The 57671-nt window shown below is 57.8% G+C and carries 54 protein-coding genes, 1 tRNA gene and 2 pseudogenes (1 of these 57 running past the window's edge); 15 read left to right on the plus strand and 42 right to left on the minus strand.

The genetic code is table 11. From position 1 onward, the window contains the following. Positions 1-52 precede the first annotated feature (52 nt). A complete protein-coding gene (gene treP, locus K7431_RS23355) occupies positions 53-1495 on the minus strand; it encodes a PTS system trehalose-specific EIIBC component (protein WP_015885722.1) in 1443 nt (480 codons plus the stop codon). Between the two features lie 239 nt (positions 1496-1734). Here treP and treR point away from each other — a divergent pair, with 239 nt between their 5' ends. Next, entirely contained in the window at positions 1735-2439 is a 705-nt protein-coding gene (gene treR, locus K7431_RS23360) for a trehalose operon repressor (RefSeq protein WP_015885723.1), read from the plus strand. Between the two features lie 130 nt (positions 2440-2569). On the opposite strand, the gene K7431_RS23365 is transcribed toward treR, so the two are convergent. From K7431_RS23365 to K7431_RS23385, 5 genes are all read right to left on the minus strand, one after another. Then, positions 2570-2815: a helix-turn-helix domain-containing protein gene (locus K7431_RS23365; protein ID WP_015885724.1), complete on the minus strand. Its 246-nt coding sequence runs from the start codon at positions 2813-2815 to the stop codon at positions 2570-2572. A 185-nt stretch (positions 2816-3000) separates the two neighbouring features. Further along, the gene (gene guaA, locus K7431_RS23370) at positions 3001-4578 is read right to left on the minus strand and encodes a glutamine-hydrolyzing GMP synthase (protein ID WP_015885725.1); all 1578 of its coding nucleotides are present in this window, start codon (positions 4576-4578) and stop codon (positions 3001-3003) included. 80 nt (positions 4579-4658) lie between these two features. After that, positions 4659-6128 carry an IMP dehydrogenase gene (guaB, locus tag K7431_RS23375; protein WP_015885726.1) on the minus strand — a complete coding sequence of 490 codons (1470 nt, stop codon included), beginning with the start codon at positions 6126-6128 and terminating at the stop codon, positions 4659-4661. A gap of 104 nt (positions 6129-6232) precedes the next feature. Continuing rightward, positions 6233-6781 carry a hypothetical protein gene (locus K7431_RS23380; RefSeq protein WP_015885727.1) on the minus strand — a complete coding sequence of 183 codons (549 nt, stop codon included), beginning with the start codon at positions 6779-6781 and terminating at the stop codon, positions 6233-6235. A gap of 143 nt (positions 6782-6924) precedes the next feature. Next, on the minus strand, positions 6925-7692 hold the full coding sequence (locus K7431_RS23385) for a sulfite exporter TauE/SafE family protein (protein ID WP_043205848.1): 768 nt from the start codon (positions 7690-7692) through the stop codon (positions 6925-6927). Between the two features lie 99 nt (positions 7693-7791). Here K7431_RS23385 and K7431_RS23390 point away from each other — a divergent pair, with 99 nt between their 5' ends. From K7431_RS23390 to leuA, 4 genes are all read left to right on the plus strand, one after another. Next, positions 7792-8682: a LysR family transcriptional regulator gene (locus K7431_RS23390; protein ID WP_015885729.1), complete on the plus strand. Its 891-nt coding sequence runs from the start codon at positions 7792-7794 to the stop codon at positions 8680-8682. Between the two features lie 30 nt (positions 8683-8712). After that, a complete protein-coding gene (gene xseA, locus K7431_RS23395) occupies positions 8713-10092 on the plus strand; it encodes an exodeoxyribonuclease VII large subunit (RefSeq protein WP_015885730.1) in 1380 nt (459 codons plus the stop codon). Positions 10093-10095: 3 nt separating this feature from the next. Further along, positions 10096-10917 (plus strand): M23 family metallopeptidase, encoded by an 822-nt coding sequence (locus K7431_RS23400; RefSeq protein WP_015885731.1) that lies wholly within the window; start codon positions 10096-10098, stop codon positions 10915-10917. Positions 10918-11241: 324 nt separating this feature from the next. Then, positions 11242-12921 (plus strand): 2-isopropylmalate synthase, encoded by a 1680-nt coding sequence (gene leuA / locus K7431_RS23405; protein WP_015885732.1) that lies wholly within the window; start codon positions 11242-11244, stop codon positions 12919-12921. Between the two features lie 162 nt (positions 12922-13083). On the opposite strand, the gene K7431_RS23410 is transcribed toward leuA, so the two are convergent. The 21 genes from K7431_RS23410 to trmJ form a co-directional block, all read right to left on the minus strand. Then, positions 13084-13875, minus strand: a complete 792-nt coding sequence (locus K7431_RS23410; protein ID WP_043205849.1) for an amidohydrolase — start codon at positions 13873-13875, stop codon at positions 13084-13086. Beyond that, positions 13863-15011 (minus strand): pyridoxal phosphate-dependent aminotransferase, encoded by a 1149-nt coding sequence (locus tag K7431_RS23415; RefSeq protein WP_015885734.1) that lies wholly within the window; start codon positions 15009-15011, stop codon positions 13863-13865. The genes K7431_RS23410 and K7431_RS23415 overlap by 13 nt, the downstream gene beginning before the upstream one ends. A 114-nt stretch (positions 15012-15125) precedes the next feature. Continuing rightward, positions 15126-16595: a ribosome biogenesis GTPase Der gene (gene der / locus K7431_RS23420; RefSeq protein WP_043205850.1), complete on the minus strand. Its 1470-nt coding sequence runs from the start codon at positions 16593-16595 to the stop codon at positions 15126-15128. A 134-nt stretch (positions 16596-16729) separates the two neighbouring features. After that, a complete protein-coding gene (gene bamB / locus K7431_RS23425; protein ID WP_015885736.1) occupies positions 16730-17881 on the minus strand; it encodes an outer membrane protein assembly factor BamB in 1152 nt (383 codons plus the stop codon). After that, entirely contained in the window at positions 17874-18515 is a 642-nt protein-coding gene (locus tag K7431_RS23430) for a YfgM family protein (RefSeq protein WP_015885737.1), read from the minus strand. Before K7431_RS23430 ends, bamB begins: the two co-directional genes overlap by 8 nt. A gap of 41 nt (positions 18516-18556) precedes the next feature. Further along, entirely contained in the window at positions 18557-19846 is a 1290-nt protein-coding gene (gene hisS, locus K7431_RS23435) for a histidine--tRNA ligase (RefSeq protein WP_015885738.1), read from the minus strand. A gap of 21 nt (positions 19847-19867) precedes the next feature. After that, positions 19868-20977 (minus strand): flavodoxin-dependent (E)-4-hydroxy-3-methylbut-2-enyl-diphosphate synthase, encoded by a 1110-nt coding sequence (ispG, locus tag K7431_RS23440; protein WP_015885739.1) that lies wholly within the window; start codon positions 20975-20977, stop codon positions 19868-19870. A 2-nt stretch (positions 20978-20979) separates the two neighbouring features. Continuing rightward, positions 20980-21966 carry a RodZ domain-containing protein gene (locus K7431_RS23445; protein WP_015885740.1) on the minus strand — a complete coding sequence of 329 codons (987 nt, stop codon included), beginning with the start codon at positions 21964-21966 and terminating at the stop codon, positions 20980-20982. Further along, the gene (gene pilW, locus K7431_RS23450; protein ID WP_015885741.1) at positions 21966-22724 is read right to left on the minus strand and encodes a type IV pilus biogenesis/stability protein PilW; all 759 of its coding nucleotides are present in this window, start codon (positions 22722-22724) and stop codon (positions 21966-21968) included. Before pilW ends, K7431_RS23445 begins: the two co-directional genes overlap by 1 nt. Before the next feature lie 12 nt (positions 22725-22736). After that, positions 22737-23885, minus strand: coding sequence for a 23S rRNA (adenine(2503)-C(2))-methyltransferase RlmN (rlmN, locus tag K7431_RS23455; protein ID WP_003238464.1), 1149 nt, complete (start codon positions 23883-23885; stop codon positions 22737-22739). Between the two features lie 29 nt (positions 23886-23914). Then, on the minus strand, positions 23915-24340 hold the full coding sequence (ndk, locus tag K7431_RS23460; protein ID WP_003175956.1) for a nucleoside-diphosphate kinase: 426 nt from the start codon (positions 24338-24340) through the stop codon (positions 23915-23917). A gap of 91 nt (positions 24341-24431) precedes the next feature. Then, the gene (gene iscX / locus K7431_RS23465; RefSeq protein WP_043205852.1) at positions 24432-24632 is read right to left on the minus strand and encodes a Fe-S cluster assembly protein IscX; all 201 of its coding nucleotides are present in this window, start codon (positions 24630-24632) and stop codon (positions 24432-24434) included. A gap of 14 nt (positions 24633-24646) precedes the next feature. After that, on the minus strand, positions 24647-24988 hold the full coding sequence (gene fdx / locus K7431_RS23470; RefSeq protein WP_015885743.1) for an ISC system 2Fe-2S type ferredoxin: 342 nt from the start codon (positions 24986-24988) through the stop codon (positions 24647-24649). Between the two features lie 3 nt (positions 24989-24991). Continuing rightward, entirely contained in the window at positions 24992-26854 is a 1863-nt protein-coding gene (gene hscA / locus K7431_RS23475) for a Fe-S protein assembly chaperone HscA (RefSeq protein WP_015885744.1), read from the minus strand. 53 nt (positions 26855-26907) lie between these two features. Beyond that, the gene (hscB, locus tag K7431_RS23480) at positions 26908-27429 is read right to left on the minus strand and encodes a co-chaperone HscB (RefSeq protein WP_015885745.1); all 522 of its coding nucleotides are present in this window, start codon (positions 27427-27429) and stop codon (positions 26908-26910) included. 8 nt (positions 27430-27437) lie between these two features. After that, complete coding sequence (iscA, locus tag K7431_RS23485; RefSeq protein WP_003209680.1) at positions 27438-27761, minus strand: iron-sulfur cluster assembly protein IscA; 324 nt, start codon at positions 27759-27761, stop codon at positions 27438-27440. A gap of 28 nt (positions 27762-27789) precedes the next feature. Then, a complete protein-coding gene (gene iscU / locus K7431_RS23490) occupies positions 27790-28176 on the minus strand; it encodes a Fe-S cluster assembly scaffold IscU (RefSeq protein WP_003175965.1) in 387 nt (128 codons plus the stop codon). Between the two features lie 99 nt (positions 28177-28275). Continuing rightward, positions 28276-29490: an IscS subfamily cysteine desulfurase gene (locus tag K7431_RS23495; RefSeq protein WP_010207898.1), complete on the minus strand. Its 1215-nt coding sequence runs from the start codon at positions 29488-29490 to the stop codon at positions 28276-28278. A 50-nt stretch (positions 29491-29540) separates the two neighbouring features. Continuing rightward, complete coding sequence (gene iscR / locus K7431_RS23500; RefSeq protein ID WP_003194020.1) at positions 29541-30032, minus strand: Fe-S cluster assembly transcriptional regulator IscR; 492 nt, start codon at positions 30030-30032, stop codon at positions 29541-29543. Between the two features lie 300 nt (positions 30033-30332). Continuing rightward, a complete protein-coding gene (gene cysE, locus K7431_RS23505; RefSeq protein ID WP_015885747.1) occupies positions 30333-31118 on the minus strand; it encodes a serine O-acetyltransferase in 786 nt (261 codons plus the stop codon). Positions 31119-31120: 2 nt separating this feature from the next. Beyond that, on the minus strand, positions 31121-31891 hold the full coding sequence (gene trmJ / locus K7431_RS23510; protein ID WP_015885748.1) for a tRNA (cytosine(32)/uridine(32)-2'-O)-methyltransferase TrmJ: 771 nt from the start codon (positions 31889-31891) through the stop codon (positions 31121-31123). Positions 31892-32036: 145 nt separating this feature from the next. On the opposite strand from trmJ, the gene suhB reads away from it, so the two are divergent. Beyond that, positions 32037-32852 carry a type III secretion system regulator SuhB gene (gene suhB, locus K7431_RS23515; protein WP_015885749.1) on the plus strand — a complete coding sequence of 272 codons (816 nt, stop codon included), beginning with the start codon at positions 32037-32039 and terminating at the stop codon, positions 32850-32852. Positions 32853-33075: 223 nt separating this feature from the next. On the opposite strand, the gene K7431_RS23520 is transcribed toward suhB, so the two are convergent. The 6 genes from K7431_RS23520 to queA all read right to left on the minus strand — a co-directional run bounded on the left by K7431_RS23520 (position 33076) and on the right by queA (position 39150). Beyond that, positions 33076-33618: a glycine zipper 2TM domain-containing protein gene (locus tag K7431_RS23520; RefSeq protein WP_015885750.1), complete on the minus strand. Its 543-nt coding sequence runs from the start codon at positions 33616-33618 to the stop codon at positions 33076-33078. Positions 33619-33742: 124 nt separating this feature from the next. Beyond that, positions 33743-34657, minus strand: coding sequence for a protein translocase subunit SecF (secF, locus tag K7431_RS23525; protein ID WP_015885751.1), 915 nt, complete (start codon positions 34655-34657; stop codon positions 33743-33745). Positions 34658-34666: 9 nt separating this feature from the next. Then, the gene (gene secD, locus K7431_RS23530; RefSeq protein WP_043205853.1) at positions 34667-36535 is read right to left on the minus strand and encodes a protein translocase subunit SecD; all 1869 of its coding nucleotides are present in this window, start codon (positions 36533-36535) and stop codon (positions 34667-34669) included. Between the two features lie 62 nt (positions 36536-36597). After that, positions 36598-36936, minus strand: a complete 339-nt coding sequence (gene yajC, locus K7431_RS23535; protein WP_003175975.1) for a preprotein translocase subunit YajC — start codon at positions 36934-36936, stop codon at positions 36598-36600. Between the two features lie 43 nt (positions 36937-36979). Further along, positions 36980-38095 (minus strand): tRNA guanosine(34) transglycosylase Tgt, encoded by a 1116-nt coding sequence (gene tgt / locus K7431_RS23540; protein ID WP_003175976.1) that lies wholly within the window; start codon positions 38093-38095, stop codon positions 36980-36982. A gap of 5 nt (positions 38096-38100) precedes the next feature. Continuing rightward, positions 38101-39150 (minus strand): tRNA preQ1(34) S-adenosylmethionine ribosyltransferase-isomerase QueA, encoded by a 1050-nt coding sequence (queA, locus tag K7431_RS23545; protein ID WP_015885754.1) that lies wholly within the window; start codon positions 39148-39150, stop codon positions 38101-38103. Positions 39151-39258: 108 nt separating this feature from the next. On the opposite strand from queA, the gene K7431_RS23550 reads away from it, so the two are divergent. The 6 genes and pseudogenes from K7431_RS23550 (at position 39259) to K7431_RS23570 (ending at position 42972) form a co-directional block, all read left to right on the plus strand. Further along, positions 39259-39343: transfer RNA gene (locus K7431_RS23550), tRNA-Leu, on the plus strand. Positions 39344-39508: 165 nt separating this feature from the next. Then, the gene (locus K7431_RS23555; RefSeq protein WP_043205854.1) at positions 39509-40750 is read left to right on the plus strand and encodes a tyrosine-type recombinase/integrase; all 1242 of its coding nucleotides are present in this window, start codon (positions 39509-39511) and stop codon (positions 40748-40750) included. A 246-nt stretch (positions 40751-40996) separates the two neighbouring features. Next, the gene (locus tag K7431_RS23560) at positions 40997-41941 is read left to right on the plus strand and encodes a hypothetical protein (protein WP_015885756.1); all 945 of its coding nucleotides are present in this window, start codon (positions 40997-40999) and stop codon (positions 41939-41941) included. Between the two features lie 80 nt (positions 41942-42021). Then, positions 42022-42147 (plus strand): annotated as a pseudogene (locus K7431_RS31290) (AlpA family phage regulatory protein); the annotation flags it as partial. Next, positions 42139-42699: pseudogene (locus K7431_RS23565) on the plus strand (chromosome segregation protein SMC); the annotation flags it as partial. The pseudogenes K7431_RS31290 and K7431_RS23565, both read left to right, overlap by 9 nt. A gap of 63 nt (positions 42700-42762) precedes the next feature. Further along, complete coding sequence (locus K7431_RS23570; RefSeq protein WP_015885758.1) at positions 42763-42972, plus strand: hypothetical protein; 210 nt, start codon at positions 42763-42765, stop codon at positions 42970-42972. 244 nt (positions 42973-43216) lie between these two features. Here K7431_RS23570 and K7431_RS23575 read toward each other — a convergent pair whose 3' ends face one another. Next, entirely contained in the window at positions 43217-44008 is a 792-nt protein-coding gene (locus K7431_RS23575; RefSeq protein ID WP_043205856.1) for a potassium channel family protein, read from the minus strand. Between the two features lie 621 nt (positions 44009-44629). Between K7431_RS23575 and K7431_RS23580 the strand changes: the two genes are divergently transcribed. After that, complete coding sequence (locus tag K7431_RS23580; RefSeq protein ID WP_015885760.1) at positions 44630-46153, plus strand: AAA family ATPase; 1524 nt, start codon at positions 44630-44632, stop codon at positions 46151-46153. Continuing rightward, complete coding sequence (locus K7431_RS23585) at positions 46137-47120, plus strand: DUF4435 domain-containing protein (RefSeq protein ID WP_043205857.1); 984 nt, start codon at positions 46137-46139, stop codon at positions 47118-47120. Before K7431_RS23580 ends, K7431_RS23585 begins: the two co-directional genes overlap by 17 nt. Before the next feature lie 457 nt (positions 47121-47577). On the opposite strand, the gene K7431_RS23590 is transcribed toward K7431_RS23585, so the two are convergent. The 3 genes from K7431_RS23590 to K7431_RS30910 form a co-directional block, all read right to left on the minus strand. Next, complete coding sequence (locus K7431_RS23590; RefSeq protein ID WP_015885762.1) at positions 47578-49308, minus strand: hypothetical protein; 1731 nt, start codon at positions 49306-49308, stop codon at positions 47578-47580. Then, positions 49305-51158, minus strand: a complete 1854-nt coding sequence (locus tag K7431_RS23595) for a hypothetical protein (protein WP_043205858.1) — start codon at positions 51156-51158, stop codon at positions 49305-49307. The genes K7431_RS23590 and K7431_RS23595 overlap by 4 nt, the downstream gene beginning before the upstream one ends. A 162-nt stretch (positions 51159-51320) precedes the next feature. Then, entirely contained in the window at positions 51321-51452 is a 132-nt protein-coding gene (locus K7431_RS30910) for a hypothetical protein (protein ID WP_255611185.1), read from the minus strand. A gap of 643 nt (positions 51453-52095) precedes the next feature. Between K7431_RS30910 and K7431_RS23600 the strand changes: the two genes are divergently transcribed. Further along, positions 52096-52506 carry a response regulator gene (locus tag K7431_RS23600; protein ID WP_015885765.1) on the plus strand — a complete coding sequence of 137 codons (411 nt, stop codon included), beginning with the start codon at positions 52096-52098 and terminating at the stop codon, positions 52504-52506. Positions 52507-53065: 559 nt separating this feature from the next. On the opposite strand, the gene K7431_RS23605 is transcribed toward K7431_RS23600, so the two are convergent. The 5 genes in view from K7431_RS23605 to K7431_RS23625 are tightly spaced (at most 39 nt apart) and all read right to left on the minus strand, a layout consistent with a single transcriptional unit that may run on beyond the window. Further along, positions 53066-54142, minus strand: coding sequence for a protein-glutamate methylesterase/protein-glutamine glutaminase (locus K7431_RS23605; protein WP_015885766.1), 1077 nt, complete (start codon positions 54140-54142; stop codon positions 53066-53068). After that, a complete protein-coding gene (gene cheD, locus K7431_RS23610) occupies positions 54105-54638 on the minus strand; it encodes a chemoreceptor glutamine deamidase CheD (protein WP_015885767.1) in 534 nt (177 codons plus the stop codon). The genes K7431_RS23605 and cheD overlap by 38 nt, the downstream gene beginning before the upstream one ends. Continuing rightward, a complete protein-coding gene (locus K7431_RS23615; RefSeq protein ID WP_015885768.1) occupies positions 54635-55444 on the minus strand; it encodes a CheR family methyltransferase in 810 nt (269 codons plus the stop codon). The genes cheD and K7431_RS23615 overlap by 4 nt, the downstream gene beginning before the upstream one ends. Positions 55445-55453: 9 nt before the next feature. Continuing rightward, a complete protein-coding gene (locus K7431_RS23620; protein ID WP_015885769.1) occupies positions 55454-55993 on the minus strand; it encodes a chemotaxis protein CheW in 540 nt (179 codons plus the stop codon). Between the two features lie 39 nt (positions 55994-56032). Beyond that, on the minus strand, positions 56033-57671 hold the 3' portion of the coding sequence (locus K7431_RS23625) for a methyl-accepting chemotaxis protein (protein ID WP_015885770.1). It continues 20 nt past the right edge of the window; the window shows 1639 of its 1659 coding nt (coding positions 21-1659); the start codon falls outside the window, past its right edge — the gene reads right to left on this strand; it ends in the stop codon at positions 56033-56035.

Genomic DNA, 57671 nt, shown 5'->3' on the forward strand with positions numbered 1-57671 from the left:
CATTTGAAATGCGTTTCAATGTGGGAGGGGGCTTGCCCCCGATTGCGGTAGATCAAGCAACCCTGTACCCAGGCCGAACAATCTTCATGCTCAACGCACAGGTCAAAACAAACGGCACGACCATCGCGATGACCATGCCGATCACAAACACCGCGATGGATTGCGGCACGATCGAAATAAACCCAGGCAAGCCCCCCACGCCGATGGCCGACGCCTGCACCTTGTTCAGCGACAGGAAAATGCTGCCCAGCGCCGAGCCCACCAGGGCCGCATAAAACGGAAATTTGAAGCGCAGGTTCACCCCGAACATCGCCGGTTCAGTGATGCCGAAGTACGCGGAAATCGCCGAGGTCGACGCCATGCTTTTGTCCCGCGCATTGCGGGTGGTGTAGAACACCGCGAGCGCGGCGCTGCCTTGGGCCAGGTTGGACATGACGATCATCGGCCAGATAAAGGTGCCGCCCTGGGTGGAGATAAGCTGCAGGTCCACGGCGAGGAACATGTGGTGCATGCCGGTGATCACCAGCGGCGCATACAGCAGGCCGAAAATCGCCCCGCCGACCATCGGCGCCAGGTCAAACAGGGTGACCACGCCTTCGGTGATCAGGATGCCAAGGTGACGGGTCACCGGGCCGATGATGGCCAGGGCCAGCACACCGGTCACGACAATGGTGGTGATCGGCACGACGAGGAGTTGAATTGCATTGGGCACCCGCGCACGTAGCCATTTCTCGATCACACTCATCACATAAGCCGCCATCAGGATCGGCAGGATCTGCCCTTGGTAGCCCACCTTCTCGATCTGGAACCAACCGAAAATATCGAAGTACGGCAAGCTTTGACCGTCGAGCCCGGCCACTGCCTTGCCATAGTTCCAGGCGTTGAGCAGGTCCGGGTGCACCAGCATCAGGCCGAGCACGATGCCAAGGATTTCACTGCCGCCAAAGCGCTTGGCCGCCGACCAACCGACCAACGCCGGCAGGAACACGAACGAGGTGTTGGCCATCAGGTTGATCAGGCTCCACAGGCCATCCAGGTTCGGATACGCCTCCAGCAGCGTCTTGCCCTCGATGAACATGCCCTTGGCGCCCATCAGGTTATTCACGCCCATCAACAGGCCGGCGATGATCAGTGCGGGCAGGATCGGCATGAACACATCGGAGAACACCCTTACCAGGCGCTGCATGGCATTGGTCTTGTCGGCGCCCTTCTTCTTCACATCGGCGATGGTGGCGGCGGCGAGGCCGGTCTGTTCGCGCAGGGCGGCGTAGACCTTTTCCACTTCGCCGGGGCCGATCACCACTTGGAACAGGCCACCGGTAAAGAACGAACCCTTGACCAGATCGACCTGGTTCAGCGCGCTGCTGTTGACCAGGCTCGGGTCCTTGAGCGCCAGGCGCAGACGGGTCACACAGTGGGCAGCTTGCTCAAGGTTGTCGCTGCCCCCGAGGTTTTCGAGGATCTCGCGGGCAATGTTCGAATAGTCGTGGCTCATGCTTGTTTTCCACTTTGATTTTTTTATTTGAGGGGCAGTCATTGGCAGCACGCCGAGGGCAAAAGTACTCGTCTGTACGAGTTAAAGCAACAACTCGTCTGTACGAGTTTAATTTTGTTTATTTCCTGTAGGCCGCCGCATCGCTGCAAGCCGCATAAATCCAAGGGTCTAATGGACAAACCCCCTCTCTGCCACTAAGGTTCCTGCCTTGACCGCAACCCCGGCAAAGAGCCATCCCCATGAGCAAATACAACCAGATCTATACGGATCTGCTTGCCAGCATCACCACTGAACGCCTGCAGCGCGGCACGCGCCTTCCCTCCGAAACCGAATTGATGGACAGCTACCAGGCCAGCCGAGGCACCGTGCGTCGGGCCATCGAGCAGTTGCAGGAGCGTGGGTTTGCGCAAAAGATCCACGGCAAGGGCACCTTCGTGTTGTCGCCCAACCCGATCGAGTTCCAACTGGGCGGCATCGTCAGCTTCCACGAAACCCACGCCGACCTGGGCGATGACGTACGCACCGAAGTGGTCGAATTCACCCAGTTCCCACTGGAAGGTTCACTGCTGCAACACATCGAAGCCGAACCGGGCGCCCTGATCACCCGCATCAAACGGGTACGGCGCATCGGCGGCAAACGGGTGATCCTCGACATCAACCACTTCGTGGCCGACGTGATCCCCGGCCTGGACCGCGCGATTGCCGAGCAGTCGATCTACGCGTTTATCGAACAGACGCTGCAGCTGCAAATTGCCTATGCCCAACGCACCATCGAGGCCCTGCCGCGCGGCAAAGACGACCAGACGCACCTCGACCTCGAGGGCCAAAGCCACGTGATCGTGGTGAGCAACCAGACGTTTTTGCAGGACGGGCGGCAGTTCGAGTACACCGAGTCGCGGCATACGTTGGATAAGTTTTATTTTTCGGATATTGCGCGGCGTTGAGCATAAGTCGGGAAGATCATTGCCCTGTGATGCTCTTCGCCAGTCCTGCTGCCCAGGCAGCGGCCATCTTCTCTCCTACCGCCGCGAACTCTGGGTGAGTGCTTCGCCGATATACCACCGATCCCTTTGACTAATCATGGAAGCTCACTGATTTCAATTCATCGAGGGTTTTGCGCCGACGTTTTGGTATGGCGGTCAATTCGTACCCCAAGCCCTCGAGGATCGCTGCGACTTTGCGAGTTCCCACTTCGGAGATCGTGTTGTTCTCGATCCCCGAAATGGTGGAGCGGCTCATGCCATGACGGTGCGCAAGCTGACTTTGTGAAAGGCCAGCTGTTTTACGGAGGCTACGGATCAATTTGCCTAACTCTTCCATATCAAAATGCACCCCATACACTGCATGAATAGATAAATCTGAATTTATGCACCCTATACGATGCATTCCATTCTGAATATTGTTTATCTGATACAGTTTTTGACCAAAAGCTTACATGCCATAAACACAAAACCCCGGCACATGGCCGGGGTTTTGTTATTCAGCACTCACCTGCTACCGCAGGATCACTCCCACTCAATCGTCGCCGGCGGCTTGCTCGACACGTCATACGTCACGCGCGAAATACCTTCGATCTCGTTGATGATACGGCCGCTGACAGTCTCCAGCAGTTCGTACGGCAGGTGTGCCCAACGCGCGGTCATGAAGTCGATGGTTTCTACGGCACGCAGGGCCACAACCCATGCGTAACGACGGCCATCGCCTACTACGCCAACCGACTTAACTGGCTGGAAGACCACGAACGCCTGGCTGACTTTGTGGTACCAGTCGGCCTTGCGCAGTTCCTCGATGAAGATGTGGTCGGCGCGACGCAGCAGGTCGGCGTATTCCTTTTTCACTTCACCGAGGATGCGTACGCCCAGGCCTGGGCCTGGGAATGGGTGGCGGTAGACCATGTCGTACGGCAGGCCGAGTTCCAGGCCCAGACGGCGGACTTCGTCCTTGAACAGTTCGCGCAGCGGTTCTACCAGCTTGAGGTTCATTTCCTCAGGCAGGCCACCCACGTTGTGGTGGGACTTGATCACGTGGGCCTTGCCGCTCTTGGCGCCGGCCGACTCGATCACGTCGGGGTAGATGGTGCCCTGGGCGAGGTACTTGATGTTGTCCAGTTTGTTGGACTGGGCATCGAAGACGTCGATGAAGGTGCGGCCGATGATCTTGCGCTTCTTCTCCGGGTCGGACTCGCCGGCCAGGTTGTTGAGGAACTGGTCCTCGGCGTTGGCGCGGATCACTTTGACGCCCATGTTCTCGGCGAACATGGCCATCACTTGCTCGCCTTCGTGCAGGCGCAGCAGGCCGTTGTCGACGAAGACGCAGGTCAGTTGGTCGCCGATGGCTTTGTGCAGCAGCGCGGCGACCACGGAGGAGTCAACGCCGCCGGACAGGCCGAGCAATACGTTGTCGGTGCCGACCTGGGCACGAACCTGGGCGATGGCGTCTTCAGCGATTTTCGACGGGGTCCACAGGGCTTCACACTCGCAGATGTCGAGAATGAAGCGCGACAGGATGCGGCCGCCTTGTTTGGTGTGGGTCACTTCCGGGTGGAACTGCACGCCGTAGTAGCGACGCTCGTCGCTGAACATGCCGGCGATCGGGCAGCTCGGGGTGCTGGCCAGGATGTGGAAGTCTTCCGGCATCTTGGTGACTTTGTCACCGTGGCTCATCCACACGTCGAGGCCGAACAGGCCGTCGGCGTCGATGTGGTCTTCGATACCGTCCAGCAGGCGGCTCTTGCCGACCACGTCCACACGGGCATAACCGAATTCACGCAGCTCGGAACCTTCAACCTTGCCGCCCAGTTGCTCGGCCATGGTCTGCATGCCGTAGCAAATGCCGAAGACCGGTACGCCCAGGTCGAATACGGCTTGCGGGCAGCGCGGGCTGTTGGCTTCGTGCACGGACTCGGGGCCACCGGCGAGGATGACGCCTTTCGGTGCGAATTCGCGGATCGCTTCGTCATCCATGTCGAACGGGTGCAGTTCGCAGTACACGCCGATTTCACGCACGCGGCGGGCAATCAGCTGGGTGTACTGGGAACCGAAGTCGAGGATCAGGATGCGGTGGGCGTGAATGTCGAGGGCCATGAAGTCAGTCTCGTCTAATGAATCAGAAACAACTCGGGGCTGAAGAACAGCCCCGGTTACTTAACATTTTGCTGGAAGCCTCAACCTACGCGGTAGTTTGGCGCTTCCTTGGTGATCTGCACGTCGTGGACATGGGATTCAGCCATGCCGGCGCCGGTGATCCGTACGAACTCTGGCTTGGTGCGCATTTCTTCGATGTCGGCGCTGCCGGTGTAGCCCATCGAGGAACGCAGGCCGCCCATCAGTTGATGGATGATCGCGCTCAGGGTGCCTTTGTATGGCACACGGCCTTCGATGCCTTCCGGGACGAGCTTCTCGGCGCCTGCAGAGGAGTCTTGGAAGTAACGGTCGGAAGAGCCTTGCGCCTGGGACATGGCGCCCAGCGAACCCATGCCGCGGTAAGCCTTGTAGGAACGCCCCTGGAACAGTTCGATCTCGCCCGGTGCTTCTTCAGTACCGGCGAACATCGAGCCCATCATCACGCAGGAAGCACCGGCCACGATGGCCTTGGACAGGTCACCGGAGAAACGGATACCGCCGTCGGCGATCAACGGGACGCCAGTGCCTTCAAGGGCAGCGGCGACGTTGGCGATGGCGCTGATTTGCGGCACGCCGACACCGGCGACGATACGCGTGGTGCAGATCGAGCCAGGGCCGATACCGACCTTGACCGCATCAGCGCCGGCTTCGGCAAGCGCCTTGGCCGCTGCGCCGGTGGCGATGTTGCCGCCGATCACTTGTACATCAGGGAAATTCTGTTTGACCCAGCGCACGCGGTCGATCACGCCTTTGGAGTGACCGTGGGCAGTGTCGACCACCACCACGTCAACACCGGCAGCAACCAGCGCCGAAACGCGGTCGCCGGTGTCTTTACCGGTACCGACGGCGGCGCCAACGCGCAGACGACCTTGGTCATCCTTGCTGGCCAGCGGGTAAGCCTTGGCTTTTTCGATGTCGTTGACGGTCATCATGCCCTTGAGGGCGAATTTGTCGTCGACGATCAGCACGCGCTCGATGCGGTGCTTGTGCAGCAGTTCGCGCACATCGTTCTTGTCGGCGCCTTCCTTGACCGTGACCAGACGCTCTTTAGGCGTCATCACTTCGCGGACGGTGACTTCAAGACGGTTCTCAAAACGCACGTCACGGGAAGTGACGATGCCGACCAGGTCGCCATCGTGCAGCACCGGAACGCCGGAGATGTTGTGCAGGCGGGTCAGTTCGAACAGGTCACGCACGGTGGCGTCGGCTTCGATGGTGATTGGATCTTTCACCACACCGGCTTCGTAACGCTTGACCTTGCGCACTTCGGCAGCTTGCTGCTCGATGGTCATGTTCTTGTGGATGATGCCGATGCCGCCTTCCTGAGCCATGGCAATTGCCAAACGGGCTTCGGTGACGGTGTCCATGGCAGCGGAAACCAGGGGAATATTCAGCTCGATGCCACGGGTTAGGCGGGTCTTGAGACTGACTTCGTTAGGAAGCACCTCGGAATAACCGGGCACTAGGAGAATGTCGTCGAATGTCAGAGCTTCTTGGCTGATACGCAGCATCGCGGGGGCTCCCGAGCGGGAAAATGGAAGCGCGCCATTATATACATGCACCCTGCCGGGCTCAATGTAAAACTCTGACAAACTTGGTAATACTGATAGATGGGTTAAAGCTCGACTTTGACCCAACTCATCTTCTGATCCAGCCAATCGGCGAATTCGTCGATAAAGCTCTGCTTGAACCCCGCCTCCGCCCAGTTGTTGAAGATGAATCCCAGGTTGGAAAAACCGCATTCCTGCAGGAACAGGAACCCGTTGATGTCGTCTTCATGCCCACACAGCGGGCAGGTGAAGTTGTCGGTGTGGCCGGGCATCCAGTCTTCCAGGCTTTCGAACAGCGCTTCGCCGACTTCCTTGAGGCATTCCGGGCAACCGGCTTCCTCGAGAAAGCCTTTGGCCGGGGTGTAGATGCAGCGTTTGTAGATGATTTCCAGCCCGTTGATGGGCTCGTTGAACGGCAACGCCTCGGGGTGCAGCACCACGGCGCGGGCGCCATCGGCCAGGGCGTAGGCCATGCGGTTGCCGGTGCGACCGCAGGTGGTCAGCTCTTCCTTGATGATGTTCTTGCGCACCAGCCAACGCACGATCGCCCGGGCGCGGGGTTCGTGGACGGGCAAGGTGGAGATTTTCGGGACAAGGATGCTTTGGGAATTCATGGGAGTCCTGCGGTGTGGCGTCTGGCGTCATCGGGGGCAAGCCCCCTCCCACATTTTTGAAGGGTGAATACCTTCAAAGGTGGGAGGGGCTTGCCCGCGAAGAGGCCCTGAAGGCTGGCAGCTTAATCCCTGCCCCACACAGGTCAAGTACTCAAATACCGTCCAATCAACGCAATTCCACTGGCGAGCACCAACCATGTCACCAACCGCACAAATGCCTCACGCGACATACGCATGGTCAACCTGCGCCCACACCACAGCCCGAGCGCCATCGCGGGCAACAGGCACAGCGCCAACATCAGCAACGGCAGATCCGCATACACCCCGGCAATCAAAAACAGGCTCAAGCGCACCACCGTGCTGCAACTGATCAACGCACTCTGGGTGGCACGCGCCGCGTCCTTGGGCAGGCGGCTGTTCAAGTAGATCGCATATAAAAAGCCGCCACTGCCAAACAACGCGCCGAACAAGCCGCCCACCGTCCCCATCGGAATCGACCACCCCGCCGCCAGCTGCGCGGGCCGCGCCTTGACCATAAGGCTGTAGAGCGCATAGGCGCTGATAAACAGGCCCATCAACAGCAGCAACACGTCGGAATGCAGATTGAGCAAAAACACCACACCCAGCGTGCAACCGATGGCCATGCATGGCAGCAATCGCAGCAGCTCCGGCGTGTTCACGTCCCGCCGCGATTGCAGCAGGTTGCCAAACGCCGCGACAAAGTCCAACAGCACCAGCAACGGGATGATTTTCGACAGCGGCATAAATAGAATCAGGATCGGACCCGCGACCAGCGCAGTGCCGAAACCCGCAATGCCAAACACGATGTAGGCCACCACCACACCCACGCCGATCAGCAGCCAATCCGCACCACCAAACGACCACTGACTCATCAGCTCAACCGGGCTCATGGGGAATTCCTTGTTAGAGACAGTCATCACTTTAGCCATCGGCGAGCGATGCGACTAATATCTTCAAAGCCCTCCACTCATCTCGAAAAGGCATGACGTGTGATTTCCACCCGCCAACTGCGCTACTTCGTCGAAATCGCTGACAGCGGCAGTTTCAGTGCCGCCGCCGAGCGCCTGTTCGTGGCGCAATCGGCCCTGAGTCGACAGATCAAAGCGCTGGAAACCCAGCTGCACACCCCGCTGTTCGAACGCACCGCACGCCAACCGCGACTCACGGCTGCGGGTGAGGCCTTCTATCCGCGAGCACGCAACCTGCTGAGTGAATTACTCAAGGCCAGCGAGCTGGCAACCCAAGTGGGCAATGGCGAACTCGGCACGCTGCGCCTGAGCCATTCGAGCACCGTGCCGATCAGCGGCCCGCTGCTGCAAGGCATCAGCACCTGGCTGGACCGCTGCCCTGGGGTGTCGATGGATATCGTCAAACTGTCCTCCGAAGCGCAGTTGGAAGAAATCGCCGACGGTCGCCTGGAAGTCGGCGTGCTGCGCTTGCCCGTGCTGCGCCAGCGTGAGGGGGTGCGGGTGGTGCCTTTATACAGCGAACAACTGCTGCTGGCGGTGCCGCCCAATCATGCGCTGGCGCGCAGTCCTGCGCCCATCGAGCTGGAGCAATTGCGGGACGAAGCGTTTATCTCGATCCCCCACCCACAACGCGGCGGCCTGAGTTATCTGTCAGCCGAGTTATGCATGCGCGCGGGATTTTTCCCCAAGGCCGCGCGAGTGATGTCGCGCAAGACCACCCAGCTGCAGCTGATCCAGGCCGGCTTCGGCATTGCTTTGTTACCAAAATCCATGCAGGACATTGCCCCGGCCAACGTGCATTTTTTGCCCCTGGCCGACCCGGACTGCCTCAGCACCGTGGCCCTGGCCTGCGCGCAGACGCCGAGCGCGCTGGTGGAGCAATTCTGCCAAACCTTGCGCGAATGCCTATAAACTGCCGCCCATGATTAAAGATCGCTCCTCATGATTAAAGACCCGTTTGCCCGACTGGGCCTGGACCGCGAAATTCTGACTGTCAGCCAGCTCAACGGCCGCGCGCGGGTGTTGCTGGAAGACGTGTTCACCAATATCTGGGTAGAAGGCGAGATCTCCAACCTCGCCCGCCCGGCCTCCGGCCACGTGTATTTCACCCTTAAGGACAGTGGCGCCCAAGTGCGTTGCGCGCTGTTCCGCAATAACGCCGCACGGGTGCGCCAGGCATTGAAAGATGGCCTGGCCGTGAAAGTGCGCGGCAAGGTCTCGCTGTTCGAGGGCCGTGGCGACTACCAGTTGATCCTCGATACCGTCGAGCCAGCCGGTGATGGGGCGTTGCGCTTGGCGTTCGATGCGTTGAAGGAAAAGCTCAGCGCCGAAGGCTTGTTCAGTGCCGAGCGCAAGGTACCGTTGCCTGCGCACCCTAGGCGCATTGGTATTATCAGCTCGCCGACTGGCGCGGTGATTCGCGACATCATCAGCGTGTTCCGCCGTCGGGCGCCGAACATTGAATTGACACTGATCCCCACCGCCGTGCAAGGCCGCGAAGCCATCCCTCAGATTGTGCGCGCGTTGAAACTGGCGGATGCCCGTGGCTTCGACGCGCTGATCCTGGCCCGTGGCGGCGGCTCACTGGAAGACCTCTGGTGCTTCAACGAGGAAGCGGTGGCCCGTGCGGTGGACGCCTGCATCACGCCCATCGTCAGCGCTGTCGGGCATGAGACCGATGTGTCCATCAGCGATTTCGTGGCGGACGTGCGCGCCCCTACCCCCTCCGCCGCGGCTGAACTGCTCGCGCCAGACGCCAGCCACCTGGTGCGCCAGGTCGAAAACCTGCACCGCCGCCTGGTGATGTTGATGCGCAACCGCCTGAGCCATGACCGCCTGCGCCTGGAAGGCATGGCCCGGCGCCTGCGTCACCCCGGCGAACGCCTGCGCCAACAGGCCCAGCGCCTGGACGACCTGGACATGCGCCTGCGTCGCGCGTTTGAGCGCAGCCTCAATACCCGGCGCGAACGGCTGATCCGCCTGGAAACCCGCCTCGCCGGCCAACACCCGGGCCGTCAACTGGCCCTGCTGCGCCAACGCCTGGAGAGCCTCGCCGAACGCCTGCCTCGCGCCATGCGCGAAGGCCTCAAGGCGCGGCGCCTGCAGCTGCAAAGCCAGGTGCAGACGCTGCACGTGGTCAGCCCGCTGGCGACCCTGGGCCGTGGCTACAGCATCCTGCTGGACGAGCGTGGCCAGGCCATTCGCACTGCCGCGCAGACCCACACCGGACAGCGCCTGACCGCACGCCTCGGTGAGGGCCAATTGCAAGTGCGGGTGGAAGACAACCACCTGACACCCGTCACCCTTTCGTTATTGGATTGATTGATGCCACGTCTATTTAGCCTGTTGATGCTGCTGTGCCTCACGTTTAACGCCCACGCCGACAGCTACATCACCCGCACCCTGAACAAACCGGTGCCAGGGGGTGTGGCCGTGGTCGAGCTGGGCCCTTCGGCCGCCGCACCGAAAGCCACGTACCAAGGCAAGCCGGTGCTGGTGGTGAAAGAGGCGGACAACTGGCTGGCGATTGTCGGCATCCCTCTGACCGTCAAGCCGGGCAACGAGCGCATCAGCAGTGGTGGGCGCAGCCTGCCGTTTATCGTCGGCTACAAGCAGTACCCGGAACAACGCATCACCCTGAAAAACAAAAGCCAGGTGAACCCCGACCCGGCGCAGCTCAAACGCATCGAGGCGGAGCTGGCAGTGCAGATCAAGGCCTACCGCAGCTTCAGCCCGAACCTGCCGAGCAACCTGGTACTGGACAAACCGGTGAACGGGCCGCTGTCGAGCAAGTTTGGCGTGCGTCGTTTCTTCAACGGTGAAGAGCGAAACCCCCACTCGGGCCTGGACTTTGCCGTGCCCGCCGGTACGCCGATCAAGACGCCGGCTAACGGTAAAGTGATTCTGGTGGGCAACTACTTCTTCAACGGCAACACGGTGTTCGTCGACCATGGCCAGGGCTTTATCAGCATGTTCTGCCACATGTCGAAGATCGACGTGAAAGTGGGCCAGCAACTGGCACGCGGCGCAGTGGTGGGCAAGGTCGGTTCGACGGGCCGCGCGACGGGGCCGCACATGCACTGGAATGTCAGCCTGAACGACGCACGGGTTGACCCGGCGATCTTTATCGGCGCGTTCCAACCCTGAAACGCTCAATTGCGCGCCCGATAATGGGCGCGCAATTAAAACCAGCCTGCCACTCATCCCCAAGCATAAAATCTCGTTTCCTACGCAGATAGAAGAACTTCTCTCAATTTTTAGCGACTGCTTGCCATCTTTCACCCCGGCGGTTAGGGTTGAGCTTATGAAAACCTCTCACACCCTCATTCAGCTCCGCCAGCACCGCAGCCTGTGCCTTGTCAGCGCACGACTGCCAGGCTGAATCGATCTGCCTCGTCCTTACGTTTTATCCCTAAAAACAGTTCTACGGCAGGCCGCCTTTTCTCGGCCCCTACTACAAAGGATTTCCCGATGAGCATGCTCAAAGACCCGTCTTCGAAGTACCGCGCGTTCCCGACCATCGATATCCCGGACCGCACCTGGCCATCGAAGACCATCACCGAAGCGCCGATCTGGTGCAGCTCCGACCTGCGTGACGGCAACCAGTCGTTGATCGAGCCGATGGATGCCGTGAAAAAGCTGCGTTTCTGGAAGACCCTGGTCGCCGTTGGCGTGAAGGAAATCGAAGCGTCGTTCCCGGCCGCCTCGCAAACCGACTTCGACTTCGTACGTACCCTGATCGAAGACAACCACATCCCCGAGGACACCACCATCCAGGTGCTGACCCAGGGCCGTGAAGACTTGATCGCACGGACCTTCGAATCCCTGCGCGGTGCCAAGAAAGCCATCGTGCACTTGTACAACGCCACGTCGCCGTCGTTCCGCCGCATCGTATTCAACCAGGATAAGGAAGGCATCAAGGCCATTGCGGTCAACGCGGCCAAGCTGTTCGTCAAATACGCCGCCCAGCAGCCGGAAACCCAGTGGACCTTCGAATACTCCCCGGAAACCTTCAGCGCCACCGAGCTGGAATTTGCCAAGGAAGTCTGTGACGCGGTGATCGAGGTGTGGAACCCGACGCCTGAGCACAAGATGATCCTCAACCTGCCGGCCACCGTGGAATGCGCCACGCCGAACATCTATGCCGACCAGATCGAATGGTTCGGTCGCCATATCAACCGTCGTGACAGCGTGATCATCAGCCTGCACACCCACAACGACCGTGGCACCGGCGTGGCCGCCACCGAGCTGGGCCTGATGGCCGGCGCTGATCGTGTCGAAGGCTGCCTGTTCGGCAACGGCGAGCGTACCGGTAACGTCGACCTCGTCACCGTCGCGCTGAATATGTACACCCAGGGCCTCGACCCGCAGCTGGACTTTTCCGACATCGATGGCGTGCGCAAAGTCGTCGAGGAGTGCAACCAGATCCAGGTTCACCCGCGTCACCCATACGTCGGTGACCTGGTGCATACCGCGTTCTCCGGTTCGCACCAGGACGCAATCCGCAAGGGCTTCACCCAGCAGAAAGACGACGCGCTGTGGGAAGTGCCGTACTTGCCGATCGACCCAGCCGACATTGGCCGCAGCTACGAAGCGGTGATTCGCGTGAACAGCCAGTCGGGCAAAGGCGGCATCGCCTACCTGTTGGAGCAGGAATACGACATCAGCCTGCCGCGTCGCATGCAGATCGAGTTCAGCCAGGTGGTACAGGCCGAAACCGACCGCGTCGGCCTGGAAATGACCGCACCGCAGATCTACGCCTTGCTGCAGCGTGAATACCTGCAAGCCAACACCCCGTATGCGCTGGTCAGCCATCGCCTGCAGGAAGAGAACGGCAACAGCTTTGTCGAGGTGGAAGTTTCGGGCAAAGGCCAGGGCGAAACCAACCTGCACTGGAAAGGCAAAGGCAACGGCGCGCTGGAAGCGCTGGTGGCGGGCCTGCCGATTGGCGTGGAGATCATGGACTACAACGAACACGCAATCGGTGCGGGCACCAACGCTAAAGCGGCGGCGTACATCGAACTGCGTGTGAACGGCGAGCGTCCGGTGCATGGCGTGGGTATTGATGAAAACATCACCACGGCCAGCTTCAAGGCCCTGTTCAGTGCGCTTAATCGCTCGTTGAGCCAGCAGGAAGCCAAAGCGGCTTAAGCAGTCTGCTTAAATGTGAAAGGCCCCTGGATAGGAGTCCAGGGGCCTTTTTTTGGTTTTGTGATGTCTGTGAGGACCTCATCGGGGGCAAGCCCCCTCCCACATTTTGAATGTATTCACAGATCAACGTGTGGGAGGGGGCTTGCCCCCGATGGCGGTCTGTCAGACAAACTGGAAAGTATCGGCATCCAGGTTCGCCGGAAACCGCGTGCGATACGCCGCCAATTCCGCCGCATCCAAGTTCACCTGGAACACCCCATCCGCCTCCCCCGCACTCAGCAAGGTCTCACCCTGGAAGTCCAACACCTGACTGTCCCCGGTGTAGGCAAACCCCTTCCCGTCCGTCCCCACCCGATTCACCGCCGCCACGTAGCACAGGTTCTCGATGGCCCGCGCCGGCAGCAGGCGGTTCCAGTGCGAGCGCCGCGCTCCGGGCCAGTTGGCGGTGTATAGCAGCAAGTCAGTGTCCTGGGCATCGCGGCTCCACACCGGAAAACGCAGGTCGTAGCAAATCAACGGCCGAATGCGCCAGCCCTTCAATTCGAACTGCACCTGGCGCTCGCCGGGGGTGTAATGGTCGTGCTCGCCGGCCATGCGGAACAGGTGGCGCTTGTCGTAATGCAGCACCTCGCCATCCGGCCGCGCCCACAGCAGGCGGTTGCGGTGGCTGCCGTCGGCGGCCTGGATGATCACACTGCCGGTAATGACCGCGTTGTACTTGGCCGCCTGGTTTCGTAACCAGCGATGGGTCGGACCGTTTTCCGGCTCGGCGAGCGTCTCGGAGTCCATGGAAAAACCGGTGGTGAACATCTCTGGCAGCACGATCAGGTCGGCGCCTTTGGCTTGCTCCAGCAACAATTCGAAGTGCTCAAGGTTAGCCTGGCGGTCGTGCCAGGCCAGAGTGGTCTGGACCAGGGCGATGTTCAGGTTCGGCAACGCATTCAGATCACGCATAGTTTTTCGGCTGCTTGTTGCAGCGTTTCCTCGCGTTTGGCAAAGCACAGGCGCACCAGGCGCTGGCCTTGGGGTGGGTTCTGGTAGAACACCGAGACCGGAATGGTGGCCACGCCGTGTTCACGTGTCATCCACAGCGACATGGCGACGTCGTCCAAGTCCGGACGGATCTGTGAGTAATCCACCAGTTGGAAGTAGGTGCCGGTGACGCGGGTAAAGCTGAAACGCGATGGCGCCAGCAAGTCGCAGAACAGGTCGCGCTTGGCTTGGTAAAAAGCCGGCAGCTCCTCAACATGCTCCGGATGTTCGGCCATGAAGTCGGCCAACGCGTACTGCAACGGGGTGACGCCGCAGAAGTTGACGTATTGGTGCACCTTGCGCAGTTCGGCTGTCAGGGCCGGTGGCGCGACGACGTAGCCGGTTTTCCAGCCGGTGACGTGGTAGGTCTTGCCGAAGGAACTGACCACGAAGGCGCGCTGATAAAGCTCCTCATGGGCCAGTACGCTGACGTGGGGCACGCCGTCGAATACCAGGTGCTCGTAAACCTCGTCGCTGACCAGGTAGATATCGCGGTCGCGGATCAATGCCGCTAACAGATCAAGCTCGGCGCGACTGATCAGCGCGCCAGTGGGGTTGTGCGGTGTGTTGAGGATGATCATGCGCGTACGCGGCGACAGCGCCGCCTGGATCTTCTCGAAGTTGAGGGCAAAGCCGTCCAGGCTCAGTTGCACGTGCACGCAACGGCCACCGGCCAGCTCGACCGAGGGCTCGTAGCTGTCGTAGCACGGGTCAAACACGATGACCTCATCGCCATGACGAATCACCGCTTGAATTGCGCAGAAGATCGCCTCGGTGGCCCCAGGGGTGATGGTCACTTCACTGTCGGCATTGACCGTGGCGCCATAACTACGGGCGATCTTGGCGGCCACCTGCTGACGCAGCACCGGCAGGCCGGTCATGGGTGCATATTGGTTGTGACCGAGGGCGATATGCTTGCCGACCGCGTCAAGCAAACCCTGAGGGCCATTGAAGTCCGGGAAGCCTTGGGACAGGTTGAGCGCACCGGTTTCGGCGGCGAGTTGCGACATCGTGGTGAAAATCGTCGTGCCGACATTCGGCAGCTTGCTGGTGATCATCGGAGGCCCCTGCAGGTGAGCCCCAAGTTTTAAGCTGCCAGCCGCATCGGGTCAAGGCACAAACCTGCGGGCACAAAAAAGGGCTCATCAAGAGCCCTTTTTGCGAGGTCGGAATCAGCGCTTGTCGCGGCGCTTCTTGTCGGCCTTCTTGTGGTGAGTCATCAAACGACGCTTCTTGTTCACCTGACGGTCCGTCAGTGTGTTCTTGTTGCCTTCGTACGGGTTCTCGCCACCCTTGAACTCGATACGGATCGGCGTACCGACCAGTTTCAAGACACGGCGGTAGGTGTTTTCCAGGTAACGCACGTAGGACTTCGGCACCTTCTCGATCTGGTTACCGTGGATCACGATAATCGGCGGGTTGGCACCGCCCAAGTGGGCGTAACGCAGTTTGATCCGGCGGTTGTTGACCATCGGCGGCGCGTGCTCGCCAACGGCGTCTTCCAGGATCTGGGTGAGGCGGTTGGTCGGCCAGCGGGTAACCGCGGACTTGAACGAGTTCTGCACGGACGCGTAGAGGTTGCCCACGCCGGTACCATGCAGTGCCGAGATAAAGTGAATATCGGCGAACTCGACAAAAAACAGTCGGCGCTGCAGCTCGATCTTGACGAAATCGCGCTCACTCGGCGTCATGCCGTCCCACTTGTTGATCGCGATGACCAACGCTCGACCGGCTTCCAGGGCAAAGCCCAGCAGGTTGAGGTCGTGGTCCACCACGCCTTCGCGGGCGTCCATCACGAAGATCACCACGTTGGCGTCTTTGATCGCTTGCAGGGTTTTGACCACCGAGAACTTTTCAACTTCCTCGTGGATCTTGCCGCGCTTGCGCACACCGGCGGTGTCGATCAGCGTGTACTTCTCGTCGTTACGCTCGAACGGGATGTAGATGCTGTCGCGGGTGGTGCCGGGTTCGTCGTAGACGATGACCCGGTCTTCACCGAGCATGCGGTTGACCAGGGTCGACTTGCCGACGTTAGGGCGACCGATGATGGCGATCTTGATACCGTCTTTTTCACTCGGGCCCGGAATGCGCTTGGCTTCCTCACCTTCGGCGACGATCTCTTCTTCACCCTCTTCCTCCTCATCGTCATCCTTCGGGAAGGTGCTGAGGGCAATTTCCAGCATCTGGGTGATGCCGCGACCGTGGGCACCGGCGACCGGGATCGCATCGCCCAGGCCCATCGGGCTGAATTCGGCACGGGCCTGCTCAGGATCGATGTTGTCGATCTTGTTGGCGACCAGATAGGAACGCTTGTTGCGCTTGCGCAGGTGCTCGCCGATCATCTGGTCGGCAGCGGTGTAGCCCGCACGGGCGTCCACCAGGAACAACACGACATCGGCTTCTTCAATGGCCAGCAGCGACTGCTCGGCCATCTTTTCATCCATGCCATGCTCGTCACCGGAGATACCACCGGTGTCGACAATAATGTAGGAGCGCCCTTGCCACTTTGCCTCACCGTATTGGCGATCACGGGTCAGACCGGACAAGTCGCCGACGATGGCGTCGCGAGTCCTGGTCAGGCGGTTGAACAAGGTGGACTTGCCGACGTTAGGTCGGCCCACCAGGGCGATTACGGGAACCATGCGGCTCTCCACTTCGTTATTTCAGAAAATACAAAAGCCGCTGCAAGGCAGCGGCTGGTGCTCGGGGCAGCATAATCAAATGCCGCATGCCCCGCCGAAGCGGGGCCGCCTGGGTGTTACCCCAAGCATAGTTCTTACTTGATGGTCAGGGCTTCCAGCTTGCCGCTGTTGCCAAACACATAAAGCATGTTACCCACCACCAGCGGACGGGCACGCAGGCCGTCGCTGTCGATACGCTCGCGACCGACGAAGCGACCGTCCACCTGGCTCAGCAGGTGCAGGTAGCCTTCGAAGTCACCTACCGCTACATAGCTGGAGAACACTTCCGGTGCCGACAGTTGACGGCGAGCCAGGGCATCGTTGCTCCACAGTGCAGTGGTGGAACGCTCGTCGACACTTTCAACGGTGCCGGACGCCAGGCTTACGTAGACGCTGCCAAAGCCTTGGGCGACACCGGCGTAGCTGGAAGCATCACGCTGCCAGTTGACGCGGCCGCTCTGCAGGTCCAGCGCCGCAACACGGCCCTGGTAAGTCGCAACGTAGAGGGTTTCACCGGACAGCAGCAAGCCGCCGTCGATGTCCACTACGCGGTCCAGCTCGGAACGACCTTGGGGAATGGCCACACGGGTTTCCCAGGCCGGCACGCCGTTCTGGGTATCCAGGGCGACCACTTTACCGGTCGACAGGCCTGCAACGGCCAGATTATTGGTCACAATCGGACCACTGGTACCGCGCAGCGTCAGCACCGCCGGGGTGCTGTCGTACAACCAACGCTGTTCGCCAGTGCTGGCGTCGAGGCCGATCACACGGTCATCCTGGGTCTGCACCACGACGATATCGCCGTTGGTGGCAGGCGGTGCGAGGACTTCACTGGTCACGCGAGCGCGCCATTTCTCTTCACCGGTGCTGGAATCCAGGGCCACGACTTCGCCTTTCAGCGTGCCGAGCATGACCATGCCGTAACCCACGCCTACGGCGCCGGAGACTGGCAATTCGAGGTCTTTCTTCCACTTCACATCGCCGTTCATGCGATCCATGGAGATCACTACGCCGGTGACGTCAGCGGCCACAATGTTTTCACCGTCGATTGCCGGTACCAACATGTTGTAGGTGTCGCCTTGGCCGTCACCGATGGAGCGGCTCCACTGCTTTTGCAGGATCACTTCTTCCTTGAAGCTGGTCAGCTCGGCCGGAGGCAGTTCTTTTTTACTGTTGCTGCTGCAACCCGCGGCCAGAACGGCCAGAGCCAGCAATGCTGCATGTTTCCAACGGATCACGTCACGCATCCCCTTTGGCCAAGTCGTCCAGCTTGATTTGTAAGCCACCGACCGCCGCTTCATCAGACAGCGCCGCCTTGGCTTTTTGGTACGCAGCATTGGCTTCGTCGGTACGACCCAATTGGACCAACAGGTCGCCCTTGAGCTCTTCGCGAGTGGCTACAAATGCCTTGTCAGCATCGCCGTCGAGCAGTTTGAGTGCTTCGTCAGCCTTGTTCTGTGCCGCCAGTACCTGAGCCAGGCGCTGACGTGCGATTTCACCCAGGGTCGGGTTGGTCGGCTTGTCGGCGATGGCCTTCAGTTCAGCGGCTGCGTCATCCAGCTTGCCGGTGTCGACCGCGACTTTCGCGACGAACAGGCTGCCGTATTGGGCGTAGGTGCTACCGCCGAATTCGTTCTTCAGCTTGCCGGCCAGGTCTGCGACCTGCGCAGGATCAGGCTTGCCGTCCGGCGTCAGGGTGGTTTCCAGCAATTGCTGATAGAGGATCGAGGCGCCTTGGGACTGGTTGGCCTGATACTTGGTCCAGGCTTGCCAGCCGAACACCACCACTAAAGCCAGCAGGCCGCCAGTTACCAGGGGCTTGCCGTTACGCTGCCACCAGTCCTTGAACTCGGCCAGTTGCTCATCATCAGTACTCGACACCCCAATACTCCTTAATCGCTAAATTCGGCTGTTCGACAGCTTCAACCCTGCACGACGCAGGTGGCCAAGTGCGCGGCGAGCGCATCAAAGGCAATGTTCTGTTGCTCGCCCTGGCCACGCAGGGGTTTGAAACCTATCACTTGCTGGGCCAGTTCGTCTTCGCCGAGGATCAGTGCATACAGCGCACCGCTCTTGTCGGCCTTCTTGAATTGGCTCTTGAAGCTGCCGGCGCCGGCATTGATCTGCAGGCGCAGGTTCGGCAGTTGGTCGCGGACTTTTTCGCTCAGGGCCAGGGCCGCCAGTTCGGCCGCCTCGCCAAAGGCGCACAGGTACACGTCCACCTGACGGGAGATCTCTTCCGGGACCTGCTCCAGGGTTTCGAGCAGCAGGATCAGCCGCTCGATGCCCATGGCAAAACCTACGCCCGTGGTCGGCTTGCCGCCCATCTGCTCGACCAGGCCGTCATAGCGGCCACCGGCACACACGGTGCCCTGGGCGCCGAGTTTTTCGGTGACCCACTCGAACACGGTCTTGCTGTAGTAGTCGAGGCCACGCACCAGTTTCGGGTTGATCACGTAGGGAATACCGGCCGCATCCAGACGAGCCTTGAGGCCCTCGAAGTGCGTACGGGATTCATCGTCCAGGTAATCGGCCATTTTTGGCGCGTTGACCAGCACGGCCTGGGTGTCGGCGTTCTTGGTATCGAGGACGCGCAACGGGTTGGTCTTCAGACGGCGCTGGCTGTCCTCGTCCAACTTGTCCAGGTGGGCGGACAGGTATTCAACCAAGGCAACGCGGTAGCGGCCCCGGGATTCGCTGGTGCCCAGGCTGTTGAGTTCAAGCTTGACCGCGTCGCGGATGCCCAACACGCCCCACAGGCGCCAGGTCAGCACGATCAGCTCGGCGTCGATGTCCGGACCGTCGAGGTTGAACACCTCCAAGCCGATCTGGTGAAACTGGCGATAACGACCTTTCTGCGGGCGCTCGTGGCGGAACATCGGACCGATGTACCACAGTTTCTGCGGCTGGCCGCCACCGGTGAGGCCATGCTCGAGCACGGCGCGCACGCACGCGGCAGTACCTTCCGGACGCAGGGTCAGGGAGTCGCCGTTACGGTCTTCAAAGGTGTACATCTCTTTTTCGACGATGTCGGTCACTTCACCGATGGAGCGTTTGAACAGCTCGGTGAACTCGACGATCGGCATGCGGATCTGCTTGTAACCGTAGTTATCCAGCAGGCGCGCGACCGTGCTCTCGAAGTAGCGCCACAGTGGCGTCTGCTCCGGCAGGATGTCGTTCATGCCACGAATGGCTTGCAGAGACTTGCTCACATCAAATCCTTAAATTCGTTCTTAGCCGCGCGCGATCAGCGCTGCGTCAGCCGCGACCTTCTGGGCCGCTTTCTCGCGGATCAGCCTTTCGAGCTCATCCACCAGATTGTCATTCGTCAACTTCTGCGACGGCTTGCCGTCGATGTAAATCAGGTTCGGTGTGCCGCCGGTCAGGCCTACGTGCGCCTCTTTGGCTTCGCCCGGCCCGTTGACCACGCAACCGATCACTGCAACATCCAACGGCACCAGCAGGTCTTCGAGGCGGACTTCCAGTTCGTTCATGGTTTTCACCACGTCGAAGTTCTGCCGCGAGCAGCTCGGGCAGGCAATGAAGTTGATGCCACGGGAACGCAAATGCAGGGATTTGAGAATGTCGTAACCGACCTTCACTTCCTCTACCGGGTCTGCCGCCAGGGAGATGCGGATAGTATCGCCAATCCCTTCGGCGAGCAGCATACCGAGACCCACCGCAGATTTCACTGTGCCTGAGCGTAAACCACCCGCTTCAGTGATACCCAGGTGCAACGGCTGCACGATTTCCTTGGCCAGCAGGCGGTAGGCTTCTACCGCCATGAATACATCGGAGGCCTTTACGCTGACCTTGAAGTCCTGGAAATTCAGGCGTTCAAGGTGTTCAACGTGGCGCAATGCCGATTCAACCAGCGCCGCCGGGGTGGGCTCGCCGTATTTCTTTTGCAGGTCTTTTTCCAGCGAACCGGCGTTGACGCCGATACGGATTGGAATGCCGCGATCACGGGCTGCATCCACCACGGCGCGCACACGGTCTTCGCGACCGATGTTGCCCGGGTTGATACGCAGGCAGTCCACACCCAGTTCGGCTACGCGCAGAGCGATCTTGTAGTCGAAGTGAATGTCGGCCACCAACGGCACCTTGACCAGTTGCTTGATGCGACCGAAGGCTTCGGCAGCGTCCATGTCCGGTACGGATACCCGCACGATGTCTACGCCGGCGGCTTCCAGACGGTTGATCTGGGCGACCGTAGCGGCGACGTCATTGGTGTCGCTGTTGGTCATGCTCTGTACCGCGATGGGGGCATCGCCACCCACCGGCACCGAGCCGACCCAGATCTTGCGCGATACGCGACGTTTGATTGGAGATTCGCCGTGCATGACTATTGTCCCAACTTCAGGCGAGCGGTCTCGCCGGTGGTGAACGGCGCCACGTCCACAGGCTGGCCGTTGTAGGCCACTTGCGCGCCACGGGCGAAGCCCAGACGCAGCGTCAAAGGAGGCTTGCCGCCCAGGTCGAGCGTATCTCCCTTACGCTTAAGGCCACTGGCCAGCACTTTGCCGTTGCCATCGGTGACTTGCGTCCAGCAGTCAGCGACGAAGGTAATCTGCACGCGCCCATCACCGGCGATCAACGCAGGGGTAGTGGGTGGCGAAATGGCCGGCGCGCTTGGCGCGGCAGTCGCAGGCGCCTGCACGGGAGCGGCCGGTGTATGCGCCTGGGCAACCGGGGCAGCCGGTGTTTGTGCGAGTGCCGCCGGGGTCGTAGGGGCGGTGGCGGAAGCGGCTGTTTCCGGCGCTGGCTGCTCGGTAGCAAGCGGCGCTTCAGGGGCGGCCTGACCTTCGACAACCGCCTGGTCTTCCGGCTCGTCCAGCGGATGAATCTGCGTGGTGCCGTCGGCGCTTTCGACTTCGACGTGCTCCATGGCGTTACTGGTCAGGTCCTTGGTGCGCTGGGAGGCCTGGTCTTGCCACCAGACAAAGCCACCGCCAATGACCGCGATCAGCAGCAACAGGCTGACAATTCGCAAAATCGTGTGGGAAACCCGTACCGGTTCTTCAATACGACCCAGGCCATGGACATTGCTGCCCTGGGAGTCGGTACCGGTGAACTGGTCGAACTCCTGGACCAGCACGGTCTGGTCAATGCCCAGCAACTTGGCGTAGGCGCGGATATAGCCGCGGGCGAAGGTATGCCCAGGCAGCTTATCGAACGCGCCGGCTTCCAGGTTGCCAAGGGACGTGGTGGTCAAATTGAGCTTGAGAGCCACTTCCGCCAGCGACCAACCATTGCTTTCGCGGGCCTGACGCAAGGTGTCGCCTGGGTTTACGCGATTAGCTGCTACAACTTCCGGGTGCGCCGCTTTCATCATTGCTCCGACAGGTATTGCTGATATTCCGGCGTACCGGGATAGAGTCGTTCGAGTTGCTGGCCAAAACGTGCGGCCGTGTCGCGTTCTTCATGAACCGTCGCCAGGCGCACACCGAGCAATAGACTACGTGCATTTTGCCCACTGAGCAGGCTAAAACGCTCGTAATAGTCACGTGCCGGCACATAATGCCTGTCTTCGTAGGACAACTCAGCCATTTCGAGCAATGCGCGAGGCTGGCGACCGTTCAAGTGCAGGGCTTTTTCCAGCTGTCGGCGGGCGCTGTCGCGCTGGCCGAGGCGCATCGAGGTCACCCCAAGGTTCTCGAACACCCGAGAGCGCTCAGGATAGAGGGTATCGGCGCTGGCTTGCTGGAAATAAAGGGCGGCCTGGTCATACCGTTTTTGCTCGAACAGGAAGCTGCCGTAGTTGTTCAGCAGCCGCGGGTCGGCAGGACGGGAGGCCAGGGCCTTGTGAAAATACTGTTCGGCCAGCTCAGGCTCGGCCTGGGCCTGGAACACCAGGGCCAGTGCGGCATTGGCGTCGGCATCGTCGCTGTCCAGCTCAAGGGCCTTTTTCAGCGGTACCTTGGCCTGCTCGCTCATGCCTTGCCGAAGGTAACCCAAGCCCAATTGCACATAGGCAACTCGCGCCTCATCACGGCCTTTACCGGTTTGCAAAGGGCTGTCATGGCCCGATGAAACACAACCGGCCGCAAGGCCGGTAACAAGCAACAGCAGCGCAAGGCGCAAGGGCATAGAGATCCTCTCTCAGATTCGATTCACAGCAATTTGCGGCAGATCGTCGGCGGCGTTCAATTCACGCACGGCGATATAACGCTCGCTGCGGCGGGTGCGGTCCATCACCTGCCCTACCAATTGGCCACAGGCGGCGTCGATGTCTTCACCACGGGTGGTGCGTACGGTGACGTTGTAGCCGGCCTGGTGCAGTTGATCCTGGAAACGGCGGATGGCGTTGTTGCTCGGCCGCTCGTAGCCAGAATGTGGAAACGGGTTAAACGGAATCAGGTTGATCTTGCACGGGGTGTTCTTGAGCAACTCGATCATCTCGACCGCGTGTTCGACCTTGTCGTTGATGTCCTTGAGCATGGTGTACTCAATGGTCAACACGCGCTTCTCACCCAAGGTCGCCATATAACGCTGGCAAGATTCGAGCAGCATCTTAAGCGGATACTTCTTGTTGATCGGCACCAATTGGTTACGCAATGCGTCATTGGGTGCGTGCAGCGACAACGCCAGGGAGACGTCGATGTGCTTGGCCAGCTCATCGATCATCGGTACCACGCCGGAGGTCGACAGGGTCACACGGCGCTTGGAGATGCCGTAGCCCAGGTCGTCCATCATCAGGTGCATGGCCGCAATCACGTTGTCGAAGTTCAGCAGCGGCTCACCCATGCCCATCATCACCACGTTGGTGATGGCACGGTCGACGGTCGCCGGGACGCTGCCAAAGGATTTGTTGGCAATCCACACTTGGCCGATGACTTCGGCGGCGGTGAGGTTGCTATTGAAGCCTTGCTTGCCGGTGGAGCAGAAACTGCAGTCCAGGGCACAGCCTGCCTGGGACGAAACGCACAAAGTACCGCGCTTGCCCTGGGGAATGTAGACGGTCTCGACGCAGCTGCCGGACGCCACGCGCACCACCCACTTACGGGTGCCATCGCTGGAGATGTCCTCGCTGACCACTTCAGGACCACGGACCTCAGCAATGGCCTTGAGCTTGTCGCGCAGGGCCTTGCTGACGTTCGTCATGGCGTCGAAATCGTCGACGCCAAAGTGGTGAATCCACTTCATTACCTGACCGGCACGGAAACGCTTCTCCCCGATTGAGTCGAAGAATTTCTCCATTTCCGGCTGGGTCAGACCCAGCAGGTTGGTTTTAACAGTCGATGTAGTCATGGATTCACCCTCACTCTTTAAGCCGATGCTTAGCGAGCGGTTACTTCAGTAGCGGCGAAGAAGTACGAGATTTCGCGAGCAGCAGCAGCTTCGGAGTCCGAACCGTGTACAGCGTTGGCGTCGATGGACTCAGCGAAGTCAGCACGGATGGTGCCGGCAGCGGCTTCTTTAGGGTTGGTAGCGCCCATCAGTTCGCGGTTCAAAGCGATAGCGTTTTCGCCTTCCAGAACCTGAACAACAACAGGACCGGAGATCATGAAGGCAACCAGGTCGCCGAAGAAGCCACGAGCGCTGTGCTCAGCGTAGAAGCCTTCAGCTTCAGCCTTGGACAGTTGCTTGAGTTTCGAAGCTACAACCTTCAGGCCGGCTTTTTCGAAACGAGTGGTGATCTCGCCGATGACGTTTTTTGCAACAGCGTCAGGCTTGATGATGGAGAAAGTACGTTGAACAGCCATGGTGTAACTCCAGAAACGGTAATTTACGAAAAATTAAACCCGCGAATTATACGCGGGTTATTGGGTATTGCCTAACTGCGTAAGGGAGGCGTCAGTCCTGCTCTTCTTTCCAGGCAGTCTGGATGGCCTCCAGGACCTTTTCACCGCCACGATCCCGCTCATCTTCAAACCCTGGCAACGCCATGACCATGTCACGCAAAGCTACAAAGTTCAGGGAATAAGGATCCAGACCCGGGTTGCCGTCGGCCAACAGGATAGCGATCTCTTGCACATCAACCCATTTAAGACTCATGACACTTCCTTGAATCAATGCGGCGCTTCGGCTGCATGGTTGAGGGAATATTTCGGGATTTCGACGGTGATGTCTTCAGTTCCGACCTTTGCCTGACAGCTTAGACGCGAAGTCGCTTCCAAGCCCCACGCACGGTCAAGAAAGTCCTCTTCCAGCTCATCGGCCTCTTCAAGGCTGTTGAAGCCCTCGCGAATGACGCAATGACAGGTGGTGCAGGCGCACACACCGCCGCAGGCGCTTTCGATTTCGATGTGGTTGTCATGGGCAACTTCGAGGATGGACTTGCCGGTCTCAGCCTCCACGACCATACCATCCGGGCAATGCTCGGCGTGTGGCAGAAAAATGACCTGCGGCATTAATTATTCCTCGAGTTCATTCAGGTTGCGCCCCGCCAGGGCGGCTTTTACCGACTGGTCCATACGGCGGGCGGCAAAGGCATCGGTCACTTGCGACAGACGCTTGGTCTGTTGCTCGATGGCGTAGCCATCGGTGCCTTTTATCAGTTCGGCCAGTTCCTGCATCTGCAGGTCAATAACCATGCGCTCTTCGGCGTCCAGCAGGCGCTCGCCGTCAACATCCAGGGCCCCCTGCACGGCTTCGAGCAGGCGCTGGGCGTCGACTTGCTGCTCACGCAGTACGCGAGCAACCTTGTCGTCACCGGCGTATTGGAACGAATCCTTGAGCATCTTGGCGATTTCGCCGTCGGTGAGGCCGTAGGACGGCTTGACCTGGATGCTGGCTTCAACGCCCGAGGCCAATTCGCGCGCAGCGACGCTGAGCAGGCCATCGGCGTCGACCTGGTAGGTCACGCGGATCTTCGCGGCACCGGCCACCATCGCCGGAATGCCGCGCAATTCAAAGCGCGCCAAGGAGCGGCAGTCGCTGATCAGCTCGCGCTCGCCTTGCAGCACATGAATCATCATGGCCGTCTGACCATCTTTGTACGTGGTGAAATCCTGGGCGCGGGCGACGGGGATGGTGGTGTTGCGTGGAATCACCTTCTCCATCAAGCCACCCATGGTTTCCAGCCCCAGAGACAGCGGAATCACGTCGAGCAACAGCAGTTCGCCACCATCACGCTTGTTACCGGCCAAGGTATCGGCCTGGATGGCGGCACCGATGGCGACCACTTGATCCGGGTCTATTTCAGTCAGCGGCTGGCGACCAAAGGCCTCAGCCACGGCATCACGAACGCGCGGAACGCGGGTGGAACCGCCGACCATGACCACGGCACCGACGTCTTCCAGCTCAACACCGGAATCACGCACGGCACGGCGGCAAGCTTTCAGGCTGCGAGCGACCATCGGTTCGATCAACGCATCGAAGGCTTCGCGAGTCAGCTGGGCCGACCAGGTGCCGTAGGACACTTCAACAGTTGCAGCATCCGTCAGCGCTTCTTTGGCGGCACAGGCGGTTTGCAGCAGATTACGCTGCGCGCCTGGGTCCAGGTCGGCCGACAAGCCGGCACTGCTGATGATCCAGCCCGCGACGGTATGATCGAAGTCATCGCCACCCAAGGCGCTGTCACCGCCGGTGGCCAGCACTTCAAAGACACCGCCGGTCAGGCGCAGGATCGAAATATCAAAGGTACCGCCGCCCAGATCGTAAATCGCGACCAGGCCTTCGGCGTGCTGGTCCAGGCCATAAGCCACCGCAGCAGCGGTCGGTTCGTTGAGCAGGCGCAACACGTTCAGGCCGGCGAGTTTCGCCGCGTCCTTGGTCGCCTGGCGCTGGGCGTCATCGAAATACGCCGGAACGGTGATCACCGCCCCCACCAATTCGCCGCCCAGGGTGGTTTCTGCACGCTGGCGCAGCACCTTGAGGATATCGGCCGACACTTCCACGGGGCTTTTCGGGCCCTGGACGGTGTCGATAAACGGCATATGGGATTCACCGCCGACAAAGCGGTACGGCAGCTGGTCGCCCAGTTGCTTGACGTCGGACAGACCACGACCCATCAAGCGCTTGACCGACAGCACGGTGTTCAAAGGATCGGCAGAGGCCGCCAACTTGGCCGACTCGCCCACTTCGGTGCGATCAGCGTGATAACGCACGGCAGACGGCAGAATCACTTGGCCATCAGCGTCGGGCAGCGGCTCGGACAGGCCGCTGCGCAAGGCAGCAACCAGGGAATTGGTGGTGCCCAGGTCAATCCCCACCGCCAGGCGACGCTGGTGCGGTTGAGGGCTTTGGCCGGGTTCGGCGATTTGCAGTAATGCCATGGTAATCAGGTCTTATCTGTCTATCAGGCGTGCATCACGGGCAGCACACTGGGTTAATCGTCGAGGCGCTCTTCTAGCTGGCGCACTTCGTAGGTGAGCTTGTCGAGGAACTGCATGCGCCGCATCAGGCGTTCGGCCTGTTCGCGTTGCGCTGCATCATTCCAACAAGCTGCGAAGCTTTCGTTGAGCTCATCCTGGGCCGTTTTCAGACGACGCTTGAAGACTGCGACACCCGCCACATCGGCTTCGTCCTGCAAGTCTTCGAGTTCTTCGCGCCACTGCATCTGCTGCATCAGGAAGTCCGGGTCGTGCACCGTGACTTCAATCGGCACCTCGCCACCATTCATTGCGAGCAGATAGCGCGCACGTTTGGGCGGGTTTTTCAGCGTCTGATAGGCCTCATTGAGGCTGGCCGATTTCTCCAGCGCCAGGCGTTGCTCACGCTCGGAAGCGTCAGCGAAGCGGTCCGGATGCACCCCACGCGCCAGTTCTCGGTAGCGCGTGGCAAGCTGCTCAAGGTCCAGCCGAAAGTTCGGCTGCAGCTCGAATAAAGCGAAATGACAAGGAGTACCCACGTATAGCCTCAGATGTTGAAGCTTTCGCCGCAGCCACATTCACCGCGTACGTTGGGGTTGTTGAACTTGAAGCCTTCGTTCAACCCTTCCTTGACGAAATCGAGTTCGGTGCCGTCCAGGTAGGTCAGGCTTTTAGGGTCGATGATCACTTTCTCGCCGTGACTTTCGAACACCTGGTCCTCTTCAACCACCTCGTCGACAAACTCCAGCACGTAGGCAAGGCCGGAACAGCCCGTGGTGCGAACACCCAGACGAATCCCCTCACCTTTACCGCGCCCATTCAGGGAGCGGCGAATGTGCTGCGCAGCCGCTTCTGTCATGCTGATAGCCATCGTTGACTCCTTACTCGTCGCCAAATGCTTAGATCAAGCCTTTCTTCTGCTTGTAGTCGCGAACGGCCGCCTTGATGGCGTCTTCAGCGAGTACGGAGCAGTGGATTTTCACTGGCGGCAGGGCCAGTTCTTCGGCCAGCTGGGTGTTGCTGATAGTGACAGCCTCATCCAGGGTCTTGCCTTTCATCCATTCAGTCGCCAGGGAGCTGGAGGCGATGGCCGAACCGCAGCCGTAAGTCTTGAACTTGGCGTCTTCGATAACGCCAGCGTCGTTGACTTTGATCTGCAGGCGCATCACATCGCCGCACGCCGGAGCGCCGACCATGCCGGTGCCGACATCAGGGTCTTCCGCGTTCATCTTGCCGACGTTGCGCGGGTTTTCGTAGTGGTCGATGACCTTTTCGCTGTAAGCCATGGTACTGAATCCTCACTCATCAGGGCCGCTCTGGAACCCTGTAGAAACGCCTGCGTTTTCCGCCACGTTGCTACAGAGCTGGGGTGGCGGCTTCTATAGTTAGTGTGCCGCCCACTCGATCTTGGAAATGTCGACACCGTCTTTGTACATGTCCCACAGCGGCGACAGTACACGCAGTTTGTTGACGGCTTCGCAGACTTTCTGCGCGGCGTAGTCGACTTGTTCTTCGGTGGTGAAGCGGCCGAACGTAAAGCGGATCGAGCTGTGTGCCAGTTCGTCGTTGCGGCCCAGGGCACGCAGTACATACGAAGGCTCAAGGGAAGCCGAAGTGCAGGCCGAACCGGACGAAACCGCCAGGTCCTTGAGCGCCATGATCAGCGACTCGCCTTCGACGTAGTTGAAGCTCAAATTCAGGTTGTGCGGTACACGGGCAGTCATGCTGCCGTTGATGTACAGCTCTTCAAGGTTTTCGACCTGCTTGTAGAAGCGGTCGCTCAGGGCCTTGATGCGCACGTTTTCGGCAGCCATGTCTTCTTTGGCTACGCGGAAGGCTTCGCCCATGCCGACGATCTGGTGGGTCGCCAGGGTGCCCGAACGCATGCCGCGCTCGTGACCGCCGCCGTGCATGGTGGCTTCGATGCGCACGCGTGGCTTGCGGCTCACGTACAGGGCGCCGATGCCTTTAGGACCGTAGGTCTTGTGGGCGGAGAACGACATCAGATCGACTTTCAGTTTCGACAGGTCGATGTCGACCTTGCCGGTGGACTGAGCAGCGTCGACGTGCAGCAGAATGCCCTTGGAACGGGTCAGTTCGCCGATGGCTGCGATGTCGTTGATGGTGCCGATTTCGTTGTTCACGTGGATCACGGACACCAGGATGGTGTCTTCACGCAGCGCGGCTTCGATCATGGCCGGAGTGACGATACCGTCGGTGGTCGGCTCGAGGTAGGTGACCTCGAAACCTTCACGCTCCAGTTGGCGCATGGTGTCGAGGACAGCCTTGTGCTCAATCTTGGTGGTGATCAGGTGCTTGCCTTTGGTCGCGTAGAAATGCGCCGCGCCCTTGATAGCCAGGTTGTCGGACTCGGTGGCACCGGAGGTCCAGACGATTTCACGCGGATCGGCGTTGACCAGGTCAGCGACCTGGCGACGAGCGTTCTCGACCGCTTCCTCGGCTTTCCAGCCGAACACGTGGGAACGGGAGGCTGGGTTGCCGAAGTTTCCGTCAACCAGCAGGCATTCGCTCATCTTTTGCGCGACACGCGGATCAACCGGGGTGGTCGCTGAGTAATCAAGGTAAATCGGCAATTTCATGGACTTTCTCCTAAATCAGGCTGGCTGGCGTGCCGTTAGCTCTTCGGCTGTCACTCGACGGCGGACGCTTCGATCTTGTCCAGACGCGGCGCCTTGGTGTTGCAACGGCGCTGGTCCTGACGCTGGGCTACTTCTTGCACCTCACGGCGAGTCACAAGATCAGCCAAGCTGATACCACTCAAAAACTCATGGATCTGCAGGCTCAGGTCACACCACAAGTGGTGCGTCAGGCAGGTGTCGCCGGCGTGGCAGTCACCCAGGCCCTGGCATTTGGTCGCGTCGACGGATTCGTTGACTGCGTCGATCACCTGGGCTACCTGGATGCCCTGCATGTCGCGGGACAGTTGATAGCCGCCGCCTGGCCCACGAACGCTGGAAACCAGATTGCTGCGGCGCAATTTGGCGAACAGCTGCTCAAGGTAGGACAGGGAAATGCCTTGGCGCTCGGAGATATCGGCCAGGGACACCGGCCCAGTTTGCGCGTGCAAAGCCAGGTCAAGCATGGCGGTCACCGCGTATCGGCCTTTTGTAGTCAGTCTCATGGACAAGTACCAAGGTGTTTCAGAATGGGAGCGAGTATGCGATTCCCGAGTATTTAAGTCAACTATAAGACCTAGTGCTTTAGTCGGGATTACCCGTAAAAAGGGCGCGCGAATCATAGCAGGATGGGGTGGGGACGAACAGCGGGAACAGGGCCAAGGCCCGATCTCAAGACCAATGGAGATCAAATGTGGGAGCTGGCTTGCCTGCGATTGCGGTGGACCAGCAGCTCAAGGGATAGCTGGCACACCGCTATCGCAGGCAAGCCAGCTCCCACAGGAGATTTCTATCGACGGTAATATCTAGCCTGCCTTGGTGACTGATGCTTCATCCTTGATCTCGGCGAAGTCTTCTTCGCGCAACTCAGGCAGATCTTTCGCGCAGTACGAACTGCCCAGGTCCTTCAGCGCGCCGCACATGCCGTCCAACTTGCCGTCCACCGCCTGCAGATGGTCGAGCAACTGGCCGATGGCGCGGGCCACCGGGTCGGGCATGTCTTCGCTGACACCATAGGCATCGAAGCCGATTTTCTCGGCCATGGCCTTGCGCTTGGCTTCTTGCTCGTCGCCGACTTCGGGCTTGACGATGATGCGACCCGGAATACCCACCACGGTTGCGCCAGGCGGCACAGCCTTGGTCACCACCGCATTCGAGCCCACCTTGGCACCGGCGCCGACGGTGAATGGGCCGAGCACCTTGGCGCCCGCCCCTACCACCACGCCATTTTCCAGCGTTGGGTGACGCTTGCCTTTGTTCCAGCTGGTGCCGCCCAGGGTCACACCCTGATAAAGCGTCACGTCATCGCCAATCTCGGCAGTCTCGCCGATCACAATGCCCATGCCATGGTCGATAAAAAAGCGACGACCGACCTTGGCCCCTGGGTGAATCTCGATCCCGGTCAACCAGCGACCGAAGTTCGACACCACGCGCGCCAGCCACTTCCAACCCATACCCCACAGGGCGCCGGACAGGCGATGGATCCAGATCGCATGCATGCCCGGGTAGCAGGTCAGCACTTCAAAGGCATTGCGCGCCGCCGGGTCACGGTGGAAAACACTTTGGATATCTTCTCGCAAACGCTCGAACATTTTTAATCCTTCCGCTTAAGAAGCTCGCCACGGGCCGCTTTCTGGGTTTCCGTGAGGATGCCACGCAATATATTCATTTCCGCCCGGCTGACCGAGCTGCGCCCGTACAGGCGGCGCAGGCGCGCCATCAAGTGCCGTGGTTTTTCCGGATCGAGGAATTCGATGGCCACCAGGGTTTGTTCCAGGTGCTCATAAAACCGCTCCAGCTCGTCCATCGTGGCCAACTCGCCACTTTTGATCGACGCCACTTCATCCTTCTCGACCTTGCTCGGCTGCCCTTCAGCGGCCAGCCAGGCCATGCGCACTTCGTAACTCAACACCTGCACCGCTGCCCCGAGGTTCAGCGAACTGAAGTCAGGGTCTGATGGAATGTGCACGTGGTAATGACATCGCTGCAGCTCTTCATTGGTGAGGCCGGAGTCTTCACGGCCAAACACCAGGGCGATTTCAGCGCCGCCGGCCGCCTCTTCAACCACTTTGGTGCCGCATTCGCGCGGATCCAGCAGCGGCCAGGGGATGCGCCGGTCGCGCGCACTGGTGCCGAGTACCAGGTTGCAGCCGACCAGGGCGTCTTCCAGGGTGGCGACGACCTGGGCTTTTTCCAGGATGTCATTGGCGCCGGACGCACGGGCATCAGCCTCGTGGTGCGGGAACAGACGCGGTTCGACCAGCACCAGGCGCGTCAGCCCCATGTTCTTCATGGCTCGCGCCACCCCGCCGATGTTGCCGGGATGACTGGTATTGACCAAGACGACACGAATGTTTTGCAGCAAGGGAGGCGCTCTCGGACACGGGAAAGGGGAGCAAATCTTACAGAACAGCCTAAGGTTATGCCATGAAAGCTAACGTCGTCCTTCACCTGAAGAAAGTTTCTGCTAGAATGCTCGGCTTTCTTTAACAACCTTAGGTGACACATCCATGCAGCCCATGCTGAATATCGCGCTGCGCGCCGCCCGCAGCGCCAGTGAATTGATCTTCCGCTCCATCGAGCGCCTGGATACCATCAAGGTCGACGAAAAAGACGCCAAGGATTACGTATCCGAGGTGGATCGCGCCGCCGAACAGAAAATCATCGACGCTCTGCGCAAGGCCTACCCTACCCACGGCATCCTCGGCGAAGAAACCGGTATGCACAAAGGCAGCGGCGAAGGCGAAGACTACCTCTGGATCATCGACCCACTGGATGGCACCACCAACTTCCTGCGCGGCATCCCGCACTTTGCCGTGAGCATCGCGTGCAAATACCGTGGCCGCCTGGAACACGCCGTTGTGCTGGACCCGGTCCGCCAGGAAGAATTCACCGCCAGCCGTGGCCGTGGCGCCCAACTCAATGGTCGCCGCCTGCGCGTCAGCGGTCGTACCAGCCTGGACGGCGCCCTGCTGGGTACCGGCTTCCCGTTCCGTGACGACCAGATGGACAACCTGGAAAACTACCTGGGCATGTTCCGCGCCCTGGTTGGCCAGACCGCTGGCATCCGTCGCGCTGGCGCGGCAAGCCTGGACCTGGCGTACGTAGCTGCCGGTCGTTTTGATGCGTTCTGGGAGTCGGGCCTGTCCGAGTGGGACATGGCTGCAGGCGCGCTGCTGATCCAGGAAGCAGGCGGCTTGGTGAGCGACTTCACCGGCGGTCACGACTTCCTTGAAAAAGGCCACGTGGTTGCCGGCAACACCAAATGCTTCAAAGCAGTACTGACGGCGATCCAGCCGCACCTGCCAGCTTCGCTGAAGCGCTAAGCGAGCAGGCACAAAAAAGCACCCCGAGGGGTGCTTTTTTTATGCCTGGGATTTGAGGTTTGCCGCGACTCCAGCAACAACACAAATCAATTGTGGGAGGGGACTTGCCCCCGATTGCAGTGGGTCAGCACCTAACAAGCTGACTGATCCACCGCTATCGGGGGCAAGCCCCCTCCCACATTTTGAACTCACATAATTTTTTGCATCTGTACCAAGCTTGAGATTACTGCTGGTTCTGGCCCAGCACCAAGCGGCCTTCCTTGTCGACCGGAATCTGGCCGCCTGGATCACGGTCCATACGCACCGAGCCTTCCTTGCCATCCAAGGTGTAACGCACGTCATAACCGACAACCTTGTCGCTGATGTCGTTGACGGTGTTACAACGGGTTTGCGTGGTGGTGTAGGTATCGCGGTTCTGCATACCTTCCTGAACCTTGTTACCGGCATAACCGCCACCGACCGCACCGGCTACGGTAGCCAGCTTCTTACCGTTACCGCCACCGACCTGGTTACCCAATAGGCCACCGGCCAGTGCACCGACCACCGTACCGACGATCTGGTGCTGATCCTGCACGGGCTTCTGCCGAGTCACGGCGACGTCCTTGCAGACCTCACGCGGCGTTTTAATCTGGGTTTTCACCGGCTGCACCGCCAGCACTTGCGCATACTCAGGGCCGCTTTTTACCAGGCTGTAGGTGGCAACAGCACCCCCGGCAGTCACACCGACAGCACCCAATACCGCACCAACCAGTAACGACTTGTTCACGTTGAACCTCCTGACCATCACAAACGGACCGAACGATCCGCGCTATACCCAGCCTTGGAGCAAAAAAAAAGGCACGAGTTCAATCCTCGTGCCTTCTTTGTAACAGCAAGTCAACGACACCCCATCAAGGGCGGTCGTCGACCTCCTTGCCAGTCGAGGCCGGAGGGATCAAGTCTTCGCTGCTGAGGTTCAGCCAGATCAGCACCACGTTGGCGATGTAGATCGACGAGTAGGTACCCGCCAGCACGCCGATAAACAGCGCCAGGGAGAAGCCCCACAGGTTGTCGCCACCGAAGATCATCAGTGCCGCAATCGCCAGCAAGGTGGAGATCGACGTCGCCATGGTCCGCAGCAGGGTCTGGGTGGTGGAGATGTTGATGTTCTCGACCAACGTTGCCTTGCGCAGTACCCGGAAGTTCTCACGAACCCGGTCGAATACCACGATGGTGTCGTTGAGGGAGTAACCAATGATCGCCAGCACCGCCGCCAGTACGGTCAGGTCGAAGGTAATCTGGAAATACGCCAGGATACCCACGGTCACGATCACGTCGTGGATCAGCGACACAATGGCGCCGACACCGAACTTCCACTGAAAGCGGAACGCCAGGTAGATCATGATGCCGACCAGCGCCATCAGCATGCCGAGGCCGCCCTGGTCGCGCAGCTCTTCACCGACTTGCGGGCCCACGAACTCGACGCGCTTGACCGACGCCGGGTTGTCGCCGCCGACCTTCTGCAAAGCCTCGGCAACCTGGTGACCCAGTTGCGGGTCTTCACCAGGCATACGCACCAGCAGGTCGGTGGTGGCACCGAAGCTCTGCACCACGGCCTCGTGGTAGCCGGCCTTGACCAGCTCGCTGCGCACCAGGGTAACGTCGGCCGGCTTCTCGTAGGTCAGCTCGATGAGCGTACCGCCGGTGAAGTCCAGCCCGTAGTTCAGGCCCTTATGGAACCAGCTGAACAACGCCAGAACGGTAAGGAGCACGGTGACGCCGAACGCAATGTTGCGAACGCCCATGAAGTTGATTGTACGTAACATGGCAGCCCCTTAAATCCACAACTTCTTGAAGTCACGCCCGCCAAAGATCAGGTTGACCATTGCGCGGGTCACCATGATGGCCGTGAACATCGAGGTAAAGATACCGAGGGACATGGTTACCGCAAAACCTTTGACCGGGCCGGTGCCCATGGCAAAGAGAATCCCGCCGACCAGCAATGTGGTCAGGTTGGAGTCGAGAATCGCGGTAAATGCCCGGCCGAAGCCTTCGTTGATTGCGCGCTGTACGGTCATGCCCGCAGCGATCTCTTCACGGATTCGCGAGAAGATCAGTACGTTGGCGTCCACCGCCATACCCATGGTGAGTACGATACCGGCGATGCCTGGCAGGGTCAGCGTAGCGCCCAGCAGCGACATCAAGGCCAGCAGCATCACCATGTTGCCCGCCAGGGCCACGGTGGCGATGATGCCGAAGAAGCGGTAGATGGCGATGATGAACAGCGACACAAACAGCATGCCCCACAAGGCGGCATCGACACCCTTGGTGATGTTGTCCGCACCCAGGCTCGGGCCGATGGTGCGTTCTTCAGCGAAGTACATCGGCGCAGCCAGGCCGCCAGCACGCAGCAGCAAGGCCAGTTCCGAGGACTCGCCCTGGCCGTTCAGGCCAGTGATACGGAATTGAGCACCCAGCGGCGACTGGATGGTCGCCAGGCTGATGATCTTTTTCTCTTCCTTGAAGGTCTGTACCGGCACGTCTTTCTCGACGCCGTTGACCATCTGCTTGGTGTAGGTGGTCACCGGGCGTTGCTCGATGAAGATCACCGCCATGCTACGACCGACGTTGCTGCGCGTGGCGCGGCTCATCAGTTCGCCGCCATGGCCATCCAGGCGGATGTTCACTTCAGGTGTACCGTGCTCGCCGAAACCGGCCTTGGCGTCAGTTACCTGGTCACCGGTGATGATCAAGCCACGCTCGATCAACGCGGGAGGACGGTTGCCTTCACGGAACTCAAACTCTTCGGAAGTGGCGCGGGTCGCACCCGGCTCAGCCGCCAAGCGGAATTCCAGGTTGGCGGTTTTACCGAGGATACGCTTGGCTTCAGCGGTGTCCTGTACGCCCGGCAGCTCAACCACGATGCGGTTGGCGCCCTGGCGCTGAACGATCGGCTCGGCCACACCCAGCTCGTTGACGCGGTTACGGACCGTGGTCAAGTTCTGCTTGATCGAGTATTCACGGATTTCCGCGATCTTCGCCGGACTCATCGCCAGACGCAGTACAGCCTGGCCATTGAGGTCAGCCGGGACGATATCGAAATCGTTGAAGTTCTTGCGGATCAGCGCACGGGCCTGTTCGCGGGAAGCTTCGTCAGCGAAGCCCAGCTGGATGGCACCGTTGAGCTGCGGCAGGCTGCGATAACGCAGTTTCTCTTTACGCAGCAGGCTCTTCACGTCGCCTTCGTAGACTTTCAGGCGCGCGTCGAGGGCTTTGTCCATGTCGACTTCCAGCAGGAAGTGCACACCACCGGACAAGTCCAGACCCAGCTTCATCGGGTGCGCGCCAATGCTGCGCAGCCAGGCGGGTGTGGTCTGTGCCAAGTTGAGCGCGACCACGTAGTCGTCGCCCATGGCCTTGCGCACGACATCTTTGGCCGGCAATTGGTCTTCTTGCTTGGTCAGGCGCAACAAGCCGCCCTTCGCATCAGCTGCCAATGTTGCCGCTTTAACCTGGATACCGGCATCGGTCAGCGCTTTGCTCGCGCGTTCCAGGTCAGCCTGATTGACTTGCAGCGAAGTGCTGGCGCCCGTGATCTGGATCGCAGGGTCATCAGGATAGAGATTGGGAGCGGAATAAATAAAACCGATCGCCAGCACCGCCAGGATCAGTACGTATTTCCACAGAGGGTATTTGTTCAGCATCACGCCGCCCGCTTATAACGCGGGGCGCCTTGCGCGCCCCGTCGATTGGTAAAGGTTGTTACTTAGATCGCTTTCAGCGTGCCTTTAGGCAGCGTGGCGGCGATGGCGCCTTTCTGGAACTTCATTTCGACGGTGTCGGAGACTTCCAGCACCACGAAAGCATCGGAAACCTTGGTGATCTTGCCGGCGATGCCGCCGGTGGTCACAACTTCGTCACCTTTCTGCAGGCTGCCCAGCAGGTTTTTCTGCTCTTTGGCGCGCTTGGCCTGTGGACGCCAGATCATCAGGTAGAAGATGACCAGGAAACCGACCAGGAAAATCCACTCGAAACCACCGCCCATAGGGCCGGCAGCAGCAGGCGCAGCGGCATCAGCCATGGCGTTAGAGATAAAAAAGCTCATTTAGCACTCCAGTTGCAAATAGTGAATCTTAGGGTCGGAAAACTCAGTCCAAGGGCGGCACAGGGAGCCCGCGCTTGGCATAGAAGGCATCGACGAAGGCGGCCAATGTACCCTGTTGAATAGCCTCGCGCAAACCAGCCATCAGGACTTGGTAGTGACGCAAATTGTGGATGGTATTCAACATGCTACCCAGCATTTCCCCGCACTTGTCCAGATGGTGCAGATAAGCACGGGAGAAGTTCTGGCAGGTGTAGCAGTCACAGGTGGGATCCAGCGGCGAATCATCATGGCGATGGAACGCGTTACGGATCTTCAGCACGCCTGTATCGATGAACAGATGCCCATTGCGGGCATTACGGGTTGGCATCACGCAATCGAACATGTCCACACCGCGGCGCACACCCTCTACGAGATCTTCCGGTTTGCCAACGCCCATAAGGTAACGAGGTTTGTCAGCAGGCATCAGGCCCGGCAGGTAATCCAGCACCTTGATCATCTCGTGCTTGGGCTCGCCCACCGACAGACCGCCGATGGCCAGGCCGTCAAAACCGATTTTGTCGAGGCCTTCCAACGAGCGTTTACGCAGGCTTTCATGCATCCCGCCCTGGACGATACCGAACAGCGCCGCCGTGTTGTCGCCATGGGCATTCTTCGAACGCTGGGCCCAACGCAGGGACAACTCCATGGAAATCCGCGCGACGTCTTCGTCAGCCGGGTACGGCGTGCATTCGTCGAAAATCATCACGATGTCGGAGCCCAGGTCGCGCTGCACCTGCATCGACTCTTCCGGGCCCATGAACACCTTGGAACCGTCCACCGGCGAGGCGAAGGTCACGCCCTCCTCCTTGATCTTGCGCATGGCACCCAGGCTGAACACCTGGAAACCACCCGAGTCGGTCAGGATCGGGCCTTGCCACTTCATGAAGTCATGCAGGTCGCCATGCTTCTTGATCACTTCCGTGCCCGGGCGCAGCCACAGGTGGAAGGTGTTGCCGAGGATGATCTCGGCGCCGGTGGCGACGATGTCACGTGGCAGCATGCCTTTGACAGTGCCGTAAGTGCCCACGGGCATGAACGCCGGGGTCTCGACGGTACCGCGCGGGAACGTCAGGCGACCACGACGGGCTTTGCCGTCAGTGGCGAGCAATTCAAACGACATACGACTCATAGTTGTTCCTCTGGGCCGCGTGGCGCCGGATTACGGGTGATAAACATCGCATCACCGTAGCTGAAAAAACGGTACCCATTGTCGATGGCGGCTTGATAAGCGGCCATGGTTTCCGGGTAACCGGCAAATGCCGACACCAGCATCAACAGCGTGGATTCCGGCAAATGGAAGTTGGTGACCAGGCAATCGACCACATGGAACGGCCGGCCTGGGTAGATAAAGATATCGGTGTCGCCACTGAACGGCTTAAGCACGCCATCACGCGCCGCACTCTCCAGCGAGCGCACGCTGGTGGTACCCACCGCAATCACCCGCCCGCCGCGCGCCTTGCACGCTTCAACCGCGTCCACGACGTCCTGGCTGACTTCCAGCCACTCGCTGTGCATATGATGGTCTTCGATGTTATCCACACGCACCGGCTGAAACGTGCCGGCCCCCACGTGCAGGGTCACATAGGCGGTCTCGACGCCCTTGGCCGCAATCGCATCCAGCAGCGGCTGGTCGAAATGCAGCCCGGCAGTCGGTGCGGCGACGGCACCCAGACGCTGGGAGTAGACCGTCTGATAGCGCTCGCGGTCCGAGTCTTCGTCGGGGCGGTCTATATAAGGAGGCAACGGCATATGGCCGACGCGCTCCAGCAACGGCAACACCTCTTCAGCGAACTTGAGCTCGAACAGCGCATCATGTCGCGCCACCATCTCGGCTTCGCCACCGCCATCGATCAAGATCGAAGAGCCCGGTTTCGGCGACTTGCTGGAGCGCACATGGGCCAGCACACGATGGCTGTCCAGCACCCGCTCAACCAGAATTTCCAGCTTGCCGCCGGAAGCTTTCTGGCCAAACAGCCGCGCCGGAATCACCCGGGTATTGTTGAACACCATCAAGTCGCCTGGGCGCAAATGCTCAAGCAAATCAGTGAATTGACGGTGTGCGAGGGCACCGCTTACCCCGTCCAGGGTCAGCAGTCGACTGGCGCGACGCTCGGCCAAAGGGTGGCGAGCGATCAGCGAATCAGGGAGCTCAAAAGTAAAGTCAGCAACGCGCATGATGGGGTTCGTCTAGCAGGGCCGGGAAGTCTAGCGGAAATAGTCAAAATTGACCATGAAACGTGATTGACCAACGGTAATCTCATCTCTATACTTCGCCGCCATTGAGCCCTGATGGCGGAATTGGTAGACGCGGCGGATTCAAAATCCGTTTTCGAAAGGAGTGGGAGTTCGAGTCTCCCTCGGGGCACCATATAGCAGTATCTGAAAGTCTCTACCAGGCTCTCAGACCCAGAGAAACCGGCCACTTGAGCCGGTTTTTTTGTGTCTGGCTTTCTACCTCTGTATCCCCTTATCCGTTGTATCCCTGTATCCCTGCTTGTATCCTGAGAAAAATACCGAACTTTGGGATACAAGGATGAAGCGCGCAGATATCAAGCGCCGCCCTCTCGCAGACACGACGCTTGCAGGGCTGGAGCCGGAGTCAAAGGAATACCGGGAGCTAGACGGAAACGGCCTCTACTTCAGGGTCAAACCTGATGGTGGTAAATCCTGGCAGCTACGCTACAAACGTCCGGCTGGCAATTGGGCTTGGATGGGGCTCGGGGGTTACCCAGAGGTCAGTGGTGCGCTGGCAAGAGAGAAAGCTGCCGATCTACGCAAAGTGGTGAGTAGCGGCGCCGATCCCCTTGAGCAGAAACGATCCGCTAAAGCTGCAATCGATGCGGCTAAGGCTCGGACGTTTCGAGCTGCTGCTGAAGCTTGGCTCAAGGCCAAAGAAGAAAAGGGCCTCGCAACCTCTACCCTTCACAAAATCCGCACCTACCTCGACAAGGACATACTCCCGGCATTGGGAGATAAGCCCCTCGACGAAATCACCCGCACCGACTGTGCAGATCTCCAGGCATCTCTCGAAGCTAGAGACGCTCACAACGTGGCAGAAAAGTGCCGCACCTGGATCAACCAAATCTTCGGCCGAGCGATTGGTTTAGGACTTACCGAAAACGATCCGGGCAGCCGCCTTCGCGACATTGCCGCCCAGGCACCCAAGACTCAGCAGCATCCACACTTGCTGGAGCCTGAACTCGCTGAGTTTCTCCAAGCACTCAAAAACACTCCGAGCAGACTGACGGCACGTACCGCCGCATGGCTTTGTATATGGACGGCATCCCGCCCAGGCATGGTCCGCTTGGCTGAATGGAAAGAGTTCGACCTTGAGAAGGCCATTTGGACGACGCCTGCTGCCAAGATGAAGATGCGCCGGGATTTTGTATGCCCCCTTCCCCACCAAGCCGTTACAGCACTGAGGGACCTGCACTGTTTAACGGGACGGAGTCGCTGGCTTTTCCCCGGCGTCGGAGCAAAGAACCCAACCATCAGCGAAAACACAATCAACAAAGTCTTCGCTACCATCGGCTACAAAGGGCGTCTAGTAGGACACGGTACTCGACACACCGCGAGCACGTTACTTCGAGAACATGGCTGGCCGAAGGAACATGTTGAAGCGCAGTTGGCTCACAAAGAGGAAGGCATCTCGGGGGTATACAACAAGGCCCAATACTTTGAGCAACGCGTAAAAATGATGCAATGGTACGCCGATCACCTTGATTCCCTAGAGGCCGGAAATGTAGTGCAAGGTCAATTTGGGAAGGCCGTGTGAAGACGTCAACCCTATACCCCTTCAAAAATGGTGTTACGCGTGTTACGCGTGTTACGCCCACCAATAACCCATTGTATTTATTGAATATATTTAGCGTTACATGCACTGCAAAGCTTCTGAGCGCCACGTGTTACATCGAGCAGTCGTGTTACAGAAAAGCCACGCCCTCAACCCTGCTGGCAGTGGCGCCTCCACCTGTAAATCGCTGTAACAGCCTATCTGTGTCGGGGCGGCGGGAAGATCTAAATGGACTTTGAGCGGAGCATCGAGACAGAAGAGCTCGAACTCGAAATCGCAGGTTTCGACGTAACGTGCCTGGTGTGGGATCAGGACGACGTTGAGGCAGCCGTTCGCAGCCTTGTGCTGTTTCCGCAGTTCAACGAACACTTCAGAGATGCCTTTGATCTGATCAACACGGCTACCTCGTTCTGGCTTGAGGAGGGCTCCTACGCTCCGTGTACAGAGTCGGTAACAAAAACCCTTTATCGACTTCGCGATCCCATTAGCGAGCATGCCAGTTATGCAGAGGCAGGCTCATTGCCCAGTGTCATTCGACGGTTTCTTGGGGTGAGTCATTCCGCAGCAGACTCACAGCTTGCGGCTACCTTTGCCCTGGTCATGGGAACTCAGGCTGTGGAGACGCTTGCAAATTGGCTGTTCGACCTTGAGCTAACCACTTACGACATTGATGCAGACCTGATAGAGCAGCTGAAACATGACTCACCCCGCCAGTACCTTGCCCTGATCGAAAAAGAGCGGGACCGCAGCAGCGGAAACGAAATTCGAGCGCGAGAAGACTTTGCTACGTTGTTAGGTGAGGCGAACCAGGCTCTGTTGATGGCGAGCCTTTATCGTCAAGTGGAGCAGATGGATGTGTTTAAAAAAGGCTTCAACACATCAAGCCTGATGCATCGAATTCTCGACAATGCCTTTTCGACAAAGGCGACGAGAAGGGGCCAGGAAGCCGGCAGCGGGAACCGGGACCCCAGCTCAAAAATACAGATCGACACAATGGATAGGCGAGCAAAAATTAAGGCGGCGGCTGAGCAAACCATTAACGGTCGGAAAATTGAGATGCGAAGTCTAACCGATGCTGAACTGACCAATATTCTTTCCAAACGGGAAGGCCTCGGCACAAAAAAAACCATTCGAGAACATTTGACCGCCCTGGGCCTTAGGCCTCTGAAATAAAAGGGAGCGGACACAGTCCACTCTCCCTCCCCTACGTAGCGTATGACCCGTTGTCTCAATTAACAAAGGGTTAGCTCGCTATGACTACCGTATTAAAAGCCATTCCCTCGCATGATCCCTCAATGACCCTCATCCGCATGCCCGAGGTGATTTCAATCGTAGGGCTCGCACGCCCGACTATCTACAAGCTGATGCGTCAAGCCGACGAGATGGAGCTTAACGAAAAGCGCAGCAGCATCGAGACCAGGTTGCAGCAAGTTCGCCAGAGCGATCAGGAAGACATGGCAAAGGCTCGCCAAGCTGAAACGGACGCAGCGACCGCTTATGCGCAGGCTGTCGCCTGGGGCGACGTGGAGGGCGAGAAAGCCGCTAACGCGGAAGCTCAAAAGGCAGCAAAAAACCTCACGGCTGCGGCTGAGCATCACCGTCGCCAACAACTGATCATCACAGCGCTGGAGCAAGAGCTTGTAACGATTGATCTGCACATCACAGATGCACAAAAAGAACGCGCCAAGATCGAGAACAAAGCGGCTCACCTGGCGAACACTGTGCTGGAAGAACAATGGAATGAGGCGGCGAAAGCACTGCTGGAGACCGGCGGCAAGCTGTGGGCTGCGCGAAGACTGATTAGTCAAGATCCGGTTTCTCTGCTGAAGCTGCAAATCCCTGAGCAAGGTGAAAACTTCGGAAGCTGGACCTTCCGAGAGCTTGCAGAACGCTCACACCAACACAGCCTGCTTGACCTGTTGGCGGCCTAACCCAAACCCTCCCCGAAACAACCGGCGAGGGCCGGTTGCTTCGGGTCTACCATCGGTCGAACCATGAACCCACCACCACACAACAGCACTCAGATGCCTGATAAGCTGAAGGCCCGAAAGCTGCATTTGAACGGAATAATTGCCGGCATGGCTGGCGTGAAAAAGCTCAACGCAAAAGCAAACAAAAACACCAAGGTTGAGACGCTCACGATTGATGCTATCAAGGCAGAGCTTGACTTCATTGACATCCAACTCAAAAGAAAGGGAGGGTGATGAAGAAGCGGAAGCTTAAGCAGCTTCCGCTTCGCTAGATCCTCCCATTGCAAATAAGGCTTTAGATTTTTCGGCGTCTAATCTGTGGCGGTTGCAGGATTATGACTGCTTTCGGCCAAGACGGAGCTAAGGAGTTTTATGGAGTAAAGCGTAACTCAATAGCCGATGTTCAGTTTTTCATATAGTTGTACTAATGACTGACAAGAGGCTACTTATAGAACCTTATCAATGGATTATAGTTTGGCTATTCATCTTTTGGCGAGGTGATAACTGACTCATGGAATGAAATTGAAATTGCGGTTGCCAGCATGATTACCAAAAATAGCAGCCCAAGTAAAACTTCCAGGACAACCATGATTTTAGCAGGCATTGTTACTGGATATATGTCTCCATATCCTACGGTCGTAATTGTGACAAAGCTGAAATAGATAGCATCAAACCATGAACCGAAAGAAGCACTGAAGCTTTTTTGATTGTTATGCTCAAGCAGCCTATATAGAGCAGAAAAAACAATAGCAACCGCCATGTATGCATAAAACACAGACAGCACTCTCGCCATAAGATTTTTAATTTCCTGTGCGCTTTTTACGACTCCCTTGATTATTGTAATTGCTGAGTGGCTTAGCAGTGGACCAATAATGCACAGAGCAAAAAAAGCACCATAACCCCAAAGCACTGGCTTATAAATGTCTTGCGTTTCCAGCCTATTCTTGAAATTAAACATATGATCTAAGTACACATAAAGGCCAACCATGACCACATACCAAAATGGCAACTCGATAAACTTTTGAATTCTGGATGTGCTCTTGTTGTTTCTGTTATGCAGCGGGTAAGGAACGAAACTCTCCATTCTCCAGTAACACAAGAGAAGAATCAGGCTTGAAAGGATCAAAGGGATTTCTGGAGCGAAGTCCCAGTAAAGCCAAATGCTTAATATGAAAAAATGAAACATCCCAAATATAATTGGAAAGGCTATAGCCGTCTGCAGTGCAGATTTGGCTATCGCTTTTACGAGTGATTCTTTTGTGCTGTTCATATTTCTCTTTCTTTATGGTTACCTGCATTGCTGGAGCGCTGACTGACCGACTTTGAGTTTGCCCATGCCTAGTCACCCCCCACATATGGGCATCCGTGATCGCACCCAGCACTCCAAGGCCCAAGTACGCGAAAGCCACCCCTCAGTCATACGTGCATCACTTTGGGAATAGTATTCCACTCTTGGCCCAAAGCCACCTATCTTGAATGGCCGTTTGGGTCGAAAGCGGACACTAGCGCTCGGAGCATCAATCGAAGCTTTTCAAAGTGACCGGCTGAATACCTGCCGGAGCCCGCTGAATGAGTGATCTGCATCTCGTTAGCCTTTGGATTTGCACAGAAACGGACGCACCCCTCGACGGGAGGGGAAAAACCTTCAGGCTAATTGCTTTATCTGGGCGAGGTGTCAGACCGACCGTAGATTACGACGCATGGTACGAACTACCGGCGGCCACAGCACGTCCTGCTGTGGCTCTGGCGCATTTGGCTCTAGACATTTTCAATGATCGGCCTAAGGAATTGAAGCCGATGTGTCAGACGTCATTCAGGGAGGTCTTGACGTGAAGCTGCAGTCATATGAAGCTGAAGAACCTTATAGGATGAACGGTCTCAAGGAGCTAGTGTGGCCATTAAAAACGGGTTAGGAAGCAAGAAATCTCTCATAGAGCATTTCGAGATCCAAGGACTTTATGGATACCGAAACATTGGTATGAGCTCGCAGTTTTCCGCCACTATCCTGATAGCTCAGAATGGGTCCGGAAAAACAACATTGCTGTCCGCAATGGATGCCTTCTTGCGCCGTCAGTTTTTACGTCTAGAAGATTTGGTGTTTGACAAAATAGTCTGCAAGTTAAGCACTTCTGAAGAGATGCTTGAAATAACAAAATCTGAAGTTAGTGAAATTAGCAAAAGGGCAAGAGTAAACATTGCCGAGGCCGCAAAAAAACTTTCAATCAACGAAGTAGAACTCTTCAACTTTGTGGAAGGTGAATATTTATCACCAAATTTTAGCTTCAGAAACTGGCATGAATACGTATTTCTCCACCCAGTCATGCGAAATCTTGGATACAGTTCGAAGGAGGCTCAAAAGTTTTTCGACGCGTTACGATTTTCGTACCACGGGGTTAATGATAAGATCGCTAGTACGTGGCGCGTGTTGCAAGAAACGTTCTCAGAAATCGAAATTCTTTATCTACCAACATATCGGCGCATCGAACTCCCTATAAACGACAGTGACGTATTGGAACCTTCGGGTAAAAAACGATCTGGCATTAAAATTCCAGATCGAACACTGCTAGCTGGCAACATCCAGTTCGGGCTTTCAGATATATCTGAGCGTTTGCACGAACTGAACCAAGCGATGATGATGGAGTCCAACGCCAGCTATCGGCAGATTAGCGCTAACATCATCAACGAGCTGCTTGACGGAACATTTAATAGGCAGACAGTGGAGCAAAGCCTTCTGCCCGACAAAGAAGAATTAACACTTTTCTTTAACAGACTTCGGGAAGTTCGAACCACGGTATTCTCAGACACACCCATTCCCAATATAGACAGGATCTACCGTACACAGGCTGATACTGAGTCAAATAAATTTCTGCTCTATTATGTCAGTAAGCTAAACGCGGCCATGGAGGCTACTAAACGAACCGAAAGCCTTGTAGAAGCGTTTGCAAACAGCTGCAATAAATATCTCTCCAACAATGATCCCTCTTTAAATGATTCGGCAAATGCCTTTGCCGAAGATGGCAAAGAACTGAAAATTAATCGAAAAAATCTGAGCGTATGGGTTGAAAGCAAAGTATTGAATCGTGAGATTAAGCTCGACTCACTTTCATCCGGTGAAAAGCAGATGATCTCGCTGTTCGCCAAGATGTTCCTATATGACAAACAAAAACTTGTCCTAATAGACGAGCCCGAGCTCTCGCTCTCTATCGCGTGGCAGCGTGAAATCTTGCAAGACGTACTCAGGGCACCAGATTGTTTGCAGATAATTGCCATTACACACTCGCCCTTTATATTTGATAACTCACTTGAAAGATATGCTAACTCACTTAAATCATTTATTGATGTAGACGCATTAGAGCGTTTGAAAAATGCTATGCAAGAAGCCAAGGACGAAGACGGCAATGACAACGTATTTTGATCATACTCAAGTAGATAGGTACCGCGAAAGTCTGATTAAATCTCGGGAAAAAACTTCAGTACTCAAAATAAAGGTACTAAGTGTAAGATCTCAGTTAGGACCGTGGCCGATATTTATCTTTGAGGGGCCCGACGATAAAAGTTTGTTTGGCGAGTGGATACGTAGGCTCGCCCCTCAACTAGTGTATGAGCCGATCATCGCTTCCGGCAAAGACCAAGCCCTTAAATACTACGACACTCTTGTTTCAGACGTAAGTGAGTTTGACGAATGGCTATACTTTTTTATAGATAGAGACTTTGATGATCTAAAAGGACGCGAGCCATCGGCCCAAATATTCATCACCGACCATTATGCAGTGGAAAACTACGTAGTGAATGAGCAAGTGCTCGATGAGGCGCTAAAGGATGAGCTTCATTGTCATGGCGAGATACAGATCCGAGCTGAAGTCATCGAGGCATTCAGGAAAATCTTTGAAGACTTCCTGAGCATAGTTAAACCTCTCAACTTCAAACTCTATTGCGCGAGGCGCTACGATGTCGCAATAGACAACTTGCCTAAGCGAATTTCAAAAATCGCCGACATTGACTATGACGGTCTTACTGCTGCTGAACTGCCGTGCGAACAGGGGGTCACCTTAGCTCGGGAGTTTACTCTTCTTGAAGTGTCCGAGGCCACACGAGAATTTGAATCTCTTGACCCTAGAACAAGATATCGAGGAAAGTTTTCCATGATGTTCTTTGTGAAATGGCTTGAGATGCTAACACTGATGCGCAACACCCGAACTGGAGTAATGACCGGTCTTTCGGGTGAATTCAAGGTGAGATGCAATTTTGGTGAGTTAGGCCGGTTTGCCAGCAAATCATCACCGCCTGGGGGACTCATAAGCTTTCTGGAAAGGGTGCAAGAACATTGCGTAGACTATAACCTCGTTCGAAACTGCACCCAAATAAAGAGTTGCGAAACGTAGGCCCTCGGAGTTTAAAGCGCCAGCCAGCAGTGAGGGCCGATATACAGGGAGTCCTGAGTATCCGGGGGAAGGCATGCGGGGACCGCAAACAACCGTAGTTTACCAAGCAATGACGCTGAGGCACTTTCCCCAAGCGGGCCCCAATCTTTTCTAGGGGCTTCGTGCAAACTCGCCAGCGAGAGATAGCAGTGGCTCGGCCGCGAGAGGTCGCTTTCGGCCGAGGCTGTGTAAAAACGTTTTTGAGCACGTCAGGTGCTCGAAACGGGACTGGAAATCGCGTTTCTACGCGAAATCCAAATCTGCAGACGTGCCGATAAATTTCAGATTTAGCGTAGACGCGGACACTTCAATTTTGGCGAAGCGTTTTTACACACTCTGAGCCATAAGCGGTCAGTCGTAACCGACCGCTTTCGACCCATAGCGGTCGTTCTCGGTGGACCGAAGGTAGCCTAATAGTCTAGGGAGTGAGGAGCGGCAACCACAGGTGAGGCGGCAGTGGTAACCGGTAGTGCCTACAAGCCATAACCAGAATTGGCCAGTGCCCATGCTTCACAGCTGACAGCGTCATTAGATGCCCATCTCTCGAAACCTCGGAGTTGAGCATTTTGATCGCCGCCGCACCGTCCGCAGTTACGGGAATGTCGGTTAGTGCTAGGCCATGCCCCGATATACCTCTATACAACATCTCCTCACTATTTCCCCCTGGCAACCAGGCCTGCATGGTGCAATGCTTGAGAGACTCCTTAGCGAATGCTGCGAATTCTCTGGTTCTCTTTGTTTCGCCTCGCGATGTTGCCCAGGCCATCAGGAGCGGGATCAAAGTACTACCTTTTGTTTGACCTTCACGATAGGTCTCAGTGGATTCTCTGGGGTGGCTGATCAGGTTTCGATAGCTCGCATCGATTGTTGGGTAACCACCATGTGTCCAGTAGGTGAATCGGTAGTTTTCGAGTAGGTGGCCACAGTAGTCGACTGCAAACGGCTGCCATTTTTCCATCATGGCAAGGAAGGTCAGCGCGACGCCTATGTCGATCGACTGCTCATCTGCGATCGGGCTTAGTAAGCTCGGATTGTTGCTGATCAGGTGACTGATCTGTGAGGCCAGCTTGGAGGCCTCATCGAATTTGGATAGGTCGCATGCCTCAGTTTTCAGGCATCGCTGAGGGACTGTGTCATCACCGCTTATCTGCCAAAGCAACCAGAGGCCGCGCTGGGCGATCCGTCCCAATGTCTCGAATAGTTTGAGACTGATGTCGACTGATGTCGAGGTGTTCACCGCCGCAGAGATGCCATGTCGCACATGAACGTAGGGCAAAACCTTTTTGCCTAAGAACTCGTCCCAGATTTGGAAGTGAAGATCCACGAGCGCTGCGAACGTGCCACCCATGTCGTCCGCAATTTTCTTCTGCTGCTTGGCATCAATGTGCACCTTGATGTGTTCCCAGGCTAACAGGATGACGCGTTCGCTGGCCCGATAGGGGGCCTCCAGATTGCCCGCGGCACGTGCCCAGACGAACAGTACCCACAAGCAAATGTAGACCTGCCTCACGCTGGTTAGCCGTGACTGTGGTTTCAGGTCTTCACCGCCCAACAACCCCTTCGCCAGGTTGCAAAAATGCTGGTAGGCAATATCCGGCTCGTCGATCATCGCGACCGATTTCTGAAAACTACTGCGCAGGCGCTCGTCGACCAACTGCTGCTGTAGCACACCCTGGGTTAGCTTTCCGGCCAGTAAATCCCCGTTCCAGATCTGAAAGGAAACGCGTTCATTCGTCTTTATTTTGATGTATTGCGTTACAATATCCTGGATAGCCTCATGTATTTCCCCCCCGAAACACAGGCAGATAACCACTTTCATGTGCTTGTATTGCTCGGCAATCCGAACGGGAATATAGAAATCCGTGATTTCGTTGATTGAGCCCCTTAGCGCCTGCGTTGTACCGTCCCAATCGTTGCGAGTTAGATCACCCTGCTTGATGGAGAACAAAAATAGCTTCTCCTCCGAGATACCGGTTTGCGGGTCGAGTTCACTCCCCACAGCAGCGACGTCCACGCCGTATTGACGCGTTCCAACCGAGGGGCGCGAAATCACGTTAAAATCTAACTCGCTGAGTAAATCAGGTAGCACCACATCAAGCTCGCGGCGTTCTCGGAGAGAGGCGAGATATTCCCTGAATACGAGCTTCATTCTGGTTTACCTACGTTTTGAAGACTCAACAACTTCATCTGCAAACCGACGGGTTCGAGAATCACTTCGCGCGGCAACTCAACGCTGTGGCTAATGCTTGCGAGTGGATGCTCCAAGCGCCTAGGTTGGCTATCGCCCTGCTCGTCGCCATCGTTGGAGCTCAGGCTGTCCTCGATCCATGTCACCATCCCGTTTCCATAAAGGAGAATGCTCTCGGCAAAAATGCCGGCAAAGGGTGAGTCTTTCCGACTCGCCCGCATCGCATTATTCATGACGTCAGAACGACGCTGACCTTCTAACTGTTTTTCGCGCTCAGAGGGCCGGAGTTCGACGATAAACCCAACCTTCTCAATTTCATCGCAGTACTGCTTAAGACTGTTGAGCGCGCGCTTTACCATCGGAGCGGCTTTGTCATTGATGTCATCGGCAATGGGCTGAAGATGCTTTTGGGCACTGGTGTAATTGATTAGCAGCGGGTCGAACAGTAGATCGCTCACTTCGGTATCCCAATCTTCAGATCCTTGCGATTCGCTTGGAGGCTCTTGAGTTTGCTCAGAAGAGGGCTGATCAACGTGTGTAAGCGTAGAGTCGATGCTCGCACGCTGAGCGCATCGCCCTAAATTAACCAGAAAGCTGGCAGCGATTGCAGGGTTCATGAAGAAGACCGCCGTCGCTCTCCGAGCTATGAACGCATATTCGCTTTCCGTAAAATTGAACAGGGTGAATTCCAGCCGGAACGTGTACCCCTCCTTGTTGCGGAAGAAGCCTTCATTCATTTCTCTGCACAGCGAGTTAGGTGCTGTCCTCAGCCAGTCGACAATCCAGGTCTCGAAGTCCTGGGCAGGGCCGTCAATGAGGTTTCGGATAGTTGAATCGAAAAGCTCAAACCGGAGATTGGAGCCCGGTTGCATAAGCAGGTTAGTGATGAAAGCGCGAGCTTCATCGGCGCCGCCTGCTTTTACGAGGTTTGCCAAGCCAAGGTCGACAAGCTTTTGAGTTTGAACTTCCAGCTGGATGGCTCCGAGCTGCGCCAGCAGCATTGCCCTTAACGAAGGTGCAATATCCTTGAAACTGAAAGCGAGCGCGTAGGCAAGATGGTGAGCAACCTTTGATGTAGTCGGATGAGAGGCCTGGCCAATCAGATCTTCAAGCTCCATTGCGAAATGCTGTGGAATCGACTCTGTGAAACTCAATAGTGTTCTTACCAGTGCACTACGAACCTCATCGTCAGACTCCGTTACAGCTGATTTGCCAAGCACATCTAATGCTCGGCGCCATTGGGCGTTATCGTTAAATGGCGGGGAGGATAAAGCCTGGATAACCTGAGCCTTCTCAACAGCCGTGCCATTCTCAATCAACGCGTACGCCCGTTCAGTGAAGTAGGGCAGATCCGCGTTTAGGCCGTTGCGAATGGCAATGTGCAAGCTGTAGAAGTCGCAGACATCCAGCTCTCCAGAGTCGACGAGAGCAATTAGCTCCCTCGGTCTGTTCGGCGAGGCACTGCACCACTTTCGAAAGGTCTCAGTAGCCTCGTGAGGTTCACCGTCCGCATGGGCTGCGAGGATCCTGAGTGATGGCAGTAAAGCTATCGCAGAGGTGTCTAGGCGCTCTATGGCTAAGCTGTAGATCCTTCGCCCTTGATAACCATTAAAGCCACTAAAAGAGGCCAGGCCGCTGGCAGAGAGAGTGTCAAGTAGATCGAAACTCCCCTCGTTGTGGGCGTCGGCAAGTAGTTGAGCAATCGCATCGAAGTGCTGATACCGACATTGCCAACGATCGCTGAAAACGGCCTCTAGCAGCGTTCCATTTTTAGCTAGCTCGACGACATCTGCGAGGCTGGGAAGGATCATCCGTGGCTCCTCAGTGGGGCGCAATTTGTTGGCAAATTCTATCGGTAGCGAGGGGAGGCTGGGAATGGCATTGCGTCGTCTGAGATAAAGCGTCTGCGCCGCGACCACTCGATGTATGCCAGCGCTGTGAAACGAAGACCTCAAAACGGAGTCTACGTTTTTTTACACGGCTTGGGTTAATGGCTGGCGGTGGCGGATGACCGCTTTTGGCAGGTAGCGGTCCTTATAAGCGAAAGCCTTCAGGTCGATGACTCCCGCCTTAATCATCACAAACCGCTCCTCCAGAGCATTCATTGATGTAACACCTATTTCCCATGTAACACGCATGTCAGCACACCATCCACAGCTGTGTAACGCCATATAAATCATTTAAAATCATATACTTATATAATTCCGTAACACGAGTAACACCCGTAACACGACTTTATTGGGGTATCCCCATAGCCCCATTAGTATCACTCCTCCAGCGAAGCGAGGTGGGTCATGCTCTTGGCTTTGGCTCGATAGTGGGGAACCTGGAGCATTCTTAAAGGTACGGGGTAGGAAACCCGCCGGATCGTGTTAGCGGAAGGGCGCCCAGCTTAGTGAACAGGTGAACCTGGTGAACTCAGTTCACCTGTGCATATGCCCACCCCTTTCAGCCATCTGCGAGTTCCGTTACCAATACGGTAACGATGCCCTTTTTTCTTCAAGATCCTTTCAATTTCAACATTGAAATTTCAGTAAGCTGGTGTGGTTGCCGCTACCACGATCCCGCGGGTTTCATGCCCCGTGTCTCTTCGATATCGTCAGGGGCCCCCGGCTTTTTCGCCGTTGACCGACAATCCCATTTCCCCACCTACGCTCTGCTCGCTACCATAGGCTGGGAAAAGGGATGACTGATTAAGGCGTAAACGTTCCTTTTCGTTCGTCCGATATGGCATTGAGAAGGCCGAGTATGATCGCTAGTTGGGAAAGCGTAGGACGCATCGACGGTAATGTCGTGATCGTCGAGGATGATCCGACACTGCTTAGGATCACCCAATATATCGTCGAGGAGCTCGGTGCTAAGACTGTTACGTTTGAGACCGCTGACCAAGCGCTGGAGTACCTGGTGCAATCCAGTCTGCACTGTTGCATTGTGATCGCAGATTATGGAGTGCCGGGCCAGATCAACGGAATGGACCTTGTTCGAATCGTCAGAGAAAAATGGCCGTCAGTGAAAACGTTACTGATGTCCGGATACCCGCTGTTGCCTGAAACGGTTCCCTATCCTACGGTCTATCTACCGAAACCATGGACCGTAGACCAACTGCTATTTTCAATATCTCGTTTACTCCGACCGGGCACTCCCGATCAAAAACTGTAAGACTCGGGGTCATACTGCTTAGCCTTCCCGGCAATAGAAAAGTGATCCAACAGAACGCTTCGTGTATCCCTGCATGTATCCCTTGATCTAAAAACCCGCTACAACACCCGTATTATATGGAGCACGCGAGTCTCCCTCGGGCACCATCTTAAAAAAGTGGGTGGTCAGTTGACTCACTGCTCAGCGCCCATTATTAAGCTCAAACACAATCCCCTGTGGGAGCTGACCTGAACTGCGACAGCGCCAGCCCCATACCCTCAAACCACCTCCCTACACACCCGCCGCGTCCCCCTCCTCCACCACCTCATCCGGCAAATATCGAAAACGGCCACGCTCCTTTCTCATGCGAACGGACAGCAGCTCTACGCGGGCTGAGAAACCGGGACAATACGACCCCGGCAGACCCAAAGCTCTCCCACACACAGCGACAGGCCACAAACATGCGCGCACAAAAAGCGCCAACCATCGAATACCTGTGGCGAGCAATGGCCGATGTACCGCCCGGCGCGTGACGAGCGTTCGGAGGAAGAAAATTCTCACCTCAGCCCAACATCCACCTTCACTTATGCAGGATCGCCCGATAAATATCCTCCAGCGCCATGATGCGCTGAGCGGCGTTGAGCTTGATGGCTTCCTTGGGCATGCCGAACACCACGCAACTGGCTTCGTCCTGGGCGACTGTCGCGGCCCCGGCTTCAAGCATTTCTTTGAGCCCGCGTGCGCCATCGTCGCCCATGCCCGTCATGATGATGCCGGTGGCATTCCTGCCGGCGAACCGGGCTACCGAGCGAAATAGCACATCCACGGAAGGCCGATGCCGGTTGACCAGCGGTCCATCGATAACTTGAGCGTGATAATAGGCGCCGCTGCGGGTGACCATCAGGTGCTTGCCGCCCGGTGCGATCAGGGCCAGGCCGGGCAGGATACGGTCGTTGTTGCGCGCTTCGCGCACCTCGATCGCGCAGACGCTGTTGAGGCGCTCGGCGAACGAAGCGGTGAATTTTTCGGGCATGTGCTGCACGATAACCATACCTGGGCACACGCGCGGGAGTGCCGTCAGCACGGCTTCCAGCGCTTGGGTGCCGCCGGTGGAGGTGCCGATGGCGACGATACGCTCGGTGGTCTGGGCCATGGCATGGCCATTGCCGGCTGGCAGGATCGCATCGGCGCTGAGCTTGCTGGCCGGGGTCAATGGCGGGCTGACGCTGCGCTTTCCCAGGTTCTTGACGTTGGAGTTCGCTGCGGCCCGGATTGCTGCCACCAACTCGGCGGCCGACTCAATCAGGAAACTCTTTAAACCGGTTGAGGGCTTGGTGATGATTTCCACTGCGCCCGCCGACAGCGCCTGCAGGGAGGTTTCCGCGCCTTTCTGGGTCAGCGAGGAACAGATCACCACCGGCGTCGGCCGCTCGCTCATGATTTTCTTGAGAAACGTGATGCCGTCCATGCGCGGCATTTCGACGTCCAGCACGATCACATCCGGCCATTCCCGAGCGAGTTTGTCCATGGCGAAAATCGGGTCGGACGCGGCACCCATGACGTGGATATCCGGCGTATCGCTGAGAATCGCCAGCAGTACCTGGCGCACCACGGCCGAATCATCGACCACCAGCACACTGATTTTTTTGGTAGGCATCTTCTTGAAGTAATCCCATTGGTTGGTGCCGAACCCAGACGTTGCCGTTCCACAGGTCGAACATGATCGTGCGGTAACCGGTACTGCCCATGTCCTGGGCTGTCAGGTGCAGGTGATAGCGCTCGGCCAGGGCCAGCGCGGCGCGAATATTCAGGCTGGCCACGTCCTGCGTCGGCAGGCGGCGGTGCAGATCAGGAAACATCTCGCCGCCGCCGAACAACTTGACCTGGTAATCCCGTGCATGCGTGCCATTGACTTGCGCGTGGCGCAGCAGCAGTTCCAGGGCTTCGTCGGCATACCTGCCATCCAGGGGCTGATGCTTGCGCAGGCGCCCCGGCAGCATGAAGTGGCACATGCCGCCGATCAGCCGTTGCGGATGCCAAAAGGTGATCGCCACGCAGGAGCCGAGCAAGGTACGCAGGCGCGTCGGCCGCGTCGCAAAGCTGACTTGGCCAGGCGCCAATATCACTTCGGTCGTACCCACAGGCTTTTTCATGGCTTGCGGTAAATCGACGGCGCCACCAGCTTCAAGGTGTCATTGACACCGTGGAGGCTTTCCGAGTGGCTGATGATCAAGTAACCACCGGGTTTGAGCAGCGGCAACAGACGCGCGACCACCTGGCTCTTGGTCTGCTGATCGAAATAAATCATCACGTTGCGCAGGAAGATCACCTCGAATTCCCCCAGAACCGGCAGCGCTTCGTTAAGGTTGACCTGGACAAAATTGACGCGGCTGCGCAAGGCCTTGTCGATCAGGACGGTGCCCTCCTGGCGACCAATGCCCTTGAGGCAATACTTGACCAGCAGCGGCTGGGGCAATGTCTCGATGCGTTCCATTGAGTAATGCCCTGTGCGCGCCTTGGCCAGCACTTGGGAGCTGATGTCAGAGCCGATCACTTCCCAGGGCGTGGTGCCGAGGCTTTCGGCCAGGGTCATCGCCAGGCTGTAGGGTTCTTCCCCCGTGGAACTGGCCGCGCTCCACACGCGAAACATCCGGCCCGGCGCGGCCTGGGGCAGCACGTGCTGACGCAGGAAGTCGAAGTGCTTGGGCTCGCGAAAAAAATAGGTTTCGTTGGTGGTCAGCAAATCCAGTGCAACCTGCAGTTCGCCTTTGCGCTGGTCATTCATGATCAGCTTGAAATACTCACCATAGCTCTGCAGCTCATAGTGCTTGAGGCGCTTGAACAGGCGCCCGGCCACCAAGGCTTTCTTGGCCGGCGACAGGTTGATACCGGCCGCGCGGTACAGCCAGGCCTGGAACTGACCGAATTCACGATCGTCGATGGAGACGGTGTCTGACATGATCGAGCCTCAACGCGGGTCGAGGTCAGGGGCTGGCGCCTGGCCGGCCTCGGCCAGGCTGGACATCTCGTCGATGGACAGCACCTTGTCCACTTCCAGCACGATCACGAATTTGCCGTCGACCTTGGCCATGCCACTGATGAAATCGGCGCGAATGCGCGCACCGAAGCTGGGTGGCGGTTCGATCTGCGTGGCCGGGATCTCCTGCACGGCAGACACCGTATCGACCAGCAGCCCGATGTCCTGTGGCTGACCGTCCTCGGTACTCGCCTCGATGATGATCACGCAGGAGCGCCGGGTGATCGCTGAGTTGGCCCGACCAAAGCGTGCCGACAAGTCCACCACCGGCACCACCGCGCCGCGCAGGTTGATCACCCCGCGCACAAAAGCGGGCATCATCGGCACCACGGTCAGGCTGCCGTATTCGATAATTTCCTTGATCCCCAGGATGCCGATGGCGAACATTTCGCCGCCCAGCATGAAGGTCAGGTACTGCGCATCCTCATCGACCGCCACCGCGGTCTGCCGAGTCGTCATTACTGCACCCATGTCACTACTCTCCCTTGTAGGCGCGCATCGATCGTGCGATCAGAAGCGGGTGAAATCCGATTCGTCCGGGGCACTGGCCATGGTGTAGGCGAACGCCTTGCGCGGCGCCGTTGGTTTAGGGCGTGGCGGCTGACGGTTGGGCGTGCTGCCAGGGCTGTCCGCGCCGGCGCTTTGACCCGCGACCTTGAACGCGGAATCCAGCACGAAGAAACTCATGGCCTGTTGCAGTTGCTCGGCCTGGCTGCTCATTTCTTCGGCCGTCGCCGCCAGTTCCTCGCTGCTCGAGGCGTTTTGCTGGGTCACTTGGTTGAGCTGGGTCATCGCCGTGTTGATCTGCGCGACACCGGCGGCCTGTTCTTCGGATGCAGCGCTGATTTCCTGCACAAGGTCGGACGTCTTGTTGATGGAAGGCACCATTTCGTCGAGCAACTTGCCGGCTTTCTCGGCCATTTCCACGCTGCTGGAAGACAGTTCGCCGATTTCCTGGGCGGCGACCTGACTGCGTTCGGCCAGCTTGCGCACTTCGGCGGCCACCACGGCGAAACCCTTGCCGTGCTCGCCGGCCCGAGCGGCCTCGATGGCGGCATTGAGCGCGAGCAGATTGGTCTGGTAGGCGATGTCATCGATGATGCTGATGCGCTGGGCGATTTTCTTCATCGCCACCACCGTCTGCTGTACCGATTCGCCGCCCTCGGTGGCTTCCTTGGCCGCTTTGCTGGCCATGCCATCAGTGACCTTGGCGTTTTCGGTGTTTTGGTTGATGCTGGCGCTCATCTGCTCGACCGACGCACTGGTTTCCTCGACACTGGCGGCCTGCTCACTGGTGGCCTGGCTCATCGATTGCGCGGTGGCGCTGACCTGTTCGGAGGCGCTGGCGAGGTTATCGGCGGCGTTACGCACTTCGCCGATGATATGTGCCAGCTTGCCGACCATGTTACGCATGGCGTTGAGCACCAGGCCGGTTTCATCTTTGCCACCTGGCTCGATGTGCGCGTTAAGGTTGCCTTCGGCCAATTGCTCGGCGGCGCTGGCAGCTTGGCGCAACGGTCGGGAAATGATCCGCGCGATGAATATCGCCAGGCCCAGACCGATCAACAGGGACGCGACCAGTACCGCGATGATCGACATGCGTGAGCTTTCATACAGCACCGAGCCCTTGTCACCCGCTGCAGTCGCACCAGCGTCATTGAGCTCGACCATTTTCTGCAGGCGGCTGGTCACCTCATCGAAATGCCCTTTGGATTCTCCCCTGAGCAAACTGCGCGCCTGGGCTTCCTCGTTCTGACGGGAAAACTCCAGTACCTGCTTGCTGCTCGCAATGTAGGCGTCCCATGCGCTTTTCACGCTGAGCATGAGTTGACGATCTTCATCGTTCGACAACAATTGCTCGTAGGTCTGCATGCGGGTTTCGAACTGCTGGCGCGCCTCGATGGCTTCGCGTTCGGCCTGGACCTTTTCTTCGGCAATCTCGGTACTGATGTGGCGGTTTTCTTTCAAGCGATAGTTGGCGGCAAAAAAACGCATGCCTGCCGCTGCGCGCATGGAGGGCATCCAGTTGCCCTTGATGTCCTGGGCGGCCTGGTTGACGGCACCGAGCTGAAGGATCGCGAAGGCGCCCATGGCCCCGGTGAGCGCCAGGACCACCAGGAACGAGCTGATCAGCTTGGTGGAAATTTTA

This window comes from Pseudomonas fluorescens group sp. (assembly GCF_020093335.1).
GTDB lineage: Bacteria > Pseudomonadota > Gammaproteobacteria > Pseudomonadales > Pseudomonadaceae > Aquipseudomonas > Aquipseudomonas petroselini.

Excerpts from the sequence above, each read along its gene's own strand:
- treP (WP_015885722.1), bottom strand. The coding sequence starts at position 1,495 with ATGAGCCACGACTATTCGAACATTGCCCGCGAGATCCTCGAAAACCTC.
- treR (WP_015885723.1), top strand. The coding sequence starts at position 1,735 with ATGAGCAAATACAACCAGATCTATACGGATCTGCTTGCCAGCATCACC.
- K7431_RS23365 (WP_015885724.1), bottom strand. The coding sequence starts at position 2,815 with ATGGAAGAGTTAGGCAAATTGATCCGTAGCCTCCGTAAAACAGCTGGC.
- guaA (WP_015885725.1), bottom strand. The coding sequence starts at position 4,578 with ATGGCCCTCGACATTCACGCCCACCGCATCCTGATCCTCGACTTCGGT.
- guaB (WP_015885726.1), bottom strand. The coding sequence starts at position 6,128 with ATGCTGCGTATCAGCCAAGAAGCTCTGACATTCGACGACATTCTCCTA.
- K7431_RS23380 (WP_015885727.1), bottom strand. The coding sequence starts at position 6,781 with ATGAATTCCCAAAGCATCCTTGTCCCGAAAATCTCCACCTTGCCCGTC.
- K7431_RS23385 (WP_043205848.1), bottom strand. The coding sequence starts at position 7,692 with ATGAGCCCGGTTGAGCTGATGAGTCAGTGGTCGTTTGGTGGTGCGGAT.
- xseA (WP_015885730.1), top strand. The coding sequence starts at position 8,713 with ATGATTAAAGACCCGTTTGCCCGACTGGGCCTGGACCGCGAAATTCTG.
- K7431_RS23400 (WP_015885731.1), top strand. The coding sequence starts at position 10,096 with ATGCCACGTCTATTTAGCCTGTTGATGCTGCTGTGCCTCACGTTTAAC.
- leuA (WP_015885732.1), top strand. The coding sequence starts at position 11,242 with ATGAGCATGCTCAAAGACCCGTCTTCGAAGTACCGCGCGTTCCCGACC.
- K7431_RS23410 (WP_043205849.1), bottom strand. The coding sequence starts at position 13,875 with ATGCGTGATCTGAATGCGTTGCCGAACCTGAACATCGCCCTGGTCCAG.
- K7431_RS23415 (WP_015885734.1), bottom strand. The coding sequence starts at position 15,011 with ATGATCACCAGCAAGCTGCCGAATGTCGGCACGACGATTTTCACCACG.
- der (WP_043205850.1), bottom strand. The coding sequence starts at position 16,595 with ATGGTTCCCGTAATCGCCCTGGTGGGCCGACCTAACGTCGGCAAGTCC.
- bamB (WP_015885736.1), bottom strand. The coding sequence starts at position 17,881 with ATGCGTGACGTGATCCGTTGGAAACATGCAGCATTGCTGGCTCTGGCC.
- ispG (WP_015885739.1), bottom strand. The coding sequence starts at position 20,977 with ATGCACGGCGAATCTCCAATCAAACGTCGCGTATCGCGCAAGATCTGG.
- K7431_RS23445 (WP_015885740.1), bottom strand. The coding sequence starts at position 21,966 with ATGAAAGCGGCGCACCCGGAAGTTGTAGCAGCTAATCGCGTAAACCCA.
- pilW (WP_015885741.1), bottom strand. The coding sequence starts at position 22,724 with ATGCCCTTGCGCCTTGCGCTGCTGTTGCTTGTTACCGGCCTTGCGGCC.
- rlmN (WP_003238464.1), bottom strand. The coding sequence starts at position 23,885 with ATGACTACATCGACTGTTAAAACCAACCTGCTGGGTCTGACCCAGCCG.
- ndk (WP_003175956.1), bottom strand. The coding sequence starts at position 24,340 with ATGGCTGTTCAACGTACTTTCTCCATCATCAAGCCTGACGCTGTTGCA.
- iscX (WP_043205852.1), bottom strand. The coding sequence starts at position 24,632 with ATGAGTCTTAAATGGGTTGATGTGCAAGAGATCGCTATCCTGTTGGCC.
- fdx (WP_015885743.1), bottom strand. The coding sequence starts at position 24,988 with ATGCCGCAGGTCATTTTTCTGCCACACGCCGAGCATTGCCCGGATGGT.
- hscA (WP_015885744.1), bottom strand. The coding sequence starts at position 26,854 with ATGGCATTACTGCAAATCGCCGAACCCGGCCAAAGCCCTCAACCGCAC.
- iscA (WP_003209680.1), bottom strand. The coding sequence starts at position 27,761 with ATGGCTATCAGCATGACAGAAGCGGCTGCGCAGCACATTCGCCGCTCC.
- iscU (WP_003175965.1), bottom strand. The coding sequence starts at position 28,176 with ATGGCTTACAGCGAAAAGGTCATCGACCACTACGAAAACCCGCGCAAC.
- K7431_RS23495 (WP_010207898.1), bottom strand. The coding sequence starts at position 29,490 with ATGAAATTGCCGATTTACCTTGATTACTCAGCGACCACCCCGGTTGAT.
- iscR (WP_003194020.1), bottom strand. The coding sequence starts at position 30,032 with ATGAGACTGACTACAAAAGGCCGATACGCGGTGACCGCCATGCTTGAC.
- cysE (WP_015885747.1), bottom strand. The coding sequence starts at position 31,118 with ATGTTCGAGCGTTTGCGAGAAGATATCCAAAGTGTTTTCCACCGTGAC.
- suhB (WP_015885749.1), top strand. The coding sequence starts at position 32,037 with ATGCAGCCCATGCTGAATATCGCGCTGCGCGCCGCCCGCAGCGCCAGT.
- secF (WP_015885751.1), bottom strand. The coding sequence starts at position 34,657 with ATGTTACGTACAATCAACTTCATGGGCGTTCGCAACATTGCGTTCGGC.
- secD (WP_043205853.1), bottom strand. The coding sequence starts at position 36,535 with ATGCTGAACAAATACCCTCTGTGGAAATACGTACTGATCCTGGCGGTG.
- yajC (WP_003175975.1), bottom strand. The coding sequence starts at position 36,936 with ATGAGCTTTTTTATCTCTAACGCCATGGCTGATGCCGCTGCGCCTGCT.
- tgt (WP_003175976.1), bottom strand. The coding sequence starts at position 38,095 with ATGTCGTTTGAATTGCTCGCCACTGACGGCAAAGCCCGTCGTGGTCGC.
- queA (WP_015885754.1), bottom strand. The coding sequence starts at position 39,150 with ATGCGCGTTGCTGACTTTACTTTTGAGCTCCCTGATTCGCTGATCGCT.
- K7431_RS23555 (WP_043205854.1), top strand. The coding sequence starts at position 39,509 with ATGAAGCGCGCAGATATCAAGCGCCGCCCTCTCGCAGACACGACGCTT.
- K7431_RS23560 (WP_015885756.1), top strand. The coding sequence starts at position 40,997 with ATGGACTTTGAGCGGAGCATCGAGACAGAAGAGCTCGAACTCGAAATC.
- K7431_RS23570 (WP_015885758.1), top strand. The coding sequence starts at position 42,763 with ATGAACCCACCACCACACAACAGCACTCAGATGCCTGATAAGCTGAAG.
- K7431_RS23575 (WP_043205856.1), bottom strand. The coding sequence starts at position 44,008 with ATGAACAGCACAAAAGAATCACTCGTAAAAGCGATAGCCAAATCTGCA.
- K7431_RS23585 (WP_043205857.1), top strand. The coding sequence starts at position 46,137 with ATGACAACGTATTTTGATCATACTCAAGTAGATAGGTACCGCGAAAGT.
- K7431_RS23590 (WP_015885762.1), bottom strand. The coding sequence starts at position 49,308 with ATGAAGCTCGTATTCAGGGAATATCTCGCCTCTCTCCGAGAACGCCGC.
- K7431_RS23595 (WP_043205858.1), bottom strand. The coding sequence starts at position 51,158 with ATGATCCTTCCCAGCCTCGCAGATGTCGTCGAGCTAGCTAAAAATGGA.
- K7431_RS30910 (WP_255611185.1), bottom strand. The coding sequence starts at position 51,452 with ATGAATGCTCTGGAGGAGCGGTTTGTGATGATTAAGGCGGGAGTCATC.
- K7431_RS23600 (WP_015885765.1), top strand. The coding sequence starts at position 52,096 with ATGATCGCTAGTTGGGAAAGCGTAGGACGCATCGACGGTAATGTCGTG.
- K7431_RS23605 (WP_015885766.1), bottom strand. The coding sequence starts at position 54,142 with ATGCCTACCAAAAAAATCAGTGTGCTGGTGGTCGATGATTCGGCCGTG.
- cheD (WP_015885767.1), bottom strand. The coding sequence starts at position 54,638 with ATGAAAAAGCCTGTGGGTACGACCGAAGTGATATTGGCGCCTGGCCAA.
- K7431_RS23615 (WP_015885768.1), bottom strand. The coding sequence starts at position 55,444 with ATGTCAGACACCGTCTCCATCGACGATCGTGAATTCGGTCAGTTCCAG.
- K7431_RS23620 (WP_015885769.1), bottom strand. The coding sequence starts at position 55,993 with ATGGGTGCAGTAATGACGACTCGGCAGACCGCGGTGGCGGTCGATGAG.